The following is a 57671-nucleotide window of genomic DNA, read 5'->3' as shown; positions in this document are numbered from 1 at the left end:
CACTGCGGACACACTTGCTGAGCAGGTACCCCAGCATGGTGCGCGTCACATTATAATCGGCTATGACGCCGTTTAAAAGGGGCCTGTGGATCTTAACCGTTTCTGGTGACTTGGCAAGCAGCTGTTCTGCTGCATGACCGACGGCAATCGTCTTGCGGTTGCGTTCGTCTGTCGCCAAAATGGACGGTTCCGACATGACAATGCCCCGTCCTTCTACGAATACCTGTGTCGTACAGGTTCCCAAATCTATCCCAATATTTTTCGTTAATGGTGAAAACATCGACCCCATGTCATTTCCTTTCGCTGCACACCTTACCGGTATGTATTATATTTCATTGCTACAGTCATCCATATATTTTATCACAAACCCTGCTTATGAACCAGTGTCATACAGAAAAAAGCGGCCGGGAATTTTCCGGGCCGCTCACTTTTCCTGTCTCCGTTGCGAAGATACATCCGATAATCCGCAACGAAGCCATATATCCTGAAACACCCTGCAGTCACAGCTGCAGAATGTCCTTTACAGTATTATAAGGAAGCAAATAGTTTAATTTTTGTCCGTTCTGCCTCGGATTTGACTTTTTCAATATCAATAGTCGTAAATTCTTTGTTCCGCAACAAAACTTTGCCATTGACCAGGACCGTATCGACATCCATGCTGTTAGCCGCATATGCCAGAAGCGACAGCATATCATGACGCGGATACCAGTGAAGGCCGCTGCGGTCTATGAGGGTAATATCAGCCTTATACCCCGTTTCCAGCCGGCCTATATCACGATAGCCCAGTGCTCTCGCTCCACCTTCGGTTAGCATCTGGACAGCTGTTTCCGCAGGAATGACCAGTGGATCCAGCGTATTGGCCTTATGTACCAGTACAGCCAGACGCATTTCTTCCATAATATCCAGATTATTATTGCTTGAGGCGCCATCGGTCCCGAGACCGACGACAATGCCTTTATCCAGCATCTTGTGAATCGGGGCAAAACCACTGGCCAGTTTCAAGTTGCTGCCCGGATTATGGGCAACACGGACGTGCTTCCTGGCCATGATATCCAGGTCATCATCGTCTACCCAGACACAATGAGCCGCCAGGCATCCCGTATCGAACAACCCCAGTTCGTCAAACCAGGCAATAGGCGATTTGCCGTACTGCTTTTTGATATTTTCCACTTCCCCTTTCGTTTCTGAAAGGTGGGTGTGGATTTCTGCTCCCAGTTCATGGGCCAGATCAACGACCCGGTGCAGATAGTCCGGCGTGTTCGTGTATGGCGCATGAGGGCCGAGCATGACCGTGATGCGGCCATCTCCTTTTTTATGCCAGTCCAGGAATAATTGTTTACTTTCTTTAAGCGCCGTTTCCGCGCTGGGCGTGATGCCCGTCATCCCCCGGGACAGGCAGGCCCGGATGCCCGATTCTTCAACGGCCCGGGCCGTATCGTCCATGAAGAAATACATATCGGCAAAACTCGTCGTGCCACAGCGGATCATTTCGGCAATCCCCAGCATGGTCTGAGCATAGACGACATCGCCGTCGAGGTGGTCTTCAGCTGGCCATATTTTATGTTGCAGCCAGTCCATGAGATCCATGTCGTCGGCATAGCTGCGGAACACCGTCATGGCAATATGATTATGAGCGTTGACAAATCCTGGCAGAGCCAGCATATTGTGACCATCGATTACTTCGTCATAGGCACAGAATAATACGTCTTTATCCTTTGGGAAACCTGTGATTTTGTCATCGGTGATTTCGATGTTCTGGTGTTCGCTGACCGTATGATTCTGATATATGCCGACATTTTTAATCAGTGTCTTTTTCATCCCTGTCACAGCCCCCTTAGTCCAGATTGAGGTATTTCCGCTGTTCTTCCGACAACGTATCGATGGCATATCCCATAGAAGCTAACTTAATCTTGGCAATTTCCGTATCAATTTCATGAGGCAGGACATATACGTGATTTCCCAGTTCGCCATGATGTTCCAGGATATATTTGGCAGCCAGAGCCTGGACGGCAAAGGATAAATCCATGATTTCTGCCGGATGTCCGTCACCGGCAGCCAGGTTGACCAGACGTCCTTCAGCCAGAAGGTTGATAACATGGCCATTGGGAAGTTCATATCCTTCAATATTGTGGCGGGCTTCAAAATGACGTACCGCTAACGCTTCCAGTTCCGGCTTGTTGATTTCTACATCAAAGTGACCGGCATTGGCCAGAACGACACCGTCTTTCATGTTCTTCATATGTTCTCCGCGGATGACATCCTTATCACCCGTGAGGGTAACAAAAATATCCCCGACTTTTGCCGCTTCAGCCATAGGCATAACTTCAAACCCATCAAAAACGGCTTCAATCGCTTTAATGGGATCGACTTCCGTAACAATGACATGGGCGCCCAGTCCCTTGGCACGCATGGCGCAGCCTTTGCCGCACCAGCCATAGCCGGCGACGACGACGCGCTTGCCGACGACGGTCAGATTGGTCGTGCGCATGATGCCGTCCCACGTAGACTGACCTGTGCCATAACGGTTGTCAAACAAATATTTGCAGTACGAATCGTTAGCCGCAATCATAGGGAATTTTAATGCCCCCGCTTTATCCAGACCGTGGAGGCGGTTGACCCCCGTCGTCGTTTCTTCCGTGCCGCCGAGAAGATGTTCCATCGCATCGGCCCGGGTCGTATGCAGGAGATGTACCTGATCGCCGCCATCATCGATGATGATGTCCGGATGGTGATCCAGAGATTTATTGAGGAAGCTGAAATATTCTTCATCTGTCGCACCGTACCAGGCATAGACAGTCAGCCCGTCTTCTACGAGCGCCGCCGCAACATCATCCTGTGTAGACAGGGGATTGCTGCCCGTAACGATGACATTAGCTCCGGCCCGGTGCAATACTTCGGCCAGGTAAGCCGTCTTGGCTTCCAGATGGACACTGACGCATATTGTCTTCCCCTTAAAGGTCTGGTCTTTCTTCAATTGATTGCCAATGGCATTTAATGCCGGCATATGCCGGTCTACCCAGCTGATTTTTTCATGACCACTTTTAGCAAGTGAGATGTCGCGAATAACAGATTCCATAATCATTAACCCTCTTTTCTAAAAAATGTCGCCAGGATAGCGTCATCCGGATGGTGGATGACGCCTTTTTCTGTGATAATACCTGTAATATAGTCATGAGGCGTAACGTCAAAGGCGGGGTTGAACACGTCTACGTCAGGACGTGTCGTCACGATGCCGCCCAGGCGGCGCACTTCATCATGATTCCGTTCTTCTATAGGGATAGCCGCCCCGTCGGGTATGGTCAGATCGAAAGTAGAAGCAGGCGCTGCTACATAAAAAGGAACATTGTGGGCACGGGCCAGGACAGCGACGCCATACGTGCCGATCTTATTGGCCGTATCGCCGTTGGCGGCAATGCGGTCCGCCCCGACGACGACGGCGTCGATTCCCTTTGTCTTCATGACCCAGGCTGCCATGTTATCAGTAATCAGTGTAACCGGGATATGGTCGTCCATGAGTTCGGTCACAGTCAGGCGTGCTCCCTGCAATAATGGTCTCGTTTCATCGGCATAGACCTGGCGGACAAGCCCCTGACTGTGCAGAGTACGGATGACCCCCAGGGCCGTACCGATTCCGGCTGTAGCCAATGCCCCGGCATTGCAATGAGTCAGGATCGTCAATGGCTGCCGGGATTTTCCCAACTCGCCGGCACCGTAACGGCCTATACGACGGTCCATTTCCGCATCATCCCGTTCAATAGTACAAGCACCTTGTTCCAGTAACTCCACCGTTTCTGCCACCGTATGAGAGGACAAAGCCCTTCTCGCCAGATTCATCTGCTGTTGTACGGCCCAGTGGAGATTGACTGCCGTAGGCCTGGCCCCGTCCAGTCCCCTTCCGGCTTCAGCCAGCCGGATTTCAAATTGTGTTTTATCCGGCTCATCGGCTGCAATATCCCGGGCGGCCAGAACCATGGCATAAGCAGCTGCTACCCCGATAGCCGGAGCTCCCCGGACGGCCAGTATGCGGATGGCATCGCGTACTTCCTGCCAGCGGGTACAGCAGAGATATCGTTCTTCTCCCGGCAGCCGCGTCTGATCAAGCAGCTGCAGGGCGTGATGTTCCCAGGCTAATGTTTTCATCAGACAGAAAAACCTCCATAATCTTTCAGTGTATGACGGCATGAACAATCGCGGTCATCATACAAATCCACTGCACGCATGACCAGTCTGCGCAGGCGTTTTGAATTCTGCACCATTTTTTCGACCACCTCTGCATGGGTCAGCGGAACGGGTGAAATGCCGGCAGCGTAATTGGTGACCATCGAAATCGTCGCATAGCACATTTCTGCTTCCCGGGCCAGGCACACTTCCGGCACGTTGGTCATCCCCACGATATCGCCGCCCAGTTTATCAAACATCTTGATTTCTGCTGGCGTTTCAAACCGCGGCCCTTCCGTACAGACATAGGTCCCTGATGCATGGAGCGGGTAAGACAGTTCCTGGGCTGCCTGTACTACTGTTTCTCTCAGGGACGGACAATACGGCTCGGTCATATCGACGTGAACGACGCCGTTGCTGCCGCCATCAAAAAACGAACCGTGGCGGGAATGACTGGTAAAATCGATAAACTGGTCAGGAAGGACAAAATCATCTGGTTTATAGTCCCTGTTGATGGCCCCGACGGCAGTCGTGGATAAAATCGCCGTAACGCCCAGTTTCTTCAGCCCCAGGATATTGGCCCGGTAATTAATGAGATGGGGCGGGATGGAATGGTATTTGCCATGGCGTGCCAGAAAAATGATTTCTTTTCCTTTATACGTTCCCCGCGTGTAACGGATGGTCCCGTAATAATTTTCCATCTGCCCCGACGTCACATGGTCCAGCATTGTCGGGTCACAAAGTCCCGTTCCTCCGATAATAGCAATATGTCCCATACAATATCACGTCTCTTTCTGTTCAAACAGCGCCACCAGTTCATCGTGGCTGATGACATATCTGGCACCGCAGTACTGACAGGTCATCTCCACCTGCGGATCGTTCAATAACTCTTCCTTATCAGCCGGCCGCAATGACATGAGTACGTTTTTTATGCGGTCCCGTGAACACGTGCAACGCCAGGATAACGGCTGGCGATATAATTCCTTATAATGCATGCCACTCAGGATGATACCGGCCAGCTCTTCTCCATCTGGATGGCCGCTGAGATACGATGTAATCGGGCCGATACAGGTAATATTCGCTTCTACCCGTGCCAAATCCTCATCTCTGGCTCCCGGCAGAGCCTGAACCAGGAATCCACCCGATGCCGCAATGGAATAATCTCTGGCTACAAGTACGCCCAGGCTGATCGTCGAAGGGACCTGTTCCGATGTGAGGAGATAATAGGCCAGATCTTCGGCAATTTCCCCCGATACGAGTTCGGCCTGACTGGTATAAGTCATCTTTTCAGGCGTAAAGCGCGTCACCGAAAGCTGCCCATGCTGGCCCACGGCTCCGCTGACATCGAGTTTGCCATTCGCTTTAAGCGGGATATCCAGCTGCGGATGATCGACGTATCCTCTGACATAATGAGAATCAAAACAATCGGCATGGACGGCTCCCAGAGGACCGTCACCATTGAATTTCAGTGATACACCTTCATGATTCTTATAATCTCCCGCAAGAAGGACCGCACCAGTCATAGCCCGCCCCAGGGCAGCAGATGCTACGGGGGACAGATTGTGGCAGGTCCGGGCTTTCTGGGTAATCGTGCGCGTCACGGCGACAGAAACGCGAATCAGTTCGTCTGACGTATAATGTATAATTTTATCTTCCATTTGCATAAATAACGTATCCTTTCTCCGTAATAAGGTACTTTATATTATACTATTCCGGTGCGGAAATTACTAGTCATCTCGCGAAGCAGGAATCCTCCTGTACATTGTCGAATAAAATATATACAGGAGATGCAGAGAGGAGGACTTTATATGACAGAAGAAACGAAAACCACTGCCAAACCGGTGGAAACCAATCCGGTCCTGAAGCAGACCACAAAGAAAGAAGACGAAGAGACAAAGCTGGTGCTGGTCAATCCTGCCGGGGCTTCTGATGAGGAAGAAGATCCGGAAACTCCTTATCTGGCTTCAGATATGTACAAACGGGTAGTGACGTTAATCAATAAATTCGAGGAAGACCTGCCAGATGATCTGCAGGCTGGCGGCCGTCTCGTATCAGCCGGCAACATCACCTTTTCTATCCAGGATGTCGGCTATTGGGACCCGAACATGATTGTGTTCTACGGAGAACTGGAAGACGGGTCCCGCGTTGAACTGGTCCAGCACTTGTCCCAGCTGAACCTGCTGCTCGTGGCCGTCAAGCGTACCAACCCGGAAGAACCGCGCCGGGTCATCGGTTTTACGACAAGTCCGGAGCCGGATATCGAAGAAGATGACCACTGAGTCCGGCTGGCCAATCATTTCCATAAATAGTTAAAAACGCTGCACACGATGGATAGTCGTGTGCAGCGTTTTACTCTTATAATTCTTTAATGAGATTGACCATTTCAATAGCGCTGGTTGCCACGTCAAAGCCTTTATTACCAGCTTTTGTACCGGCCCGTTCGATGGCTTGTTCGATATTTTCCGTCGTAATGACGCCGAACAGGACAGGGACGCCCGTCTTGAGGCTGGCCTGGGCAATCCCTTTGGCAGCTTCGTTGCATACCAGATCATAATGGCTGGTGGCTCCGCGGATAACGGCTCCCAGGCAGATGACGGCATCGTATTTGCCCGATTCAGCCATTTTCTGGGCTATGAGGGGAATTTCAAAAGAACCGGGAACCCAGGCTGTCGTAATGTCATCATCGGATACACCATGACGTTTCAGCGCATCATAGGCCCCGCCGAGAAGACGGCTGCAGATGAATTCATTAAAACGAGCGACGACAATACCCACTTTAATACCAGAACCGATTAATTTACCTTCTTTTACTTGTACCATTTGTACCACTCTCCTAATATGTATGTAATATTCTATTTAGCGGATTAAAATCCATTTTCCAACAACATTTCCATCGTAACGCCTTTCGGGCTTTCTACGGGGCCTGTTTCCATAAAGCGATGAATGTATTTGCCGATGATATCCGTTTCCAGATTGACAATAGCACCGGGATGTTTACCCATCAGTGTCGTATGACTCATTGTATGGGGAATGATGGATACGGAAAACTGGCTGCTTCCGGCAGAAACGACAGTCAGGCTGATTCCATCAATGGTAATGGAACCTTTTTCTACGATAAAGGGCGCCATGTCCTTGGGAATGGAAATGGTGATAACCCGGGCAATCCCGTCGTTTTCTATACGCGACACATGGCCCGTTCCATCGATATGGCCGCTGACGATATGACCTCCCAGGCGGCCGCCGACCTGCATCGCCCGTTCCAGATTGACAGGAGAACCGGTACGCAGTTCACAGAAGGAAGTCCGCCGCATCGTTTCGTGCATGACATCCGCCGTAAACGAAGTATCGTTCAGGGATGTCACAGTCAGGCAGACACCATTGACGGCAATGCTGTCGCCGATGCGTGTACCTTCCAGCACAGTGTGAGCTTCTATCGTAAGGACGATGGAGTCAGTGCGGCGGTCCATGGCACGGATTATCCCCAATTCCTCAATGATGCCAGTGAACATAGGCACCCTCCCTTTCTGTATTATAAGCTGTAATCAATATATTAGTATCTAACATTTTGACACTGTCATAGGAAAGAGGCATGCATTCAGTCAGATCGTCAACACCTTTCCCACCGACAGAGGGGAGCGACTGTGAACCGCCAATAACCTTATTTCCAACAAAAGCATATATCTTATCGACCAGTTTGTAATCAAAAAAACTCCCCTGTACGGTGCTGCCGCCTTCTACGAGAATACTGCGTATGCCCTCTTTCCACAACAGATTCACTGCCTGTACCAGGTCAATATGTCCTTCTCCTGTCAGCGGGGCCAGAATAACGCGGACGCCCAGTTCTTTCAGGCGGCGCATTTTATCTGTATGACACAATGTCGTCGTGACAACGATCGTATCGGTAGTCTTATCCGTTATGACCAGTGCCGTTTCCGGTATACGGCCGTGAGTATCCAGGACAATGCGCACGGGCTGGTGAGGCGCCTCCTGCTCTTTACGCTGTATGCGGCAGGTCAAAAGAGGATTGTCCGCCAGGATGGTATTAATGCCTACCAGGATTCCATCATAGATAGAGCGCAGATAATGGCCCTCCCGCCGCGCTTCTTCATTGGTAATCCACTGGGATTTACCTGTCCGCGAAGCAATACGGCCATCCAGGCTCTGGGCCAGTTTGGACGCGATAAATGGCTTTTCAACCATCATATTCTTGATAAATACTTCATTGAGCTGGGCGGCCTCGCGGGAAAGAAGTCCTACCTCCACGGGAATACCGGCCTGCCGTAAAATCGCAGCACCTTTTCCGGCGACGAGCGGATTGGGATCCAGCATGGCCATGACGACCTTTCCCACCTTTCTTTCTACCAGCGTCCGGGCGCAGGGAGGCGTCCGTCCATAATGAGCACACGGTTCCAACGTGACGTACACCGTAGCTCCTTCAGCCTGATCTCCCGCTTCCCGCAGTGCCCATACTTCTGCGTGAGGTGTACCGGCCTTGTGGTGATAGCCCCGTCCTACGATTTTACCGTCTTTGACAATCACACAGCCTACAGCCGGGTTTGGGGATGTATACCCCAGTGCCAGTCTGGCCAGAGACAGGGCTTCCTGCATATATTCTATCGGTTCCAAGATTGTCCTTCCTTTCCTGTCACAGAAACAAAAAAGGCCATCGGTACACATACATACCAATAGCCTTTTTGAGCACACTAAATAAACACGTCCGTGCTGTCTTTTCCCATCCAGACTATACTGTCGGTACCGAAATCCCATCGGTTCAGCTCCCATAAGGAGTTAGCGGACTCTACCGCCGGTCAGGAATTGAAAGCGTCGCTTTCTCACCTTGCCCCAAAGACTATTTCTATTCAGTTCTTTCATACAAAAGACATTTTACCATAATAAAATGCGAAATACAAGCACTGCCTGCGTTCAGCGCAGGGCCGCAATAGCTGCCGCCCGGTCTTTGGCACCAAAGACAGCGCTGCCGGCTACGAGGAAATCAGCCCCCGCTTCCCTGACAGCCTGAACGGTCTTGCTATTGACACCACCATCGACTTCAATGACGGCTGTCGTATTGCCGCTCTTCGTCAAGAGCGATCGGGCCGCCCGGATTTTATCCAGCGTATAGGGGATAAATTTCTGCCCGCCAAAACCGGGATTGACACTCATGATAAGGATCATATCGACCATTCCGGCCACGCATTCCAGAGAAGAGACGGGGGTCGCCGGATTGAGTGCTGCACCGGCCTTCATACCGGCTTCGTGAATCTGCTGGATGACCCGGTCCAGATGGATACAGGCTTCCTGATGGACCGTAACATACGTGACGCCCGCTTTCTTCAGGCCATCAATATACGTTTCCGGATGTTCTACCATGAGATGGGCATCAAAGGGCGTCGACGTATACTTGCGCAGGCTGGAAATCACGGGGACACCGAAGGTCAGGTTGGGCACAAAATGCCCATCCATCAAATCGAGATGAATATAATCGGCGCCGCCTTTTTCAACGTCTTTGACTTCATCGGCCAGGCGGGCAAAATCGGCAGATAAAATGGACGGACAAATAGCTACCATGCAAATCGTTTCCTTTCCAGAATGGACTCTAAAATCTTGCAATACGTTTCATATCGTTCTTTTCTTATCTTTCCCTCTGCTACGGCATGTTTGACGCAGCAATCCGGTTCATGATAATGGAGGCATGAATTGAACCGGCAGGTACCGGTGTATGGCATCATATCGGGGAACAGCTGTATCAGCTCCCGGGGTTCCAGATTTTCAAATTCCAGAGAACTGAATCCCGGCGTATCGACGACATACGTATGGTCATCCATGCAGAGTATCTCTGAGTGACGTGTCGTATGGCGGCCCCGCTTGATCTTTTCACTTACCTGACCGACAGACAAATCCCGTCCCAGGATCCGCGATAACAGGCTGGATTTCCCTACACCGGACGGGCCGCCAAAAGCCGTTATCTTCTGGGGCAGGAGCCGGAGAAGCGCGTCGATGCCTTCCCCTGTCCGGGCCGATACGAGGTACACATCGTACCCGCAGTCCTGATAAAAAGACTGATACTGTTCTGCCTTTTCCCGGTCCAAATCGCACTTATTAAAGCAGAGCTTGGGATGGATGCCGGCGTACTCACACGTCATGAGCATCTTATCCACCAGGAACTGGTTCGGATCCGGTGACTGGGCTGCCATGATGATGAACATCTGGTCTATATTGGCCACAGCCGGGCGCCGGAGCGCATTAGACCGCGGCAGGACGGCTTCGATGACCCCTTTGTGGTCACCGACCATAGTCAGAGACAGCCGGTCTCCTACGAGTATCTTCGCTTTCAGCTTCCCTCTGCGCCGGCATTCCACCAATTCCTGGTCTCCTGTATCGACGTAATAAAAACCATTGTAATTTTTGATGACCCGGCCTGTTGTCATAATCCTCCTCTGCCCTGTGGCGCTTTAAATGTACTGGTCCTGAACCAGTGAATTATTGATATATACCTTAACTCTCGTCCGGCCTGTACCGCTGACGCTCTTACTGATGCTATCCCCGCCAGACTGGTTCCGGTCATAGACGACACGTGATCCGTTGTCATCACTGACGACAATCTGGACATGCTGACTGGAAGCACCGGATGGAACGCTGATATTGACCATGCCCGTATGAGTCGTTCCGGCCTGTTCCTGATTGTTGGCATTGGGATCAGCTGCCGGTGCCGCCGACGGATATTCGACAGACAAATCGACAGAATCCCCCTGCTGGGACTGACTGGTGACTTTAGCCTGGCTCTGGTCTTTCGAGCTGTCGAGATTAGAAATATTACCTACATTATAACCGGCATCCTGCAAGGCTTTGATGGCCGCATCGAGACTCATGCCAGACGTATCGGGCAGTGCCTTGGACGGTTTTGTTTCATCACTGTTCTTGCGGCAGATCACGAGGTTGATTTTCGTTCCCTTTTCTACTTTATCAGGTGATTTGGGATTCTGGCTGATGATATGGCCGTTTTCGACAGAATCACTGGATTCATACTTGACCTTGCCGATGGAAAGACCGATTTCTTTCAGAATCTTTTCTGCCTCATCCATCGTCAGCCCTTTCAGGTCCGGAATCAGGACTTCTTCTCCCTTATTGCCCTTGCTGACCGTCAGATGGATTGTCCGCTGGGCTTTGACGACAGCACCGCCTGACGGCGTCTGGCTGATGACCTCACCAATCGGCACATCTGAACTTTCGACTTCCTTGACAGACACATCGAGATTTTTCTTCTTCAATATATTCTTGGCAATTTCTACCTGTTTCCCTGTCACATCAGGAACGGTGATATTTTCTGTACTCCAGAAATTACCGAAGGAGAAAAAGGCCCAGGCGAAAGTCGCTACAAATACAATCATCATTCCAATGACGATAGATTTTTTGGAATGATTGCTGATAGAATCGACGAACCGGGCAAAAAAGCCTTTTCTTTTGGGTTCCTGCCGGTCCTTCATCGGCTGTATTTTCTGCGTATTGAAATTGTTTTTAATAATAGGCGGTGCGCCTTTGGCTTTATTCGTATTGACAAATCCCTGGGCCATGCGCAGTTCCGACATCATTTCCGTTACGGACTGAAACCGGTCGTCAGGATTTTTGGCCATGGCCTTCAGAATGCATCGTTCTACCAGCTGGGGAATCCGGCGGTTGTATTTACTTGGCAGCGGGATATCATCCTGCACATGCTGCAGAGCCACACTGATTGCCGTGTCTCCTTCAAAAGGAACGACACCGGTCATCATTTCATACATGACGACGCCAAGAGAATAAATATCCGTCCGTTCATCGATTTTTCCACCACTGGCCTGTTCAGGTGAAAAATAATGGACCGATCCCAGAACCGAGTTATCCCCTTTGTTGGTCGCACTGGAATTAATCGCTCTGGCAATGCCAAAATCGGCCACTTTGATTCGTCCCGTTTCTGTCACCAGGATATTGTGCGGTTTGATATCACAGTGGACAATTCCGTTCGCATGGGCATGCTCCAATGCTTCACCAATGTCGAAGGTAATCTGGATTGACGTATTGATTGGCAGATGGCCGTGCTTTTCAATATATTCTTTCAGTGTTTCACCGCGCACGTATTCCATGACAATATAATGCGCGTTTTCGTCGTAGCCGACGTCGTATATATTTACAATATTGGGATGGGATAATTTAGCTGCCGCCTGGGCTTCCTGACGGAAGCGCACGACGAAATCATGGTCGCTGGCATATTTGCTATGCAGGACTTTGACCGCAACAATCCGGTCCAGGAGAATATCCTGTGCCTTGTACACGCTGGCCATGCCGCCACTACCCACTTTTTCCAATATCTTATATCGATTGTCTAAGATATGACCAATCATTTCTGATTTCCACCACTTTCATAGCAGGTATCTGTTCATTCAACGGTTTTAAGTACAGCTGTCACATTATCTTTTGCACCGTTTTCATAAACACGGTCAAATAACGTATTAATGATTTCCCGTTCACTGAGTGCTGTATTTCCCAGTGCCTCGCATAATTCTTCCTGACTGACAAAAGAGGTTAATCCGTCGGAACAAAGGAGCAGGCGGTCCCCATGATGTATCTGGAAAATACCGCTGTCAACTAACAAATTACGGTCAACGCCGACGGCACGGGTAAGGACATGCCGTTTCGGATGACTTTCAGCTTCTTCTTCGGTAATCTTTCCTTTTTCCAACAAGACCTGTACAATCGTATGGTCTTTGGAAATCTGCTGTAATTTATGATCATGGTACAGATAAATCCGGCTGTCGCCGACATGTGCCCAGAAAGCCCGTTCACCCGATAAGGTCACTAACGATACGGTCGTCCCCATTCCTTTCAGTGACGGATCAATCATGGTCTTGCTAAGAATGCAGGAATTAGCATATTGAACGGCTTTTTCCAATTGTACGGGAGCTGTAAATGTGTAATTTTCAAAATAATAGGCAATCGCTTTAACAGCCGTTTTACTGGCTATCTCACCACCTACGTACCCGCCCATGCCATCGGCAACGGCCAATACATCCTGATCAGCACTGATATAGTATGAATCTTCATTCACTTTGCGCACCAGGCCTATTTTAGATTCACCATATGTTCCCAAACTCTCACGTCCTCTCGACGGTGCGTATAGACTATGCTCCTATAATACATAGCATATCTGAAGAATACTGTCAATCGCTTCTTACGTATTCAGATGTTTTATGCGCAGCTGCCCGCAGGCCGCCTGGATTTTACTGCCCATTTCATGGCGCAGCGTAACTGACAAGCCATGATGCTGCAGCGTTTCTACAAAATCCCGCATGGCCTTCTGACCCGGCCGGTATAATCCTACATCATAATTATCATTGATAGGGATTGCATTAATCAATATATTTTTCCCGCCCAGGAGCTCAATCAGTTTCCGGGCACAGTTTGGATTACAATTGACGTCTTTGATCAGGATATATTCAAAAGTAACCTTCCGTCCTGTTTCCTGGAAATAATGATCCGCTGCCTCCAGTACCTGTTTCAAGGGGTATCTTTCTGCAATAGGCATGATTTTCCGGCGAAGTTCATCCGTCGGCGCATGGAGAGACACGGCCAGAGTAATCGGCATGTCTTCGGCTGCCAGGTCGTACATACGGGGAACGATGCCCGATGTCGAAAGAGTCATATTGCGGTATCCCAGATAGAACGTATTTTTTTCATGAATGAGGCGCATGAATTTAATGACGGCATCATAGTTGAGAAGGGGCTCACCGGTTCCCATGAGTACGATGGAATGGAGATCTGACGTTACATATTTCCGGAATGCCAGGAGCTGGGATATCATTTCCCCAGTCGTCAGATTCCGGACAAATCCGTTTTTGGCCGAGGCACAGAAAGCACAGTTTACGGCACACCCCACCTGGGATGACAGACAGATGGAATTCCCATAGGGATGACGCATGAGCACGGTTTCTACTGTATGGCCATCAAAAAGGCACAGCAGCAGTTTGACCGTTCCATCCGGTGCTTCCAGCCGGGATACGACTTCCGGAATATAGAGCGGTGCTTTCTCCTGAAGATAGTCCCGGTCTTTTTGCGGAAGCAGGCGCATATCCTGCCACTTCCATATATTTTCCTTATACAGATAATGAAAAATCTGGCTGGCCCGGAACGGCTTCATGCCATTATCTTCCAAAAAATGACGCAATTCTTGTTCAGTCATGCTCAAAATATCAGTCACGATGTCCTTCCTTTCTCAGACGGGCAATAAAGAATCCATCGAGTTCATCCTTCTGTGGCAGGAGCTGGATAAAAGGGCCAGGCTGGCTGAGTCCGCAGAGGTTTCCCAAATTCTCGGCCTTAAACTCCTGATGAGCCTGCAGAAACTGCTGGATGACCTGACTGTTTTCCCCATCGTTCATCGTACAGGTACTGTATACGAGAACACCGCCGGGGCGGACACAGGCAGCGGCACTTTCCAGAATGCGGCTCTGAAGTACAGGCAGTTTTTGTAAATCCTCTGCCCGTTTCCGCCAGCGCAAATCCAGCTTGCGGCGCAGGACACCCAGACCGGAACAGGGAGCATCTACCAGTACCCGGTCCGCTTTTTCCCTATACTTGTCTCCAATGGTACAGGCATCCTGCAGCAATGTCCGCACATTCGTAAGATGCAGTGCGCGTGCATTGCTTTCGATGAGTTTCAGCTTATGTTCGTAAATATCACAGCCATAGACGGTCGTATCGGGGCCGGCAAGAGCTGCTATATGGGTCGTCTTGCCACCGGGCGCCGCACAGACATCAAAAATGACTTCATGGGGCTGCGGATCCAGTGCGTGAGCGACGAGCTGGGACGGCTCGTCCTGTATCAAAGCCAGTCCATCGTGGATTTCCTGCAAAGACTGTATGCCCGGATTATCCTTGAGATAAATGCCTTCCGGTGAAAACGAAGCCGCCACGGCCTGCAATCCCCGCTTCGAAAGCTGCTGCAGCAGTTCATCACGGCTGATACGCTGTGTATTCGTCCGCAGACACAGGTCAGGAATGGAATCAAAGTACTGACAAATACGTACCGTGTCATCTGTACCATAATCATGAATCCATTTCTTTACCAGCCATACGGGCTGATGATAGGTCAGAGACAGATGAAGCGGTGCATTTTCAGAAAGATCCGGAATCTGGAATTCTAAGCGGCGGCGTATGCTGTTCCGTAACAGGGCATTGACAAAGCCGGCCATGCCGCGGTTGCCAAAGCGCCGTGCCATCTTGACGGCTTCGTTGCAGGCCGCCGATTCGGGAATCTTTGACATACGGAAAATCTGATACAACCCCATGCGCAGGATAACCAGGCAAACCGGGTCGAGCTTATTGATCGTACGGGAACTCAGTTTTCCAATGATCCAGTCCAGATAATTCAGACAGCGGACGGTCCCATAGACCAGTTCCGTATAAAAGCGGCGGTCCCTGTCATTCATATCTCCTTTCTGAATCGTGCGGGAGACGACGATATTACTATATCCGTCATCTTTGCATATAGTGAGTAAACTGTGAAAAGCTGTTTCGCGTACGTTCATAATTCTCTCCTGTCAGTCGTTCTAAAAACCGGCACAATGCCGATACATCTACATGGGTATTAAAACATGGTCCATAAGGCCTTTCATTTAAGAGGCCTAAAACAGGTAAGGGAAGGACATCTTCCATACCGCTGATGAGGTCCCGTTCGCAGGCAATAGCCACGATGGCCTTTGGGCGCAGTGCACAGACGAGCTGTCTGGCCTGCGTACCGCCTGAGGCAACGGCCAGATGGGCGCCAGATCTGCGGGAAAGGTCAAGCAGACTCCCAATCGTACAATGGCCGCATTGCCGGCAATTATCTACACGGCGCGTTATTTTGTGGGGACATTGATCCCATTGCAGACAATGAGGCGCCAGAACCAATATACGTTCTGCCGGGATATGCAGATTTTGTTTCAACACAAGTCCGTTCAGAAACTGTATATACGAGCGGGCCAGAACATGTTTCCGCTGTTTCGTCCCGGCCAGATGGCGCATCATGGGATACAGAAATCTAATATATTGCATGACGATCCGCCGAACCGGTGCCGGCTGTTTCCACGATGTAAAGACCAGAAGCAGAAGCAGCGGGAACGGCAGTAAAAATCCCCATACGAGGAGTCCAAAGACGAGATTTACTGCCATGGCCGGCAAATAATAAGCCAGTCCAGGCCTCATCACCGTCCATAGCAGCCATAAACAGAGGGCTGTCGCGACGGCTGCCAATGCGGCATAGACTAGAAAAAAAGTCGTCCCCTTGTCCATATAACGCATCTCTCCTTACAACATGGTGCCAGCAGTCAGATGGCAGCCTTGCAGGAACTGGGCCGTCGCCATCCGTTTACGGCTTTCCGGCTGCACTTCCCGTATGCACAGGGCATCGCGTCCGGTCTGCACGGTAATAGATGTCTTTGTGACCTCAATGATCGTGCCCGGTTCCGCTTCCGTCCCCGGTACGACGTCGGCTGCCCATATTTTCAGGCGGTGTCCTTCGTGAAGGACATAGGCGCCAGGATGGGGATCCAGCGTCCGTATGAGCCGTTCAATGACGACAGCCGGCTGGGAAAAATCAATCTGAGTCATTTCTTTCGTAATCTTGGCGGTATAGGTCGCCTTAGATTCGTCCTGGCTCTGTGCCGCCGCTTCATAGGCGGGCAGGTCTCTTAGTACCGGAATCAGCGTTTCCGCACCGATAACAGACAGTTTATCAAACAGAGTACCGGTCGTTTCCTTGGCATCGAGGACTATTTCTGATTTTTTCAGCACCTTCCCCGTATCCATGCCTTCATCGAGCATCATGATCGTAACGCCGCTGGTCCGGACGCCATCTTTAATAGCATACTGGATAGGCGCTGCCCCTCTATATGCCGGCAGCAGAGAACCATGCACGTTCAGACAGCCATACCGGGGAATGTCGAGAATCGCCTTGGGAAGGATTTTGCCATACGCAATGACGACGATGACATCGGGCTGAAGATCTGCCAGCGCCGCAATGACATCGGGATCCTTCAGGGACTGCGGCTGAAACACGGGAATCCCCAGTTTTTCAGCGCATTCTTTGACAGGCGAAGACGATACTTTCTTACCACGTCCCCGCTGCTTGTCCGGCTGTGTGTAGACAGCCTGGATGGTAAACCCGGCAGCGTGAATCGCTTTCAGCGACGGGACGGAAAAATCGGGTGTACCCATAAAAACAATACGTAATGATTCCATTATTCTTCTACTTTCCGCAAATTCGTTGCTTTTTCAATAAACAGTGTTCCTACGAGATGATCCATTTCATGCTGGAAAATCCGGGCCAGGAATCCTTCCGGTTCATACACGATGACTTTGCCATGGCGATTCAGGGCCCTCACCTTGATGCGCTGGCTACGCTTTACATCGCCATAATACCCGGGAACGCTGAGGCAGCCTTCGGGGCCATCCTGCAATTCTTCTGATGCTTCCAGTAATTCCGGGTTGATGAGTTCGATGAGGCCGTTCCCGTCGTCGAGAACAATCATCTGCAAAGACTTGCCAATCTGTGGAGCCGCCAGCCCTACGCCTTCTGCTTCATACATGGTTTCCGCCATGTCATTGAGTAACCGTTTTGTATTTTTAGTAATAGTCTTGACCGGAGATGCCGTTTCTTTTAAAATCGGAGCACCCGCTTTGACAATTTTTAATAGTGCCATAATACCCACCTCAATAGATAATAAAAATGCAAGTATGTTGCTGATAAAAAACATTCGTATTCATTATAACAGTTTTCTTTTGAAAGGAACAGGCTTTTCAGCCCATGCTGTCTACATCGAGAATGACTCCGGGACGCCAGAATTCCCGCTGCGCGCGGATAAAGTCTTTGACGGCCGTCAGATCCGGGCCTTTTAATAGAATAACAATGCGGTATTTATTCCGTACTTTCTTGATTATATCGACGAAGGGCCCGATGACGGCCGTATCACTGCCGCTTTCCGTATGCCAGTTCTGCAGCAAAAGAGCCAGCGTATTGCCTGTATCCCATAGGGCCTTTTCATTTTCATCAGTAATGACGATTTTCAATATCTGATGAAATGGCGGATACAACAGTTCCTTCCGGTATTGTATTTCCTGTGCATAAAAGGCTGCATAATCCTGCCGCTCTGCACATTGGATAACGTAATGTTCCGGTGCATAGGTCTGCATGACGACCCGTCCGGGAATCGTACCGCGCCCGGCACGGCCGGCAGCCTGGGTCAGCAGCTGGAAGGTCCGTTCCCCAGCCCAGTAAGCCGGCAGGTTGAGCAGGCTGTCCGCAGCCAGTATCCCCACGGCGCTGACATCGGCAAAGTCATGCCCCTTGGCGACCATCTGGGTCCCCAGTAAAATATCGTATTCATGACGGCGGAATGCCTCGATGATGTGATCACCACTGTTTTTGCGTGTCGTCGTATCCTGATCCAGGCGGACGATCCGGGCATGGGGAAATTGTTCACGAAGCTGTTCTTCTACTTTTTCCGTCCCCGTCCCAAAAAATTTGATATATTTGCTGCCACATTCCGGACACCGCAGAGGAACCGGCTTTTCCGCATCACAATAATGGCATCGCAGCTGATCTTGTTGTTTGTGATACACCATAGCGACATCACAGGTGTCACATTTGACAACATAGCCGCATTTACGGCACATGACGAAAGTAGAAAAGCCACGGCGGTTCAACAAGATGATCGCCTGCTGTTTCTGCTGTAGTGTTTCCTGCAAAAGATCTGTCATGGCATCTGATAGCACATGGCGGTTTCCACGGGCCAATTCTTCCCGCATATCGACGACCTGTACAGACGGCAGAGGCCGGTTAAGCACACGCTGCGTTAATTCCAGAAGGACGTACTGACCAGTCTGTGTCCGGTAATAATCGGCAATAGACGGCGTCGCGCTGCCTAAGAGGACAGGACAGCCGTAATAAGAAGCCCGTCTGCGTGCCACTTCTACGGCATGATAACGGGGAGCCTCTTCCTGTTTGTAAGAGCTGTCGTGCTCTTCATCGACGATGACCAGTCCCAGAGAACGGACTGCCGTAAAGACAGCCGAACGGGCGCCGATACAGATATGACTTTCCCCATTTGCCATACGCAGCCAGTTATTCCGCCGCTCCCCCTTGGACAGCTGACTGTGCATAACGACGACATCATTGCCGAAGCGGCGGATGAAACGGCGTACAATCTGTCCGGTCAGGGCGATTTCCGGAACGAGGACGAGAACCTGTCCTCCTTTTTGCAGCACGTCTTCGGTCAGCTGCATGTACACTTCCGTCTTACCACTGCCTGTAACGCCGTGAAGGACATAGGTGCGGCCGCCTGCATCATTCCGTACGGCATCAACGGCCCGCTGCTGTTCTTCTGTGAGCCTGAAAGGAACATCTCCTTCGAGTGGATGCGTCAGGTCCACCGTATGGCTCAGCTTTTCTTTCATCGTAGCACAACCGCTCTGACACAGGTGCAGCAGAACATCCCGCGAATAGCCCTTCCCGATCCAGTACGAGAAAGGGGCAGTCCGGATTTGTTTCAGCTGCGCCAGTAAAGCGGCCTGACGGGGACGCCGCTTCAGGATGCCCGTCGTATCATCAGACTGGAAAACCAGCCATTTTTCCATTTTATCGGCAATCTGATTCTGGAGATAATCCTCCTGGTCCAGCTGATGCTGTCTGACCATCTCCTCGACGCAATCGGCGGAAAATTGACGGCACACCTGCTTTTTTTCCGCCTTTCCGCGTACGTCCACATAGGCCGCTACGGCTCTTTCTTCTTCTGTTACAGGGAGCACAGGACCAGTCTTAAGGTATACGCGCCGGATAATTCCCTTTTTTTCTATCATGAAAAGCCGCAGCGCATCAGCCAGTCCACATAAGTAATACTGGCTGATCCATACGGCCGTCTGAATCATTTCTTCCTGGAACCCGGCCTGCGATGACAACAGGGCCAGGATGGGTTTCAGCTGATACTGCCGGTCACTGTCCCGTTCTTCCCGTACAGCCAGCACGATTCCCTCTTCCCGCCGTGGGCCGAACGGGACGAGGACACGGGAACCGATACGTACGGAAAGACCATCGGGAATCGTATAGGAAAAAGTCTGTTGTACTTGTTTGGCCGTTATATTGATAATAATATCGGCTACCATATGGGTACACTCCTTTCCATATCTGCCCATCTTTCCAGAATCAGCGGATAAACTGGCTGAACACATAATTTCCATAAGCCAGCCCCAGACTAGTGAGACGGCAGCCGCCTTCTTTCCGTTCCAACAATCCCTGTCTCACCAGTTTATCAACAACCTTGCCAAAGACGGATTCCATTGGGACACCAAACCGGCGGGCAAAGTCATCGTATGCAATGCCATCGCGCATACGCAGTGCGAGGAAACAGTAGTCTTCCTGGGCCCGATTCACATCTATAACGACGGATTCCGCCAGGACAGACTGTCTTCCGGCATTGCGGATATACTGAGGAATGTTGGATATATGGGCAGACCGCACATGTCCATCAAAGGAATGGGCCGAAACGCCGAATCCCAGGTACGGCACATACGTCCAGTACTTGACATTATGCCGGGACCGCCGTCCCGGACGGGCATAACTGGAAATCTCATAATGATCGAAGCCGTATCTTTTAAAAGCCTGATGTACCACGGATGCCATTTCCTCCACCTGATCATCCGGTGGTAATGATACCATACCGGTGGTTACATCATGATAGAGACACGTCCCGGGTTCCAGAATGAGACTGTATACGGAAGCATGGCATAGAGGAAGCCGTAAAAGCTGTGACAGGTCATCGGCTGCCATCTGCACAGTCTGTCCGGGAAGGCCATACATCAAATCGGCAGACAGATTATCAAATCCCGCCCAGGCCGCATTCTCCACCGCTTCGACGGCCTGGCGGGATGAGTGGATCCGTCCCAGAGAGCGCAAAAGCTGTGGCTGAAAACTCTGGACACCAATGCTCAGCCGGTTAATGCCCAACTCATGAAGGCTTTTCAAGTACTCTCTGCCGAGACTATCCGGATTGCCCTCCAAGGTAATCTCTGCATGGGAATCGACGGCAAAATGCTGTGTCACAGCCTGCAGAATTGATGCAATCTGGGGTATTTTCAAAAGTGACGGTGTGCCACCGCCAAAATAAATCGTATCGACAGCAAGGCCCTCCCGGGGGGAAGTGCTGATTTCCCGGCAGAGGGCCTCCGTATAAGCCGGTATATACGATTCTACGCCGCCATAAGAAGGAAAATCGCAATACCGGCACTTATGACGGCAGAACGGAATATGGATATACAGACCAATCATTATTTTTCATCTACCTGTAATACGGCCATAAAGGCTTCCTGAGGGATTTCTACACTGCCAACCTGCTTCATGCGCTTCTTCCCTTCTTTCTGTTTTTCCAGAAGTTTGCGCTTACGGGAAATGTCCCCGCCATAGCATTTGGCCAGTACGTCTTTGCGCAGAGCCGCCACGTTTTCCCGGGCAATAATCTTATTGCCGATAGCCGCCTGGATAGGAATCTGGAAGAGCTGCCGCGGGATGAGGCTGCGGAGCTTTTCTACCAGAGCCCTGCCACGACGGGCTGCAAATTCTTTATGCACGATGACGCTCAGTGCATCGACTACTTCCCCGTTGATCAGGATATCCATTTTGACCATGGGCGATGCCTGATAGCCATTGAGTTCATAATCCAGCGAAGCATATCCCCGTGTCGAAGACTTCAGCGTGTCAAAATAGTCATACAATATTTCACACAACGGCAGATTGTACACAACGGAAACCCGTGTTTCATCAAGATAATCCATGGTCAGATACTGACCCCGCCGGTTCTGGGAAATTTCCATAACCGTCCCTACCATATCTTTCGGGATGATGATGGTCGTCTTGACAAAGGGTTCTTCAATATGATCGATTTTCGTCATATCCGGCATAAGGGACGGATTATCGACAGCGACCATCGTGCCATCTGTGCAGTACACATGATAGATAACAGACGGAGCTGTCGTAATCAGAGATAATCCGTATTCCCGTTCCAGCCGTTCCTTGACGACATCCATGTGGAGGAGTCCCAGGAAGCCACAGCGGAAGCCGAAGCCCAGAGCCGTCGATGTTTCCGGTTCAAATAACAGGGCCGCATCATTGAGGTGCAGCTTTTCCAATGCATCGCGCAGATTGTCATAATCATTGGTTTCCACCGGATAGAGGCCGCAATACACCATAGGTGTCGCCTTGCGGTATCCCGGCAGCGGTTCCGATGCCGGACAATCTGCCAGCGTGACCGTATCACCGACACGACAGTCGCGGACATTTTTCATGCTCGCCGCCAGATAACCGACGCTGCCACATTCAAGAGAGGCCACGGAGTGCATCTGGGGAATGAAGACACCCGTTTCTGTCACTTCAAATTCCATGCCGCTGGACATCATGCGGATCCGGTCCCCAGTTTTGAGACTGCCTTCCATAATGCGGATGTTGGCAATGGCTCCTTTATAGGAATCGAAATGAGAATCGAAAATCAGGGCCCGCAGCGGCTTATCCGGTGCATCTTCCGGTGCGGGGATCCGCTGTACGATAGCTTCCAGCACCTTATCGACACCGAATCCAGTCTTGGCGCTGACTTCGATAGCATCACTGGCATCGAGGCCGATGACATCTTCTATTTCCTTTCGAACCCGTTCAGGATCTGCACTGGGAAGGTCGATTTTATTGATGATTGGGATGATTTCCAGGTCATGTTCCAGAGCCAGATACACGTTAGCCAGAGTCTGCGCTTCTACGCCCTGCGTCGCATCGACGATCAGGAGAGCCCCGTCGCAGGCCGCCAGACTGCGGGATACTTCATAATTGAAATCGACATGCCCCGGTGTGTCAATGAGATTCAGGGTATACTGATGGCCATCTTGGGCATCATAAATCAGCCGGGCCGACTGGGCCTTGATGGTTATGCCCCGTTCCCGTTCCAGGTCCATCGTATCGAGGAGCTGGTCTTCCATTTCCCTTTTGGATACTGTACCGGTCATTTCCAGCAGCCGGTCTGCCAGCGTCGATTTACCATGGTCAATATGTGCAATAATAGAAAAATTACGGATATATTTAGTTGCCACGTTCATTACTCCTCTAGCATTAAATAATGACACCACCGCCAAGAACCCGTTTCCCCGATTCCCGGTCATACAATACTAGTGCCTGTCCAGCCGTTACAGCCCGCTGCGGCGTGTCAAATACGACGCGCATAGCATCCTTGCCGGGGTACACCATGCAAGGAGATTCCTTGGCCGCGTAACGTATCTTTCCTAATGCTGCAAACGGCCCTTCCGGCCGTCCTTCCACCCATGAGAGGTCCCGGGCCATAACTTCCGTACGGAATAAATCTGCTTCCGAACCGACGATGACCTGATTGCGTTTCACATCGAGTGCGACAACATAATACGGACCTCCGGGACCGCCCAGATGCAGGCCGCGGCGCTGGCCGATGGTATAACAGGGGATTCCCTGATGACGGCCGACCACATGACCGCGGATATCGACAAAATTTCCGGGTTTAAAACATTTTGGGACCCGTTTTTTTAAGAAACCTTTATAATCATTATCAGGGATAAAACATATATCCTGACTTTCCGGTTTATTAAAAACAGGCAGGCCAAATTTTTTTGCCAGTTCCCGCGTCTGTACTTTCTCCAGTTCCGCCATGGGAAATAAAATATGGGGCAGCAAATCCTGTGTCAGCTGATACAGGACGTATGACTGGTCTTTCCGCCGGTCCGTCCCCCGCAGCAGTTCATAGACACCGCGTTGTTCATTATGCCTGATACGGGCATAATGGCCCGTCGCCAGATACTGGGCGCCAAATTGCTGAGCCTGCTGCCATAACAGGCCAAATTTAATGAATTTATTACAGGCAATGCAGGGATTGGGAGTCTGCCCTTTTACATAGGACTGGACAAAATAATCAATGACATCGTCACGGAATAACTTCCTGTAATCCAAGGTATAATGGGGAATGCCAATGACAGAAGCCACTGCTTTGGCATCATCAACGGCAGATAAAGAACAGCAGGAATGGACATTTTCGACTGCCGGACAGGACGGATCCTCTTCCCATAAACGCAGCGTAATGCCAATGACATCATAGCCCTGTTCCTTTAAGAGCGCTGCCGTTACAGAACTATCTACTCCACCGCTCATAGCAACGGCGACACATTTCGTCATAATCTTTCTCCTTTTCTAAGAGATCTGGTAATATCCTGAATCGCTTGTATCACCGTATAAATCTCTTCTGTTGTATTTTCCGGACCAAAGGACATGCGGATACTGCTGCGGAGCCATTTCTCACCGACGCCCATAGCCATCAGTACATGGGAAGGTTCAACTGCCCCGGCTTCACATGCTGATCCTGCTGACACAGCAATGCCCTGCCGGTCCAGGGCGATCAGAAGAACCGGGCTTTCCATGCCGTCTACACTAAAATCTATAATATTAGGCAAAGACTGGGACAAGCTGCCATTCAGGCGCAATAAGTCATTGCCGTCGATAAGGCCGTGGTAAACCAGGTCTTTGACTATACGGACTTTTCTAATTCGTTCCGGCCGTTCCTTTTCCAGAAGAGCCGCCGCCATGCCAAATCCGACGATTCCGGCTACATTTTCCGTTCCTGCACGCAGACGATGTTCCTGTGGTCCTCCATAAGCCTCAGAAGCCAGCTGCAGCCCTTTGCGGATATATAGAGCTCCTATGCCTTTAGGACCGTATATTTTGTGGCTGCAGACGGTTAGCAGATCTATGCCATCTTCTATAGGATGTACGGGAAGGTAACCAAAGGCCTGGACGGCATCGACATGAAATACGATTCCGCATTCTCTGGCTATAGCTCCCAGTTCCTGTACAGGCTGAATCGTGCCAGTCTCATTATTGGCATACATGATGGAAATGAGGACCGTATCGGGACGGATTGCCTGCCGTAACGCTTCAGGAGAGACACGGCCGTCGCAATCCACTGGAAGTATCGTCAGTGCATATCCTTCACGTTCCAGCGCCCTGAACGTATTCAAAACGGCCTGGTGCTCCACAGCTGACGTAATCAGGTGCCCGCCCTGGGGATAATTGGCCCGCAGATAGCCCCGTATGGCCAGATTATCCGCTTCCGTACCGCCACTGGTAAATACAATATCACCAGAGGCCACTCCCAGACAATGGGCAAGCTGCTGCCGTGCCTGTTGCACAGCCGCACGGGCCTGCTGCCCAAAATAATGCAGACTGGACGGATTCCCATATTGGTTTGTCAGATACGGCATCATGGCCTCCAGCACCCTCCGATCCAGAGGGGTAGCCGCTGCATGATCCAGATAAATACGTTCCATCATTGCGTCAACTCCATTTTAAGCCTATTTTATATAATACCATATATAGATACGTGTTGCCAGTAAAAATATAGCAAGAACCTGCGTATCCGGTCTTGAAATAATTTTTAATTCGTGATATTATATGAAAGTACGTTATATGACATGCGCCTATAGCTCAGGGGATAGAGCACCGGTCTCCGGAACCGGGTGCGAAGGTTCGAATCCTTCTAGGCGCACCACTAACAAGTAAGCGGTTTCTCAATGATGAGGAACCGCTTACTTGTTACTTTGCCGCTTATTATTTTCCATAATATATACTGTGAGTCTAAAAGTAACTCCGTCCTGCCCGGCGTACACCTATACCGGGCGCACAAAAAAACCGCTGTCCCGTCAGGCAACAGCGGTTTTTTACTTTATACAATCAGATCAGATTGGCAATGAAGCTGAAAGACATCAATGCAGCTACGGCAATCAGCAGTTTTACGTTCGTATTCATCTGTTTCACCATCCTAAAGAACACGACAATCAAGGCAATTATATATTAAAGAAGATTAGCAACAAAACTAAAAGACATCAGTGCTCCAACAGCAATCAGCAATTTTACATTTGCACTCATGATGGTCATCCTCCTGAATAATCTTGAATAAATTATCATTATATATAAATAATAACATATCTCGATAAGGTGTTCCATTCCCTATCTGCCATTATAATACTGCTTTCATTTTTTAAAATCAAGAGGGAAATACCGGTCTTACAGCTTCTCTTTTCTAGTAGAAATTTACCATAAATCTCCTTATTTATCTGCTTTATCACCTATTTTTACTTTGCCTTTATTTTTTTAAGTATAAGCCTAATCCGTGAACATAACCGTAATTTTATAAAATAAGTATAAACTTATAAATATAACCTAACAGGATTTCCCAACGATAAACAGAACACGTTGCTGAAACGTAAAGAGATTTAGCAGTTGTAAAACAGCCGCAAAAAACGTAAAATAAAAGATGTAGAAAAACGTTTATCGTAAAGGAGGTGCCTGAAGCCGTGTACAATACTAACGTATCGGTTCCACCGCCAAATACAAAAAGTGCAGAAGACTACATGCGAATGATCAAGATCAATCCATTTTCCCTGCAGCACATTCCCAATCCTACAGAAGAAATGAAATTGACCGCTCTGCGCGAAAACGGACTGGTTCTGGAGTTTATTGACAATCCGACAAAAGAAATGCAACTGACTGCTTTAAAAAATACAGCAAAAGCCATCCAGTTCATTCCCAATGCCCCTAAAGAATTATTGAAACAAGCCGTTCACAAAAGCTGGACAAACCTGGCATACATCAAACATCCGCCGGAATGGCTCATCATGGAAGCCATCCAGCAGTCAGGATGGGCTATCCAGTATGCAGAAAACCCCAGTGAAGAATTGCAGCTCGCTGCCATACGGCAAAATTACGATGCCATCCGCTACATCAAACATCCGACGCCTCACGTCCAGGCAGCGGCGGCCGCCATTAACTACACCGCCCTGCGTTATATAGACAAACCTTCCTTCGAAGCGCAGTGCATTGCCATTGCCAATAATGAACAGGCAATCCGTTTATTTGTCGATACGGATAAAGAAACACTGCTTACATTTTTAAAAATCAATATTCTGGTCATCCGCTATCTGCCCCGCAACCGGCTCATCAGCAATGACGACCTGAAAAGTGTCCTGAAAGAAACATTATCCCAGGAAGATGTGCCGGAAAAATATGTACGGGATTTCATTGGCTGCCGGCGCATCGAAACAGACTATGGCTGGAGTCCAATCGATAAATTATTATTCGTCTACCAATATGGGAGCCGGAAAGCCAAACAGGTTACGGTCGATGAAAAATTAAAGATTCAATAAAAGATTCCCCACGTGCCACAGGAAAATCAGCTATTTCTTCTTTACCATTTGCCGGTCATCATTTATTATTGTATTATTATATAGTAGTATTAAGATATAATTTTTATATCGTATAATATTGTTTTATTAGATTTTTATTAGATTTTACAGAGATAGGATGGAATATTCATGAATTATAATGACACACTGCAAAGTGTAAAACTCGTTTTAGCCGCTCAGGCGGTTCCACTTCTCATCGGGGAAACAGGGATTGGCAAGACAGCCCTGGCTACGGATCTGGCGGCAGAAAACGGATGGACACTCATCGATATTGATGGCAATATTTTAAAGGAAGGCGAAATCGGCGGCCTGCCTACCGTCGAAAACCGTACGACCGTCTATGCCATTCATCACAAACTGAAAGAAATCGATGAAGCTCTGGCTGAAGGAAAAACAGTTCTCCTCTTCATCGACGAAATCAACCGCTGCGAACACGCCGTACAACAGGAACTGATGAACCTCATACTCAATCATGAAATCAATGGATACCACCTTGACGAAAGCGTACGTATCATCGCCGCCATGAACCCCACGGATACCTATGATTATCAGACTGTAGAAATGGATGATGCCCAGAAAAACCGTTTTGTCTGGCTGTATATGGAACCGGATTACATGCAGTGGCTGGACTGGGCTGCCACTAAGGGAATCGAACCGCGGGTCATGGAATTTATTTCCACCTTCCCCGACTATCTGTCACAGCGCAATGAAGACGATATCAATGCGACACCGCGCAGTTACGAACGGATTTCCGATATTTACCGTATTTATGCCAAACATCCTGAATCCTATACAAGGAACGTATTTTTCAATGTAATCCGCGGTAATGTAGGAAAGGTCATTGCCGAAGAATTCGTCAACTTCATCGAATCCGACGCCCAGCCGCTCGTGTCATACGCCGATGTGTTTTCCAGTCCGTCCATGACCGCAGAAACAATCAAAAAGATCGAGAACGAATCCCACACCCGGCTGTATCTGGCAGCCAAAAATATCCTGCGCCAGCTTGACAGCAAGCTCATAGAAGGTGCCATCGATCCCAATCAGGCAATCGAACGGCTGGTGACATTCCTGCACTATTATCCGGTCGATCTCATGATAGGCGTAATGAAAGATATCCGCAATAACACGAAAGAAGTCGGAAAATACGCCCTGAAGAATGACCATTTTATTGATGCTTATTTTAAAACCTATGAAGCAATCGGGTGATTGTATTGGATAAACAACTCCGTACCGAGGCCATACTCCTCGACCAAAAACTGAACCAATGGGCCGATAATGAAATGCGCCTTTCCGATAAGGCCTGCCGGGCAAAAGACTTACCGGCAGACTTTGTGCGGGAATTCTTCGAATTTGTCAGCAAAATCAGTTTGAAACTGCTCGATGACAAAGATAATTTCTATGGATACTTCTTTTTCCAGATGGGAAAAGAAATCCGCCTCAATATCGGTTCGGCCACGGCGACGAATTTCAAGGGAGCAAAGTATGTCATGTATTTCAATCCCTTCATCTTCCTGCCTTTGACCATCGAACAGATGGGAAACTGCATCCGCCATGAAATCCTGCACATCGTCTTCCAACACCTGCAACGTGCCAAAGACCTTCAGGATCATTACAGCAAGCTGGCCCTGAACCTGGCCATGGATATCGTCGTCAACACTTACCTGCGTCCCCTTCCCGATGATGCGGCAACGCTCGACTGGGTCAATCTGCAGTACCACCTCTATCTTACGCCGTTCGGAACTCTGGAAGATTATGTACAGGAAATACAGGAAGCCATTGATAAACGGGAAAAGACGACGACTATCACCGATGAGGATAATACGGCTGATACAGATATCCTGACCAAATTCGACCCTCTGCGCACTCATGATGTCTGGAATGAATCAGACACGATCGATGCCCAGCTTCTGGGACGATTCACAGAAAAATATGTCGATTCCGCAAGCCGGGGCAAATTGTCGGATCATATTGCCAATGCCATTGCCCAGATCAAGGACAGCAATCATACTCTTCCCTGGCACTTCTATTTAAAGAAACTCGCCGGTACGGTAGCCAGCGGCAATAAAAAAACGACGGCCCGCCGCAACCGCCGTCAGCCGGAACGACTGGACCTGCGGGGCCAGCTGCGCAACTATAAGGCAAAGATATATATTGCCCTCGATATCAGCGGCAGTATCAGTGATGATGAATTCAAACAGGCAATGGAAGAAGTCTTCCAGATTGTACGGGAATATAAGACAGAAATCACTATCATACAATGTGACGACCACATCCGCAAAGTATATACCGTCCGGACAATCAAAGACCTGCAGGCCCGTCCTGCCGGGCGGGGTGGTACCTGTTATGCACCGGTCATCGAATACGCTAATAAACATAAAATAGACCTTCTTCTCTATTTCACCGATGGAAAAGGAGAAGACAAGCTGCGTACCATTCCATCAGGCTACAAGATACTCTGGCTCATTGGCGGCAACGGGGATGAATTGTCTCTCGACAACCCCTATGGCATTGTCAAACGGCTTCATCAGCTGGAAGAAGAAAACTCGGCTGCAGAATTTTTCTTCGTCGAAAAAGGCGGATATTCCATGAATAATCAGGAAGGAATCAGCCTGAATTTCTAAATGCAGACCTTTGCAGAGTTTGTGAAATTTATCTCAATTAGTACATATTGACATATATCGTTTATTATACAATGTATTCTCGAACGCGTTCGTAAATACATATTTTAAATATGATAGGTAATTGTGTATTCTGTTTAGGAAATATTGGAGAATAAATATGAGTATTTGGTATAGAATTCCTTCAATTTTTACTTGCAAATCCATGTGAAAAAATGTACTATATACACATAGAGATTGTGAAATTTAGAACTCAGCTTTTTCATTCAGAAAGAGAGCTCCATCACAATCCCCAAGCACCAGGATATAAATAGTGTCTATGTGGCAGATATTACATCTACTAACAGATATACTATTTTATTTGTACTCAGAAAGGGTGGTTTTTCAATGAAAAATGTAGTCATCGTAAGTGCAGCTCGTACTCCTATCGGCAGCTTCAACGGCCAGTTCAAAGACGTAACAGCTGTCCAGCTCGGTATCGTTGCTGTTAAAGCTGCTATCGAACGTGCTAAAGTTCCTGTAGATCAGATTGATGAAGTTATCATGGGTCATGTTCTGACAGCTGGCTGCGGCGAAAACACAGCCCGCCAGGTAGCTCTCCATTCCGGTATTCCTCAGGAAGTTCCTGCATTTACTATCAATAAACTGTGCGGGTCCGGCCTTCGTGCTGTATCCCTCGGCGCTCAGCAGATTGAACTCGGCGACGCTGACTGCGTAATCGTCGGCGGTATGGAATCCATGTCCAACGCTCCGTATGTTATCGCAAAAGCACGCCGTGGCTATCGTATGGGCAATGGTGTCCTCGAAGATACGATGCTCCGTGATGGCCTGGTTTGCACAGAAAATGGCTACCACATGGGCGTAACGGCAGAAAACATCGCATCCCGCTTTGGCGTAACCCGTCAGCAGCAGGATGAATGCGCTTACAATTCCCAGATGCGTGCTGCCAAAGCCCAGGCTGAAGGCAAATTCGATGCTCAGATCGCTCCTGTAACGATCCACAACCGCAAAAAAGGCGATATCGTCATTACGAAGGATGAACATATCCGTCCGGAAACCACACTGGAAGGCCTCGCTAAATTAAAACCGGCTTTCACAAAAGACGGCACAGTTACAGCTGGTAACGCTTCCGGTATCAACGATGCTGCTTGCGCACTGGTTCTCATGAGCAAGAAAAAAGCCGAAGAACTCGGTATCAAACCGATTGCTGAAATCCTCGACTGGGCTTCAGCAGGTGTTGAACCGGCTATCATGGGTACTGGTCCTATCCCGGCCTGCCATAAACTGTTCAAGAAAACCGGCCTCAAAATGGAAGACTTCGAACTGGTTGAATTGAACGAAGCTTTCGCAGCTCAGGCTGTATATTGCTGCCAGCAGCTCGGCGCTGACATGAGCAAAACAAACATCTATGGTTCCGGTATCTCCCTCGGTCACCCCGTAGGCTGCTCCGGTGCCCGTATCCTCACGACTCTGCTCTATGCATTGGCAGAACCGGGCCGCAATGGTTCCCGTTATGGCCTCGCTTCCCTGTGCATCGGCGGTGGCCAGGGTACAGCCGTAGCAATTAAAATGTGCGACTAATTCCGACTAGATGGTCTTAAAAAAGACAGTCACTTTATAGTGGCTGTCTTTTTTTTGAAATTTTTTCAATAACACTGCCAAAAATACCCAGGCTATCGATTTTAAAAAATTATCATACTATTTTATTTTTTTATCGAAAAACCATTTAATTTTCATAGTAAACATGCTACAATGTACTAGCTATAAAAACGGGCTATATTTTTACCATACTATGACAAGGGAGACGGCCTGATACGACACGTCTCCGGCCCTAAGAAAGAAGGACTGATAATGAAAACTTCACGTCGTAAAATGTCTTTGGTTCAGCTGACCTTTGTAGCAGCGGCCAACATGCTCGGTGCCGGCATCATCATGCTGCCGACGAAACTTGCCGAAGTAGGCACGATTTCGATTATTTCCTGGATTATTACTTCTCTCGGCTCTTTAGCCCTGGCACTGACGTTCGCCCGATGTGGTATGTTCTCTACCAAGCCGGGTGGCATGGGAGGTTATGCTGAGTATCGGTTCGGATGTCTTGGACATTTCATGACAAGTTATTCCTATTCCGTCTCTATTGTCATTGCAAACGTAGCTATTGCTATTTCAGCCGTCGGTTATGGTGCTGGCTTCTTTGGCACTGAACTGACGCCGTTGCAGACATGTCTATATACTATAGCACTTCTTTGGATTGCTGCTGCACTTAACTTCAGCGGTTCACGTTACTCCGGCAAACTAAGCACGATAACTATCTGGGGAGCCATTATCCCTGTTCTGGGTATTTCCCTCATCGGCTGGTACTGGTTCGATCCCCAGCTGTGGGTCAGCTCATGGAATCCGAACCATTTTGGCCTGGGGGACGCTATTGGCAATTCTATCGCCCTCACACTCTGGTCCTTCCTGGGATTTGAATCGGCAGCTGTCAATATGGATGCCGTAGAAAACCCGCAGCGTGCCGTCCCCATTGCGACCTTCGTCAGCACCGTTGCCGTTGCCATCATCTACGTAGCATCGACCAACGTCATTGCCGGTGTCGTTCCCAACAACGATATCCTCAATTCAAGTGCTCCGTTCGGCCTGGCTTTCGCCACCATGCTCGGTTCTACAGCAGGCAAAGCGGTCATGGGACTCATGGTCTTCTCCTGTGCCGGCTCTCTTCTTTCCTGGCAGTTTACGCTGGCCCGGGTCTTTAAAACAAGTGCTCAGCGCGGTCTGTTCCCGAAGGTATTTGCCAAAGTTACCGATGCCGATGTTCCTCTTAAAGGCATGATGCTCATCCTGGTCATGCAGAGCTTTTTATCCCTCATGACCATCAGCCCGACTCTGGCCGAACAATTTGAAAACCTCGCAAACCTGGCTGTCGTTACTAACGTAATTCCTTATATTCTCTGTTCAGCAGCCCTCAAATCCATTCTCGATACGGAAGGGATTTCCAATACCCAGTGCAACCGGAATACGGCTTATTTCTTTGCCGGTGTTTCCATCATCTATTGTTTCTATGCTATGACGACACTGGATCTGCCCACCTTCCTCGGTGGCTGTACCGCTGTCTTCATTGGCTGGATGACTTATGTAGTGCGTTTCGTCATCATGAAACAGCCATTTATGCAGGAACAGCGTGCAAAAAGCTGAATATCTGTATGTACACAAAAAAGCTGTCCTGCAAAGGACAGCTTTTTTGTATCTGTCTGTAATATATGATTGGCAATGAAATCAGTCCCTATGCCTGACTCCGGTGCAGCCTGTTCCAGATAAGTGGAATGAGATTGCTGCCAGCTACGGCAGCTATGATAGAAATAGTCTCTCCAGCAAGAGGAACAAGCAGCGTCAGAATACTATTTTCCGATAGCGGCGTATGACCTACGACGAACCGGATATACGGAGATGCCGGCATATTGAGGGCCAGCCAGGCCAGACTCATGCAAAGAATCCGTATGAGCTGAACGATACGGTCGCCCGTTTTGGGAAACCGTTCTTTTGCAGGGTAAAAGTATAGCGCGAACGAAGCCAGAACAAAAGCGATGAGCAGAAAAACGCAAAGCCCCAGGAGAATAAAGACGCCAATGAGCGGCCCATCCAGACCCGTCGTGTCCAGTACGGGAAAGAAGCACATCGTCATAAACGAAAGGGGGATAGGCAACGCATACAGCACCGGGTCGAAAAATTCCGACCAGGCATATTTCCTGCGCCGTTTTTTCCAGAAATCAAAGCCCCAGGCCAGCAGATTTTGTACAAGGATCGTTACGATCATCCAGCACGTATACAGAATGACCCGGCTATAATAATTCTGCCATAGACGCGTACCTATCAGGCTGTCAAAAAAGCCCGTCACCAGCATAAGACCAGTCAAGGCGCCATAGAAATACATTCCCGGTGAAGCATACAAGGTATATCCCTGATTTCTCACCTGCCGATGACGCTGCAGCAATGGCACCGTCAAAGAACCCAGGGAAAATACAAGAAAAGACAAAACGGTAAGAAATCCTTTATCAGAAACAAACGCCCCAAAAGGAACAGGGATCAGCCAGACGCACTGCCAGGCCAGATGAAGCCCATAGGGACGCCACGATGGGTTATTCATTTACACACGCTCTTTTCTGCAGGTATCATGAAACCGGCTCAGGACATAGGCTCCCAACATAGTCGCACATAGTTCGCCATACATAATACCGATAAAAACAATATCACGACCGATGGTAGGCCATTCCCAGAAGGAAGACGCCTTCCATATCTGCCCCATAAAGGCGCTGAATGCACCGCCAATAGCTGCCAGTACCAGCCAGGCAATGACAAAGCTTATACGGCTGATACGGGCATGTTTCGGGCCAAACGTCGCTTCTTTCGTGCCCACATAAGCTAGGGGAATCAGAAAGGACAGAGCCAGATGGGATATGAGCGCCACAGCCGCACTGGAACCGCTGTGAATCGTATAGGATCCAATGGGAATGGGAATAATGAAAAAGCTCATAAATACGCATTGACGGAAAATATCACGCCACCAGCTCATGCTATCTGCCTCCTGAAAGAAAAGTCATTTACAGTTTAGTATACCAAATTTCAAAAAGAATGCCTAGAGTTGAATCTTATGGTATAATAAATAAACACATGTAAAAGAGACATATATTATTTTTTTTGAATAGAGAAAGGTATACCCATGAAAACATTCCAGACACTCGGCGTTACGCCGGAATTAACCAATCTATTGCATACACAGGGCATCAATGAACCGACTGCCGTTCAGGCCCAGTCTATTCCCGCCATATTCAAAGGACGGGATGTCCTGGCCCAGGCACAGACCGGTACAGGCAAAACGCTGGCTTTTCTACTGCCAGCCCTGCAGCAGATCCGTACCGATTTATCGCGCGAACAGGTCCTGATTGTTGCTCCGACCCGCGAACTGGCCAAACAGATTGCCGACGTGGCATTGACTCTGGCGCCATCGCTTTCTGTCGATGTGCTCAGCCTGATTGGCGGCAAAACCATCGAAAATCAGCTCCAGAAGCTCCATCGCCACCCCCACGTCATCATTGGTACCCCCGGCCGGCTTCTCGACCACTGTGGCCGTAATTCCCTCGATTTATCCCATGTACGGCGGATCATCGTCGATGAAGCCGACCAGATGCTGCAGTCGGGATTCCTGGAAGACATTGACACACTCATTGCCATGACGCCGTCCAACAGACAGCTGCTTTTCTTCTCTGCCACCATCCCCGATAAAATCCGCAGTCTGGCTAAAAAGCATATGACTCATCCGTTAGTCCTCAATATCCTTGAAGGCGATACCATTGCTCTGGATACGATTGAACAGCGGATTTACATGGTCCAGGAAGAAAAAAAACTGGATTTTCTCTGCCAGATGCTGGCCGATATGAATCCCTATCTGGCTATTGTGTTCTGCAACACGAAAGAGCGCACGTCCTGGCTGGCGGGAGAACTCATTGCCCGCGGGTTCAACATCGGTGAACTCCACGGCGATATGAGTCAGGGTCGCCGCAGCCAGGTATTGCGTGATTTTTCCAGAGCCCGTACCCAGATTCTGGTCGCAACCGATATTGCAGCCCGGGGCATCGATATCGAAGGCATTACTCACGTTTTCAGCTATGATGTCCCCCACGACGTCGATTACTATATCCATCGCATAGGCCGCACGGGCCGTGCCGGCAGTGAAGGACTGGCCATCATGTTTGCTACCGCTGCCGATGAAAACTGGGTACGCCGTATCGAACACACGATTGAAGCGACAATTACCAAATATGCCGCCAATGGTCAGATACGGGTCAAAGCAAAAAACGCGGCACCAAAGAAAAAGAAAGTATACAAAGACAAGCTTCCGGCCAGCACCTATCAGACCACGAAAGAAAAACGCCATAAAACATTGCATAAAGGCGGAGATAACCGGCGCCGTCGGAAGAAACAATAAGAAAAACAGTAAAAGGGAAGCATTTCTGCATCATATCAAACCTGCAGAAATGCTTCCCTTTTTGCAATCCTCTTCTTTGTAAATGCCCTGTTTAATGATGACAGCCGGCGGCACAATTTGTTCCACACGTTCTGGCACTCTCATCATTCGTGAGCCCCAGTCGTCTGAGCATGACCATATCCCCGGCAATAGTCGTGCCTGATGTGGTAAGCATATTTCCCGTGATAGATGCAGAAGCACCGCTCAAAAGGGCTGTAGCACCGTTTTCAGGCAATAATTTTCTTCCTGCCGCCAGACGGATATTGGCTTCCGGATTGATAAACCGGAAAAATGCAATCGTGCGCAACACCTCTTTCCCATCCAGCTGGGGCCGGTTTTCCAGTGGCGTTCCCGGAATCGGCATTAATGCATTAATAGGAATAGACTGGATACCTAATTCAGCCAAACTGATGGCCATATCCAGACGGTCTTCCCATGTTTCTCCCATACCGATAATTCCACCGGAACAAACACACAATCCTTCTTTCTGAGCCAGCCGTATCGTCCGGATGCGGTCATCATACGTATGGGTCGTGCAAATCTGAGGGAAAAACCGCCGTGACGTCTCGATATTATGGTGATAACTGGTAACACCAGTTTCATGAAGCCGGTGCAGCTGCTTAGCCGAAAGCAGGCCATGAGACGCGCACAAACCGATATGAAGAGTGCTATGCATCGTACGGTATACATCGAGAGCCCGTTCGAAATCTTCCCCTGCCAGTGCTCGTCCTGATGTCACAATAGCAAACCGGTTAGCACCGGCATCCTGATTGGCTTTGGCATTCGCAATGATTTCTTCTTTAGGCAGAAACCCATATTCCTCACAATCGGTATGATGACAAGCCGACTGGGCACAATACTTGCAATCTTCTCCACAACGGCCGCTGCGGCCGTTGATAATCGTACAGAAATCGATATGATTCCCACAAAAATACTTCTGCAATACACCGGCCCCGTGCTGCAATTCTTCAAGAGGTGCCTGAAGAAATACTTGTAAATCATCGCCCCGCTTGAACCGATAACCAGCTAATACCTTTTCTGTTATCTCTGCAATACTATACTCCATACACTGACGTCCCTCCATATTTCTATCAGACTGATATGATATTTTCTATTATACCCCCTCGCCTTACATACGTCAACTTTTAATACGAAGTTTTAAAGTTAACAATGTATAGAATGCTGTCGCTTTTTGCTATCCGTTGCCATATATACAGAAAATTATCCGTTTCCACAACAAAACATCAGACATTGCTGCATCCTGCGTGATACATGCAATAAAGCTCCATCCAATGTGATAGATACACTTACATTGGATGGAGCTTTGCTAATGACAAATGAACACATAGGAGAGGAGACTGCCAAGCTGCCCTTCTATTGCTGAAGAATGTCTTCTTTTTTCTGCAACAGTTCCGGATGGCGTACCATATATCCTGTCAAATTTTTCCACGCCGTACATTCATCTACATAGGGAATCGGTCCTTCACAGAGTTCATCTTCTTTATGATGCTTCCCCAATGGCTGATAAAATTCATTTTCAAAAGTTCCATATGCATCCGGTCTGAGCCAATGATATGGCGTAACTAAATGGTCGATAGGTTCAGTAAGCGAAGAAAATAAAGAATAATATGTAAAGCCTTTTGGTGCAATCAGTTCAATAACCGTAGGCATGATATTCATATGACCACCAATAGTGTTTCCGGCAAAAATATGCTGATCCAAGTCTTTATGATACACCATGAAAACCGGACAATGCTGCTCCCGTATGGAACAATCCCGATTCATAATAGAGGTATGTTGCAGTGGCGTCATATTAATAGCATGATCGGCTGTAACAATAAAAAGACTATCCGGATAGGCAGCACGCATACGATCAATAAAAGTACCGATGGCCTGATCAGAAAGCCAGAACGTACCTAAATTTTCCTGCAAACTCTTATTATGTTTGATATCGTCAGGAGCATCAGGCATAACACTTTCTGTGTCATATCCATACTTTTTCAAATTAATTTTAAACGGGCCATGATATGATGTCGTATATACAAAATGAAATTCAGGCTTCCCGGAATTGGTCTGCTGAATCAGTTCAGCTGCTTTATCTAAAAATACATTATCATAGACTCCTACCCACGTTTTAGGAGCCTTCGGACCACAAAAATCAGTAGCTGTCATTACCCTGTCAAAACCACAAGCTGGTGCAAACTGATTAAAATTACCATACGTCACATTTCCACCATACCAATAGGTAGAAGTATACCCTAATTTCTTTAACTGCAAAGGAAATGCTGTAGGAACTGTTCCCTTCCAAAATGTTTCTTTTTCGTTGAGTTCCAAACCTGCGTCAAAAATCCCCGACATAAGACTTACAATAGAAGGTCTGGAAATAATCCCTGATGAAAGAGAATTAGACAAAACAGCCGTATGGACATCATTCATTAATCTTTTGCCGCCTGATGTCAGGTTCAAACAAGCATAAGCAGGATCAAATAACTGTTGTAAATAACTTTCACCAACAATTAAGAAAATATGAGATGGTTTTTTTATCCTCGGACCTTTTGCAATATGTCTGAACGCATACACAGGGTTAGGGTATGACGTAATATCGTCTGCTCCGGCAGGTAATACGGCCTGCATTGACTGTAAATCTTCTTCATCACTATGGGTATATGCATCATTCAGTTTATGTTTCTTGACTTGTTCCAAAGCAACTAAATCATCGACCGTCGCTTTGGCAAAAAAAATGTCTTTTTTTACAATACTCGGTATGGTATCCCACTCTGGTTTGTCATCATGCCAAAACGTACCGCCATATCGAAACCAGTAAAATCCAAGGATAATACCCACACATATCAGTATATTAAATATATACATACCTATAGAAGATGTAAAAGCAGGATATGGAATACTTGGCAAGGCTAAAAAACTCATTATCCAGTACTTAACAATCCACCCGTACGGAATCCCTGCCAGTATAAACAGGAGTCCATGATCCTGATGAAAGAAAACATCCACAAGATTATGCTTTTCCGCTTTAGCACCTAAACGGACTATCTGATTATATGTATCATGAAAATGATTATAAAATATCATTTTCCCCACAAAGGCAGCATACAATACCAGTGCATACACTAATCCTGCATATAATAAGATATCATTCTCTAACGCATGGTAAGAAGTGATGAACAATCCTGGAATAGAAACCAGAACCAGGGGCAGCAAAAAAACGTAGGCATTAAAATCCATACCCCACCAGAATCCATACCGGAAACAATGCCATACTACCTTCCAACGACCTTTTAAGCTGGGATAGGGAGAATATACCTTTATAAAAATGGCTCGGAATATGGCACATAAAATAGGAAAAACTAAAAATAATTTGATATCCTGTTGCATCGATAGAAAGAATTGTTCAAACACAATGACACCTCATATATTGTGAAACATAGAGTTACTTATGTAAAAAATAAACAAATTTTATTGACCAACATCTCTTTATTTTATCTCTTTACTTGTTGATATTATTGTAAAACTACACAATCTGCCCTTATACATCTTATGATAATTTTTTATAAAAACTCAAGAAATAACAACAGCCAAATCTAAATTATTAAAACTGTAAAAAGAATCTATAATTATAATGTTTTTCTCCTCCCATTTCTAATTTATATCTTTCATCGCCACGAGATAAATCTAACCCTCGAATTTGAGAATTTTTTTGCAAATATTTTATACTCTCACTAATCATTAGTTTTCCTGGAGCATAATGTGAAAAAGAACTATCCATTGCTACAATAGGAAAAACAATTTCATTAAAATTAGTAAGAAATCCGCTCATGAACGCTGCCGGACAGTGTTGCAAAAATAAACAAAAAGTATAGTGCGAATCCATATTTTTCATTGCCCAAGTCAGCGGAGAGAAATATCGATGTTTAATAAACGGAAAAAAATCCATTTTTCGTTGTTTTCTTTCTGATTCTCTTTTTGTATAAATTCTCATTATATCAGATAAAAATTTTTTATCCCCAAATGGACCATGGATTACCTTCAAATGCATCTCTGCATTAATCTTTTTAACCTTATTATAGGCTTTGTGAAGATTAGATTTTGAATTTCGCGATAAACCTTGAAAATATGGCTCATATTCATCGGGAAAAATAATTTTGACACAAACACGATCCATTTCTTTTTTTAAATTATACAATTTTAATAGAGTATCATAATTATTTTCAAAAAAATTATATAATCGTGAACGCTGATTTATTTTATAAAGTTTTAATTCCATTCCCTTGAAATATTGTCCTAGTTCTTTGAAAGCTGAGAAAAATTGCTCATCTGTAATGTCTCGAGAGTAAATAAAGTCTAAATTTCCAGCCCCGCTAATATTTTCCCCAAAAATGTATGCACATTTCTTTTTAACATATATAGGCATAATCATTAACGGAGTAGCTTTGTCATTATCTTTATAATACACAAGAAAATAATCTTGCTGAAATAAAGTAGTTGGCTTTACCTTTTTATATGTAAAAATATTTTCATTATATTCTCTTGATGAATATGGAAAAACATAACAGTTACCCTGATAAAGTTCTTTCCAAATTTTATCTAAATCTGACTCTTCCCATTTATACTGAACTAACACAAATATCACATCGCCTTTCGTAATAAAAATTATGTCAAATGTAAATACAAGTTATTAATAATAAGCAGATAAACCATAGAACATTATCACTTTCTCAAAAATTTGATACGTAGTCAATATTCTAACTTATCAGTTTAGATCATAATATTTTTTATACCAGACGGCAAACTTTCCCAATCCTTCTTCTATCGTCGTTTCTGGTTTAAAATCAAAGTCTTTCTGGAGATCCGTGACGTCTGCATAGGTCTGGTATACATCTCCCGGCTGCATGGGCAAGTATTCTTTTTCTGCTTTCTGTCCCAGTGCTTGTTCCAGTACTTCGATAAAATGCATAAGTTGTTCCGGTTTATGGTTGCCAATATTATATACTTTGTACAAGTCTCCCAATTCATTCGCCTTAGGTGGATTACAAAGCATGTGCTCAATACCTGTTACGATATCATCGACATAGGTGAAATCCCGGTACATATCGCCATGATTGTAAATCTGGATAGGTTCACCCTTCCGGATCTTATTAGCAAATTTGAAATAAGCCATGTCCGGCCGTCCATAGGGACCATACACAGTAAAAAAGCGGAGTCCCGTCGCCGGAATACCGTAGAGGTGACTGTACGTATAGGCCATGAGTTCATCCGATTTCTTAGTTGCCGCATAGAGACTGATAGGATGATCCACATTATCACTTGTAGAAAAAGGCGTTTTCTGCTGATTACCATATACAGAAGAACTGGAGGCAAACAGCAAATGCTCAACCGTATGATGACGACAGGCTTCAAGAATATTAAAAAATCCAATGATATTGGAATCAATATAGGACCGGGGATGGTCGATACTGTAGCGTACTCCCGCCTGGGCAGCCAGATTGACAACAATATCCGGCTGGAACATTTTAAACTGTTTATTCACCGTATCCGCATCAGCCAGGTCCCCTCTGACAAAGGTAAAACATGGATAGTCTTTTAATATACGCAGACGGCTTTCCTTCAGACTGACATCGTAATAATCATTGAGATTATCTAATCCCAATACAGTCGTCCCCAAATCGAGCAGGCGCTTTGCCAGATGAAATCCGATAAAACCGGCGGCACCTGTAATCAATATCTTCTTTGATGTATCAAAATTTTTGTACTGATTCATTTCTATCAACTACTTTCTTTTAAATCATTGTATCTTGTTTTCATTATAATCATCTTTTATGTTTTTCCTACCCAAATCAGTTTTCAAAGTATCTCGAGTAAATTGGAATTCTTTACTAGACAGGTCATTTTTTTCATCCAAATGATTTGATTTAATTTGTAATATCCCACCTATCAATTCATACATCAAATCATTGGTAAAATATTGATTTTCATGTTCTATTAACACTGAGGTTGTTTGAGGATATAACTGTTCGTACTCATCGGACAAATAAATAATAAGAGGAATTCGAAGATTAATAAAAGGAATATTATCCGCAACTCGCTTTCTATATGGATTAGCACCATGATCAGAAAAGAAAATCATAACCTGTAAATTTAGATTTTCTTTAGCATATGAAAAAATCTGCTGTAACACCCAATCATCATAAGCCATTGAATCTTCATAATTTGAAACCAAATCAAAGACGCCAGCTGTCCCAAATCGGGTAAATTCTGGTGGAAAACGATGGAGTGTTAATTCATGACTCCCCATTACATGTAAAACAATAAAGTTATTCTCGTTCGCATTGACTTTTTTCAAGGAAGGTAATAAATCACCATCATATAATACTCTATTATTTTCAGTCCCATCTTCAATCCAATAAGCCACATCAGCAGTCCTTGCTATTAATTGTATAGGTGTATCTGCTGTATTTCTTACGCTCTGATTACTAAACCAATATGTCTTATAACCAGCTTTCTTAGCTAAGTCAATGATAGTGAGAGACTGACTAAAATCTTTATTATTGTACTGATTCTTTTCAGTGAGTGCTCTTTCTAAAGATTGCATTGTCGAACCATAAGAAGAATATGCATGATTAAATCGCAAAAAATGAGTGCTATCTTTTTCAATTTTTTCCCTAAGCCATGGCGTAGTATCGTTCGCACTATATCCATATGCACTCATGAAATTTCGTCCAGCTGATTCACCAATAACTAAAATAACAGTTGATGGCTTAGAAAATTTGTTCGCCGAGGAGATTACTTGTAATTGATCAAAATTCGCTTTATGGTATTTTTCAAATTTCTTTGCATTATCAAGATATTGCTTAGCGCCTAACATTGAATGAATGACACCCGTACCAGCAAAGCATTTAGGCAAGTAAATGCCTATCGAAAAAATCAACACGAGCAATACTAAAAAGGGCTTTCTATTTTTTCTAAAGTCCACAGAAGTAATTTTTGATGATATTTCAAGTTTATTTTGTCTAATAAGGAATATACAAAGCAAACTCACGCCTACAATAAAACAAAAAATTCCCATTACACCTATATTTTGTAGTAGATATTCTTTAACTTCATTGGGATTAGATTGTAAAAAAGCAATACTAGCTGCGGTGCTAATCGTTGTATAATAATAACTAAAGTAGCTCAATTCAATCAATGGGATTAACAACAAAATAGTTTGAATAAAACCGAGCATAAAGTTGATGAATTTACTAGACCTTTTGAAAACTAGATATAGAAATATTCGCAAAAAGATAAGAAGTGAAAAAACATATCCACCAAAAGCAATATCAAAAAAGTTATTTATATTGGTTGAAACATTTCTATAAGCAAAATAGTCAAGTATATTGTGTGTTAAAATCCAAGCAATACCTATAAAACAATCTGGTAATATTTTCTTTATTGGGAAATCATAATAATTCCAATAAAAAAATGCAAGTGTAACCACTACAGCTACTGGAAAATAACGCCTCATATTAAGAAAGAACCGATAAGATTCTGTTCCAATGGATGTAAAGAAAAAAACACTTAACATCAATAAATAGGTGCTCAAAAAAAATATAAAATATTTTTTATCAATCTTTAATACGTATTTTTTCATTTTCTCCTAATCTCAATCTCGGTCAAAAATATCCCGTGTATAGACTTTATCACGAACATCGCTTAGTTCTTCAGCCCAGCGGTTAGAAATAATAATATCACTCATCTCCTTGAACTCGTTCAAGTCACGGATGACACGGGAATGGAAAAAGTCATCCGCTTTCAACGTCGGTTCGTAGACGACGACCTCGATGCCTTTCGCCTTGATGCGTTTCATGACCCCCTGGATAGCAGAAGCGCGGAAATTATCGGAATGGCTCTTCATTGTCAGCCGATAGACGCCGACGATGCGGGGATTTTTGGCAATAATCATATCGGCAATATGGTCTTTCCGCGTCCTATTTGCCGCAACAATAGCAGAAATCAGATTCTGCGGCACATCCTGATAATTGGCCAAAAGCTGCTTTGTATCCTTCGGCAGGCAGTATCCACCATATCCGAAAGACGGATTATTATAAAAATCTCCAATGCGCGGATCAAGGCACACTCCATCAATGATATCTTTTGTACTGAGTCCCCTCATTTCGGCATAAGAATCAAGTTCATTGAAATAAGCCACACGTAATGCCAGATAGGTATTGGCAAAGAGCTTGATAGCTTCAGCTTCGGTCGATCCGGTAAACAACATAGGAATATCCTGTTTTACTGCTCCGTCAGCCAGCAAATTTGCAAAAACATGAGCTCGTTCCGACCGTTCGCCGACGACAATACGAGATGGATGGAGATTATCATACAGGGCCTTGCCTTCCCGCAGAAACTCCGGAGAAAACATGATATTGTCCGTATGGTAAACTTCCTTGATGTGCTGTGTATATCCGACAGGAACTGTCGATTTAATGACCATGACCGCTTCCGGATTGATATCCAATACTTCTTCAATGACCGATCCAACCGATGAGGTATCAAAGAAATTTTTATCCGGATCATAGTTAGTCGGCGTCGAAATAATAACGAAACTGGCCCCGACAAAGGCCTCTTCCGGGCGGAGAGTCGCCTTGAAACGGATATCACTGCGCTGTAAAAACTTGGAAATATCATCATCGATGATAGGCGATATTCCCTGGTTCAACATATCTACTTTTTCAGGAACAATATCCAGTGCTACCACTTCATTATGCTGTGCCAGAAGCATGCTGTTGGAAAGCCCTACATATCCAGTTCCGGCAATCGCTATTTTCATTAGTCTCCCTGCTCTCTTATATTAAATTAATAATTCACATGTACGTATTATATCACATGACATGGGATAATTTAACATTTCTTAAATAATATCCAACAGAACAATTCGTAATGACAGATTATGCCTTGTTCCAAATTTATATTTGTATTATGATATTATATGTATTTTATATCACATTTTTACCTAAAATTTACATTCTGAGGTGAATATCCCAATGATTCCATCTTTCTTTCAACATATACCATTCCACGCTATTCCCAAAAAAGCGATGGGGAATAGCGCGAAACTAACCGGTTTCCTATTTATGATACTCTTACTTATCATGGCTCTATGTTTTAAAGATTCGTTATTGCATGTAGGACATATGACAGTTCTCCGCCTTCTTCGCAGCATCTTTTTTACCTGGGCCGTGTTTACATGTCTCCCGCTGACATTAGATATGACTGCTTTCAAAATACCCGTTCAAAAAAGTAAGCTCATCCATTGTGCTATTTGTACGATCCTATGGATTGCTATATATACGGCCGTATTTTCCCGGATTCCTGACGCTTTACATAAAGACATCGGCAATTATTACATAGTTCCCTGCTTGTTCTTCGCATTACAGCTAATCTGCATCATCACTATATCCTGTATCAGAAAAAGCTGGCGAATTTTATGTTCCCTGTTATACTCCATAGGAATATTCCTGTTCTTTGTTTGTGCTATTTTTTATGCCTCTTATGCACTTATTTACGGACAGACATTCGATGAATATGCTTTATTATCTGTCATAGCCACTAATCCTGACGAAATCGTCAATTATCTGACAGCTACGTTTTCGCCAACAAAACTGCTCATTATAGGAAGTTTAATTGTAGCCTTATTTGCAGTAATCTTGTGGAGTACATTCCACACCACGTCCCATCCATATACGGGCCATTTGAAAAAGAAGAAAGTAGTTATTTTTGCAATCGTTATCGTGTATTTTTTCATCAATTATCTTATGACTATTTTTCCGACAGATCAGGTCCTGCATCTGCGCCGTCTCAACGGTCCTATGAATGCTTTTATCCAGTTGAAAAATAATATTGATGCCAATACGGAATCTCTTTCCATTAAGTCGGATAGCATGACGCTCTCTCAAAAGCTACCCGGTACAGTCATTGTAGTTATAGGAGAAAGTGCCGTTCGCGATAGAATGTCTGCTTTCAATGATTCCTATCCCAACAATACGACCCCTTGGGAAAAAACACAGAAAGCCAGTCCTGATTTTATCTTTTTTGACAAATCCTATGCCAATTTTCCCAATACAGTCATGGCTGTTACACAAGCACTGACCAGTTCCAATCAATACAACAAAGTTCCCCTCAAAAATGCTACAGATATTCTCGATGTAGCAAAAAAAGCCGGATATCATACCTATTGGCTTTCTTTGCAAAACAAGAGTACGGTATCCGATGCCGGTGTCACCGTTTTAGCCGACAGGGCTGATACGGTAAAATGGCTCCATGGAGAGGATGAAACTGTTATTCCGGAACTTCAGCGCATCTCCGCTGAAAATGATAATGCCAATAATTTTATCATCATCCATTTGAATGGCAGTCATTTCCGCTATGACCGGAGAGTTCCTGAATCGTTTATTCAATCCCGCCATCTGCCAACGTCATCCAAAGAGGATTATTATGACGATTCCCTGCAATATACAGACTACGTATTGCAACAGATTTACGAGTATGGAAAAAATCACATGCAACTGCAGGCCATGGTCTATGTGTCCGACCATGGAGAAAATATGGAATATACCCATACGTCTTCTCCATTCCGTTTTGATATGGTCCGCATTCCTCTATGGCTATATCTATCTCCGGCATATGCTCAGGCCTATCCAGATACAGTCAGGACATTGCGGGACCATTCCCATGATATCTTTACGAATGACCTGTTGTTTGAATCTCTTTCTGGAATCATCCAGGCACCGTCCAATTTCTATCATGCAGAATATGATCTCTCATCTCCTGATTATTCTCTTACCCTTGATCAGGCGCTCACGCTGCATGGCAAAAAACATATACGCGAAGATATATAACAAGCAGAATCAGCCTGGCTGATTCATAAAAAACAGAGGCTGTCTCACCGACCTTATCGTCCATGAGACAGCCTTTGACATATTGTATACTTTTTATTATAGATGTGTTTTATAACGGATCCGTAACCATGAATACCAGAACATTCCCTTGATATATCCTGCCATATTGCCATGGGCTTTCTGATACCGGCCCCATTGCTGGAAATCATGATAATTCTCAGGCTTTTTGACAGGCAATAGATTGGTAATCGTTTTCCATGGGGATAATGCATTATATGTCCGCCACTTGGCATCAAACTCTGTCAGGACCATCTGCCACGGCTTACGTCTTCCCGTCCAATGAACGAAAACACTATCTCCCTGATCCCTGCTTCCTCCGCCATACATATTATACTGCCTGGGAAGGAAGTAATTCTGACCATCAAAGACAAGATTCAGTACATCCTGACTCTGTCCAAGAAAACGGTCTTTCGGTTCGCATTGATAAGCAAAACACTGTTCTGTAATCTGCTGATTTTCCCACGCATCGACATCGACCAGCATGATGCCATCATTAAAGTATTTTCCACTCGATAATTTCAGATATCCCGCCCGATATGTTACAGCCTCCGGTTTCTCCGATACAGCTCCCATTGCTTTTCCCTGCATATCCAGATTCCATAAATCTCTCAGGGACCGGACACACATAGCATCGGCATCGACATAAATAAACCTCGGTGTGAGGCCTTTTAACACCTTGGGCATATACAGACGAGCATAGGTAATACGGGAGAACCGGGCTACCTTGATATGAAAATCTTCAAAGGGCGTCATATTCAGTTCATAGAGATAACATGTGCACTGAAATTCATTGGCGACCTTGTCAATGAGGGTTTCATTTTCCGAAGAATAGCCATCCGTGAAGATATGAAAGACAAAATCCATATCCGGATTATTTTTGACGACAGAAATCAGAGAGGCTCCCATAATAGAAATAAACGGGTCATTGACATTATAACAGACATGGCAGACAGTCTTTTCTCCATCACTCTTTACATAAGAGAACCGTTTCGTTGATCGTATGAAATTTTTTTTATCAAAAAATGAAGGTTCAAATGTTTTCGTAAGAATCGTCCTTTCTCTCTGGCGCAGTCAGATTATGGTTATCTGTCTGTAATCGATGATAAGCAACAGAAGCCAAACCAATACCCAGATACGTACTGTACAAGCGCATGACAAATTTATCAATAACTCCATTATTAACAAGTCCATGAAACATAACAGTTAAAAAAGCCCAGAATAAGGCATTTAAAAATATGTCATTAGGATTTGCTCTTAATTTCTTACACAAATAAACGAAGATACCTATCGTAAACAAAATGAAGCCAGTACCACCAACAACACCTGTTTGAGAAAACCAATAAGCATATATATTATGAGGCTGTGTCAGTTCTTTTTCTTTGGCATCTGGTAATATATAATGATTAATATATTCGTCATGCCAATGTCTCAACCCTATTCCGACTAATTTGTGATCCTGCCACATAGCATAACTTGATTTCCATAAAAGTACCCGTTCATAATCATATGATCTGACAGCCCCTTTATTTCCATTATATTTTATAAAAAACGTGCCTGCTGTAATTCCCAAAACCAAACAAATGGCCAAGGCCATACCCATTATCTTCTTTTTATCCATTCGTGACAAGCTGCCAAATCGGATTATGCAATAAATAATACCTCCGATTCCTAATCCCAGCAAAGCACCACGGCTAGCTGTCAGTGCCAGGACAAAGCAGGTCATAATAGCTGTTACACCTGCGGCAATCTTGATTTTCTTATTCTTTTGACCAGCTACAGCATACACAAGAAGGAATGGTATATTCATTTCAATCATTTCAGCTAAAAAATTAGGGTTTCCCAGATAACTCTGTATCCGTACTGTTTCCGACAAAACCATCCACTGATATAGCGCATATCCACCTAACGTCCAGCTTCCTGCAATAATTCCCAAAATAATACTTGTACCCGAAAACTGTCGTTGCATAGTGACATAATATAGAAAAAACGGAATTATAGACCAGCTAGTAAAATCTAATGCCTTCAAAAAGGAATCATAATGCCCGGCCAGGACAGATGCTAATATAATAAGAGCAAAAAATGGCAGGTACATCCAACAAAATAATTTATCCGGCCATATAACAGATTTAATTCCCTTTTTCCAACACATCATTATCATACACAAGGCCAAACACCCCATAGAAATACTGTATAATGCATTAGAAATAATACTAGTCGCCGCATAAATAGTTAAAAACTGAATAAAAAATAAAAATTTTATATTATATTTACTTATCATAATTATAATCCTTTACATTCAAAAGGTAATGTTGTAATGTATAAACATTTTTTCTACACTAATTCATCTGATACTTATATAAAAAGCTGTGATATAGCTTATCATTTCTTCATTTTTCTCTTATATCTTTTCTGTCCATAATATTTAACTATTAGTGGAAAATTACAGAGTGCCCATTTAATAATAGATGATTTTATTCCTATCTTAATCGTAGAATTTCTTCTTTCATGATGGATAAACTCCATAACTTCCTTTACCTGCTTATCCGCAAGGGAAGGATTTCCATATTGGATAACCATTGTCTCTATTGCTTCCTTCATCACTTTCGACCCAACTATCTTTTTTACGTTTCCCCCCAGGAGACAGAACTCAAAATATCATATCGTTCATAAAGGGCTTTAAAATGACAATAGCGGGTAAAAGGCTGCATTATACTTAAAAAACTTGTAATAGAATTTACATTATCTCTATTATAGTAATATAATCTTTCCGGTAAATATACAATTACATTTGCTCTATCAAGAACGTGAATTAATATAAACAAGTCTTCATATTTATATTGAACGGGAAAACGGACAGTCTCCCATAGGCTTCTTTTAAATAATTTATTCCACATATAATTAGGAACAAAGTCTGCAATGAGCAATTTTTTTATATTTATATTTCCCTTTCTTAATTCGTTTTTATATTTTTTATGAAAATCAGGAACAGGTAGAACTGATTTTCCACTTTTTATCTGATAAAAATCAAACAAAACTATATCTGCATCATGTTTCTCTATTTCACCAACGGCATGTGAAATAAAATAAGGAGAAACAAAATCATCAGAATCCACAAAAGATATATAATCTCCTCTTGCTCTATCCAGGCCATTATTTCTAGCCATACTGACTCCACTATTTTCCTGATGGATAATTACCACACGATCATCTGTTTGGTATTTTTCACAAATAAAAAGTGAATTATCAGATGAGCCATCATCAATTAATATAATCTCGATATTTGGGTATTCCTGATTCAGTAAAGATTTTATACATCGTTCAAGATATACCTGAGTATTATATACTGGAACAATAATACTCACAAGGGGATTCTTATCAGTTGTCATACCTTATTCTCCCATTTAATAGATATTAGCATCAAAACCGACAAATAAACTAGTGGATCTAGAGATTCTAGTCTCCATGTACTATATTCTTATTCACGTTCAAACGGTGATGCCGTGGGAAACAATTGTTCGTAAAATGCTCTCATAGCCTGCTTATCTTCCAGTTGTCCTTTAGAATCAGCATTAATACAAAAAAGATACGGTTCAAAACGACAAATCTGCTTGCGTGTCTTTTCATCTTCAGAACCACAGTAACATACCCAGGAATATCCTTTTGGTTTATGTATGTGTTTTTTCCAGAAACTGGGGGGTTCAACGAGCTTTAAAGTACCATGCCCATTATAAACAGCATCCATGTTAAACAAACATCGTTCTATATCATTTTCATTTCGGAAACGATAATGCATGCTTTCTGATAATGCTTCATTATATTTTTTTAAAGCTTCCTGAAATAAAGATTTCCTATAGGCGTCAATATTGTGTGCCGATACATAAAATTCGTGTTTTCCATAATTCTTATATAATAAATGCCATGCTCTCAAATTCGTTTTCATCCATGTACTTGCTGAATTGTACTTATTTTCAAAATCTGCTAAGTCCTCGATGCGCTTAAATTTTTCAAAATACTTCACATAAACAACGGGTTCCCCTGCAGATGTAAAAAAGAATTCCGGTACAATAGTTCTGCCAAAAAACATATCATCATTGCCATATAAAAAATGCTCTGATAACCCCGGGATATTAACAATGTAACGTTCTATAATAGATGATGAAAAGCACGGGATAAGTTCTTGTGGCATAATCTGGGAATGGTCGATGACCGTTACTTTTTCATAGTCCGTATTCAACCACCGGGGAGTTTGCCGGTCGGTAACGATATAGACATGATGAATCCAGGGAGCATACATAGTAAGAGACCGTAAAGAATATCGAAGTTCTTCATTATCAGCAAATCGGTGATTCCCCACTGAATCAGAATCATGGGTTCCTTTTTCCTGCTGAAGATAATAATTCTTTCGTTCCTGAAAGGCCGGATCATTACCATCACACCAACAATACACCATATCAATTGGACCTATATTCATGAATCTATCACCATTCCTCTATATTTTCCAACCGGCTCCAGCTCATGTTATTACTCTTATTTCTCGGACAAAATCCCAACAATCCGCTGTATGAGCTTATCCTGCCCATATTTTTCATTGGCTCCGAGGAGTCCCTGCCGGTATGTTTCCTGATGGTCAGGAAATGTATTGACGAAATTTTCTAATTGCCGTGAAAACACTTCAACAGAATCGAGTTGCACGGCTTCCCCTATATTAAATTCCTTAAGAATTTCGGGATTCATTTCAGGCGATTGAAGTACCGGTTTATAATATCCAATTGCCGTAAACAGCATGGCACTGGGCTGATACCGGTAGCGTTCAGCTCCATAGGGAAGGAGCATGACATCTATATTCATGATTTCCTGCTGCCATTCCATCCCCAGGAGGTTCTTGTGCAGAAAGTGAATATTTGTATACGATGCATATTTATTCCGTAGTCGTTCAAAATCATCACTATCCGACTGTGTAGCCGTAGCGCCTTGCACCGTCAGTGTAACAGGCGTTGTAAATTTGGCTTTTACGAAGGCCTGCAGGAAGAAATCCAGATTTTTTTCCCGGCGGTATTGACCAAAAAAGCCAAGGCGCAACGGCGTATGGATATGAAATTCCGGTGTAACAGGTAAATCAAAAGGCACATATACAGGAGCCATAATAGTGTGGAAATTAGGGCATTTATTTAATTCCGGAAATTCGGTTTGTAATCCCAACGCCCCCAAATGAATATTGGGATATCTCTTCAAGCTTTTTACACCATCACAGAATCTCCGCCGGTCTTTCGGCATGATGCCATGAAACATGAATAAAAACGGAACTGTACTATCCTTCAGTATACTATGGCGGATAGAACGCATGACACGCCAGCTATTGGTCGGTACAATGACAGCATCGCATTTCCCGGCAGCACCTTTCCGGCAGGCACTATCCAACCATGCCACGCGCCGTTTTTCCCGCTGCATAGACAGCCATAACCGTTTCAGACGGCTGACACCGGCATAGGAGATAGCTTCTCCTCCTTCGAGGTATTCTACATCACAATGATAATCCAATTTAAAGGGAAAATGTTCCGGCACAAAAAAAACAGGTTCGTGACCCTGTTTTTTCAATTCTTCTACCAGGATACGGTCAAATTCTACTTCATGCCCTGCTGGCATGACAATTGACTCTAAAATGGCAATACGCAAAGTAACAGACTCCTCTCACGATTTCTATTTAAGCTATTGCAGACGCATCAGCCAGGAGTGAAGAATCCTGTCGTAATCAGGGAACCGGCTGATCAGGCTTTTTATAAACGACTCATCATACGTGTGAGTCGTCAAATTACGGTCATCGACCATTTTTAAAGCCAATTCCGTATCGGACTCACCCAAAATTCCTATTTCCCTGCATGAACGAATCACTTTTTTCGGTGACGCCACATCTATACCTTCCTGTGTATAGAGATATTCTTTCGCACATTTCCAGACAAGTTCAAAGGTAAATTCAAACCGCTGAATCAGGGCATCGCGTTCAATTTCTGTCAAATCCTGCCGGTGAGCAAGTTCATGAAATTTTGCCAGTGCCCTGACAGCTAATTCATATCGTTCCGTAATTCTTTCCATACGATACCTTCTTTCCTGATGCGTTGACAGAGAGCTTGGCCAGCATGATTCATATCTACTATGTCTACTCTTCTTGGAATCGTCGAGTCTTCTAATTTTTCCCGTAGTACTGATATTTCATAGGAAAAATCTTCTGTGCTTTCAATAGCAATATCGATGTCTGAGCTCCGTTTCTGCTCTCCTCTGGCCCAGGAGCCAAATAAATAAATTCTTACATTTTTGTCTTTGAAATGCTGGATAACCATATGCTTAACGCTCCGGATAGCCGTTTCTTCCATCTTATCGGTCACCGTGCTTCCGCTGCAGTTCATGTAGTTTCAGATACTTCAGCATAGTATAAAAGAAATGGGTACAGCATAGATAGGAACCGATGGCTCCATCAAGAAATCCCTTACGAAGGACAAACATTTTGAAAAATCCTCCTATGCTGTGAAGAAAAATACCTCCCATAGACGTCCGTTTACCCCGTTTATAGGCATCTTCTGCCCAGATAGTCGTATACAGGCATAACTTCTCTTCCCATTCTTTCCAATCACGGTATGTATGGTGTTCGATATAACCGGACAATCTTTTTTCCGGCAATTCACATTCAGGGTGTTCGTGCACTTTATGGACCCAGCGGACGGTCGTACGGGGAAACATGCGCCGCACGTGATCCGGATCGAGTACACCATGACTGAATGTTACATCAAAGGCAACGGATTTACGGGTAATCGCATATTGTGCCCCCATATCACTATCCTCCAGGACCTGATGGATAGCAGCAATGAGGTCATCGTTAAGCCGTTCATCTGCATCAAGATAGAGAACCCAGTCCGCTGTTGTCTGTTCTAGTGCAAAATTGCGTTGTGCGGCAAAATCATCGTCCCAGGCACGGTAGGCGACATGTGCTCCTTCTGCTTTAGCCAGCTCTACCGTACGGTCCGTACTGCCTGAATCAATGACGACCACCTCGTCTGTACACTTTTTAGCATTGCGGACGACATCGACAATATTTATTTCTTCGTTTTTAGTCAGGATTAATATAGCTAATGAATTCACAATGAATTCCTTTCTGCAACATGTATAAATGGGCATATAATCACATAATATTGTACCATATTGCGCTCTTAAAGTCATGGCCTGACAGAAAAAAGAGAGACTGCCATGGATGTACTGATCCCCAATCGTGAGATGTTAGGTCTAACAATTGGTGGTCAGCTCAAGAGACAGTCTCTCTTTCATTTGTATGGAAGTTTACATTTTACCAATGTCTTTCAACAGTTGTTCGCATTTTGCCCGTACTTCCGGTGTGGCATCGACGAGGGGCAGGCGGAACGGACCGGCCGGATAGCCGAGCATGTTCATCATCGTCTTGATGGGAACGGGGCTTACGGTGCAGAAAATCCCTTTCATGAACGGCAGGTATTTCTGATGCAGTTTGGCTGCTTTCTGGACATCACCATCTTTATGGGCCTGAATCATTTCATCCATTTCCTTGCCGATGACATGGGCGGCGACGGATACGACGCCTTCGCCGCCTACAGCAACGATAGGCAGTGTCAGGTTGTCATCGCCGCTATAGAGATGGAACCCTTCCGGTGCATTGGCTGCTACATACCCGGCATAATCAAGGTCACCGCTGGCATCTTTCAGGCCAATGATATTGGGGAAATCGTGGGCTAGTTTGCACACTGTCGGCGGTTCGATTTTGCCACCTGTACGGCCAGGTACGTTGTAGATGAAAATAGGCAGCTTTGTCGCTTTAGCAATGGCCGCAAAATGGGCGTAACAGCCTTCCTGATTTGGCTTGTTATAATATGGTACGATACAGAGAATGGCATCAACGCCCGTTTCTTCTGCTTTTTTAGCAAGAGCAATAGACTGGGCCGTATTATTCGTTCCTACATTGCCCATGACCAGTGTCTTGTCTTTCAGGGCATCAGCCGTCATTTTGAAGAGTTTCAGTTTTTCGTCTTCTGTCATGACGGCCCCTTCGCCAGTTGTCGCAGCTACGAGGATACCGGCGCCTTCATCAGCATATTTTTTTGCCAGATTGACAAAGGCTTCATAATTGACAGAACCATCTTCATGAAATGGCGTAATCATCGCCGTTATAATATTAGGAAAAGTTAACATATACATTCATCTCCTAGTTAGTCAGTTACTTAATCATATCATGGGCCAGCATGTATTCGGCAATTTGTAAGGCATTGAGTGCGGCCCCTTTACGGATCTGGTCACCGGAAACCCAGAGATTGATTGCTTTCGGATTGTACAGGTCTTTGCGGATACGACCGACATAGCAGTCATATTTTTCCGACGTATAGAGAGGCATGGGATATTCCATTTCCGCCGGATTATCCTGTACCTGTGCACCGGGGAAAGCGTCGATGGCTTTACGCACGGCTTCTACATCCAGTTCGTCTGCCGTTTCGACCATGATGGATTCGGCATGGCTGCGGAATACAGGCACGCGGACAGTCGTCGCCGTAATGGCAATGCTGTCATCGTGGAGCATCTTATGGGTTTCGTTGACCATTTTCATTTCTTCTTTGGTGTAATCGTTGTCCATGAATTTGTCAATCTGCGGAATCAGATTGAATGCGATAGGATAGTGCTTGGGAAGGCTCTTGCTCGGCAGAATCTTCGGCTGCATTTCTTCCCCTTTAAGATATGCTTCCGTTTCTTCTTTGAGTTCATCAATACCTTCCTTGCCAGCTCCGGATACAGCCTGATAGGTGCTGACCACGATTTTTTTAATCGGTGAAAGGTCATGGATTGGTTTCAATGCCATGAGCATGATGATCGTCGAGCAGTTCGGGTTGGCAATAATGTTTTTATGCCAGGCAATGTCTTCCGGATTGACTTCCGGCACGACAAGAGGTACTTCGGGATCCATACGGAAGGTGCTGGAGTTGTCAATGACGACACATCCCCGTTTTGCCGCTTCCGGTCCCAGTTCTTTACTAATGGAACCACCAGCAAACAAGCCGATATCAACACCGTCAAAAGATTCCGGCCTGGCTTCTTCTATCGTATATTCCTGACCATTTACGGTCATTTTTTTACCTGCTGAACGGTACGAAGCCAGCAATTTCAGCTGACTGTATGGAAAGTTCCGTTCTTCAATGAGACGGATAAATTCCTGTCCTACGGCACCTGTGGCACCCAAAATAGCTACTACCGGTTTCTTTGTCATTCTGAATTCCCCCTATTATGCCGGTTCCCGCATGTTTTATAAGAAATTTTCCAGACCGAATGTCAGGCCCGGATGAGAACCGACTTTCTTTACAGCCAGGATAACGCCCGGCATAAACGATTTGCGGTCGATTGAGTCATGACGGATGGTCAGATATTCACCATATCCGCCAAAGAGTACCTGCTGATGAGCCACATATCCGGGCAGGCGTACGCTGTGGATGGGAATGCCATCTACTTTAGTACCACGGGCACCTTCAAGGCTTTCATGGGTCTTGTCCGGAGCCGGTTCGATACCAGCTTCTTTGCGGGCTGCGGCAATCATATTGGCCGTCATGATAGATGTGCCAGATGGTGCATCCAGTTTATTGTTATGGTGCATTTCAATGATTTCTACGTCAGGCAGATATTTGGCTACTTCCGTAGAAATCTTCATCATGAGAACGGCGCCGAGACCAAAATTAGGGGCAATAAAAATGCATGTCCCTTCAGCCAGGGCCATTTTTCCCAGTTCGTCCCGCTGTTCAGCCGTAAGACCGGTCGTTCCGACGACCATATTGACACCATGTTCAATGACCGTTTTAGCATTATCAAATATAGCCCGCGGCGATGTAAAATCAACGACAACATCGGGCTTTACGTCATCAATCGTCTTTCCCAGATTGTCACGGACAGGCATATGCAGCGTGCCAATGCCAGCAATCTCACCCAGGTCTTCCCCGATATGTGTAATGCTGACACCGCCTGCCAGTTCCAGATCTTTATCTTCATACACGGCTTTTACTACCTGGCTACCCATGCGGCCATCTGCACCGTTTACGAGTACCTTCAGCATACTATCACACTCCCTACTGCAGTTCCGGCAAGAAATTGTTTACTCCCTCACCCTGCTAATATATAAAAATAATATACCTTATATTCTTCTTAGTCAAGGCAAACGCCTGTATACATAACATCTTATTTATACGTAAATCATCCCATTTGCCATAGCATGAACCTATATCCAAAAGGGTTACTTCTTACAATCCGATATGTTTCCCCGTACCTGGCAGATGAGCTGCCGGGCCGCCGTGATACTGGCAGGACTCGTATCGTCACCGGCAAACATGCGGGCGATTTCCCGGATATGGTCTTCTTCACTCAGTTTCCGTACCTGGGTAACGGTCCGCCCATCTTTTTCTTTTTTGTAGATGAAGTAATGGTGGTCTGCACTGGCCGCCGTCTGTGGCAGATGAGTAATACAGAGTACCTGCCCCCGGCGGCTGAGTTTGTGTATTTCTGCTGCTACCTGAAGGCCTGTCTGCCCGCTGATTCCGACGTCGATTTCATCAAAAATCATCGTCCGTCCTTCGACAG

Annotated in this window: 50 protein-coding genes, 1 tRNA gene, 1 pseudogene and 1 riboswitch (1 of these 53 running past the window's edge); of the genes and pseudogenes, 9 read left to right on the top strand and 43 right to left on the bottom strand. The window is 45.8% G+C overall.

What is annotated here, in order from left to right:
• The 6 genes from B4H10_RS02310 to hslO form a co-directional block, all read right to left on the bottom strand.
• On the bottom strand, nucleotides 1–289 hold the beginning of the coding sequence (locus B4H10_RS02310; RefSeq protein ID WP_059075895.1) for a rod shape-determining protein. The gene continues 752 nt to the left of window position 1, outside the view; the window shows 289 of its 1041 coding nt (coding positions 1–289); its start codon is at nucleotides 287–289; its stop codon lies off the left edge, out of view.
• A gap of 239 nt (nucleotides 290–528) precedes the next feature.
• Nucleotides 529–1818, bottom strand: coding sequence for an amidohydrolase (locus B4H10_RS02305; RefSeq protein ID WP_059075894.1), 1290 nt, complete (start codon nucleotides 1816–1818; stop codon nucleotides 529–531).
• Between the two features lie 16 nt (nucleotides 1819–1834).
• Entirely contained in the window at nucleotides 1835–3076 is a 1242-nt protein-coding gene (locus B4H10_RS02300) for an adenosylhomocysteinase (RefSeq protein ID WP_292018105.1), read from the bottom strand.
• A 5-nt stretch (nucleotides 3077–3081) separates the two neighbouring features.
• Nucleotides 3082–4140, bottom strand: coding sequence for an S-methyl-5-thioribose-1-phosphate isomerase (gene mtnA / locus B4H10_RS02295; RefSeq protein WP_059075893.1), 1059 nt, complete (start codon nucleotides 4138–4140; stop codon nucleotides 3082–3084).
• Entirely contained in the window at nucleotides 4140–4934 is a 795-nt protein-coding gene (mtnP, locus tag B4H10_RS02290; protein ID WP_059075892.1) for an S-methyl-5'-thioadenosine phosphorylase, read from the bottom strand. Before mtnP ends, mtnA begins: the two co-directional genes overlap by 1 nt.
• Before the next feature lie 6 nt (nucleotides 4935–4940).
• Nucleotides 4941–5822 (bottom strand): Hsp33 family molecular chaperone HslO, encoded by an 882-nt coding sequence (gene hslO / locus B4H10_RS02285; protein WP_075581107.1) that lies wholly within the window; start codon nucleotides 5820–5822, stop codon nucleotides 4941–4943.
• A gap of 144 nt (nucleotides 5823–5966) precedes the next feature.
• Between hslO and B4H10_RS02280 the strand changes: the two genes are divergently transcribed.
• A complete protein-coding gene (locus tag B4H10_RS02280) occupies nucleotides 5967–6437 on the top strand; it encodes a DUF6173 family protein (protein WP_292018104.1) in 471 nt (156 codons plus the stop codon).
• 76 nt (nucleotides 6438–6513) lie between these two features.
• Here the strand turns inward: B4H10_RS02280 and ribE are convergent, their stop codons facing one another.
• The 17 genes from ribE to B4H10_RS02195 form a co-directional block, all read right to left on the bottom strand.
• Nucleotides 6514–6978, bottom strand: coding sequence for a 6,7-dimethyl-8-ribityllumazine synthase (ribE, locus tag B4H10_RS02275; protein WP_059075890.1), 465 nt, complete (start codon nucleotides 6976–6978; stop codon nucleotides 6514–6516).
• A 44-nt stretch (nucleotides 6979–7022) separates the two neighbouring features.
• Nucleotides 7023–7667, bottom strand: a complete 645-nt coding sequence (locus B4H10_RS02270) for a riboflavin synthase (RefSeq protein ID WP_292018103.1) — start codon at nucleotides 7665–7667, stop codon at nucleotides 7023–7025.
• Nucleotides 7648–8784, bottom strand: coding sequence for a bifunctional diaminohydroxyphosphoribosylaminopyrimidine deaminase/5-amino-6-(5-phosphoribosylamino)uracil reductase RibD (gene ribD, locus B4H10_RS02265; RefSeq protein ID WP_292018102.1), 1137 nt, complete (start codon nucleotides 8782–8784; stop codon nucleotides 7648–7650). The genes B4H10_RS02270 and ribD overlap by 20 nt, the downstream gene beginning before the upstream one ends.
• A 94-nt stretch (nucleotides 8785–8878) precedes the next feature.
• Nucleotides 8879–9012: riboswitch (FMN riboswitch) on the bottom strand.
• A gap of 69 nt (nucleotides 9013–9081) precedes the next feature.
• Nucleotides 9082–9726 (bottom strand): ribulose-phosphate 3-epimerase, encoded by a 645-nt coding sequence (rpe, locus tag B4H10_RS02260; protein WP_059075887.1) that lies wholly within the window; start codon nucleotides 9724–9726, stop codon nucleotides 9082–9084.
• Nucleotides 9720–10586: a ribosome small subunit-dependent GTPase A gene (rsgA, locus tag B4H10_RS02255; protein ID WP_292018101.1), complete on the bottom strand. Its 867-nt coding sequence runs from the start codon at nucleotides 10584–10586 to the stop codon at nucleotides 9720–9722. Before rsgA ends, rpe begins: the two co-directional genes overlap by 7 nt.
• Before the next feature lie 24 nt (nucleotides 10587–10610).
• Nucleotides 10611–12533 carry a Stk1 family PASTA domain-containing Ser/Thr kinase gene (gene pknB / locus B4H10_RS02250; RefSeq protein ID WP_059075885.1) on the bottom strand — a complete coding sequence of 641 codons (1923 nt, stop codon included), beginning with the start codon at nucleotides 12531–12533 and terminating at the stop codon, nucleotides 10611–10613.
• Between the two features lie 35 nt (nucleotides 12534–12568).
• A complete protein-coding gene (locus B4H10_RS02245; RefSeq protein ID WP_113855793.1) occupies nucleotides 12569–13279 on the bottom strand; it encodes a Stp1/IreP family PP2C-type Ser/Thr phosphatase in 711 nt (236 codons plus the stop codon).
• A gap of 81 nt (nucleotides 13280–13360) precedes the next feature.
• Nucleotides 13361–14386: a 23S rRNA (adenine(2503)-C(2))-methyltransferase RlmN gene (gene rlmN / locus B4H10_RS02240; protein WP_292018100.1), complete on the bottom strand. Its 1026-nt coding sequence runs from the start codon at nucleotides 14384–14386 to the stop codon at nucleotides 13361–13363.
• Nucleotides 14379–15716 (bottom strand): 16S rRNA (cytosine(967)-C(5))-methyltransferase RsmB, encoded by a 1338-nt coding sequence (rsmB, locus tag B4H10_RS02235; RefSeq protein ID WP_075581111.1) that lies wholly within the window; start codon nucleotides 15714–15716, stop codon nucleotides 14379–14381. Before rsmB ends, rlmN begins: the two co-directional genes overlap by 8 nt.
• Nucleotides 15664–16461: a DUF116 domain-containing protein gene (locus B4H10_RS02230; protein WP_292018099.1), complete on the bottom strand. Its 798-nt coding sequence runs from the start codon at nucleotides 16459–16461 to the stop codon at nucleotides 15664–15666. The genes rsmB and B4H10_RS02230 overlap by 53 nt, the downstream gene beginning before the upstream one ends.
• Before the next feature lie 15 nt (nucleotides 16462–16476).
• Nucleotides 16477–17409 (bottom strand): methionyl-tRNA formyltransferase, encoded by a 933-nt coding sequence (gene fmt / locus B4H10_RS02225; protein WP_292017458.1) that lies wholly within the window; start codon nucleotides 17407–17409, stop codon nucleotides 16477–16479.
• Nucleotides 17409–17870 (bottom strand): peptide deformylase, encoded by a 462-nt coding sequence (def, locus tag B4H10_RS02220; protein WP_059075879.1) that lies wholly within the window; start codon nucleotides 17868–17870, stop codon nucleotides 17409–17411. The genes fmt and def overlap by 1 nt, the downstream gene beginning before the upstream one ends.
• 97 nt (nucleotides 17871–17967) lie before the next feature.
• Nucleotides 17968–20328, bottom strand: coding sequence for a primosomal protein N' (gene priA / locus B4H10_RS02215; RefSeq protein ID WP_292018098.1), 2361 nt, complete (start codon nucleotides 20326–20328; stop codon nucleotides 17968–17970).
• A 40-nt stretch (nucleotides 20329–20368) separates the two neighbouring features.
• The gene (gene hemW / locus B4H10_RS02210; RefSeq protein WP_292018097.1) at nucleotides 20369–21490 is read right to left on the bottom strand and encodes a radical SAM family heme chaperone HemW; all 1122 of its coding nucleotides are present in this window, start codon (nucleotides 21488–21490) and stop codon (nucleotides 20369–20371) included.
• A complete protein-coding gene (gene lepA / locus B4H10_RS02205) occupies nucleotides 21490–23292 on the bottom strand; it encodes a translation elongation factor 4 (protein WP_292018096.1) in 1803 nt (600 codons plus the stop codon). Before lepA ends, hemW begins: the two co-directional genes overlap by 1 nt.
• A gap of 19 nt (nucleotides 23293–23311) precedes the next feature.
• Complete coding sequence (gene mnmA / locus B4H10_RS02200) at nucleotides 23312–24397, bottom strand: tRNA 2-thiouridine(34) synthase MnmA (protein WP_292018095.1); 1086 nt, start codon at nucleotides 24395–24397, stop codon at nucleotides 23312–23314.
• Complete coding sequence (locus B4H10_RS02195; RefSeq protein ID WP_292018094.1) at nucleotides 24394–25548, bottom strand: cysteine desulfurase family protein; 1155 nt, start codon at nucleotides 25546–25548, stop codon at nucleotides 24394–24396. The genes mnmA and B4H10_RS02195 overlap by 4 nt, the downstream gene beginning before the upstream one ends.
• Nucleotides 25549–25691: 143 nt before the next feature.
• On the opposite strand from B4H10_RS02195, the gene B4H10_RS02190 reads away from it, so the two are divergent.
• The 6 genes from B4H10_RS02190 to potE all read left to right on the top strand — a co-directional run bounded on the left by B4H10_RS02190 (nucleotide 25692) and on the right by potE (nucleotide 33266).
• Nucleotides 25692–25766, top strand: a tRNA-Arg gene (locus tag B4H10_RS02190).
• An 805-nt stretch (nucleotides 25767–26571) separates the two neighbouring features.
• Complete coding sequence (locus B4H10_RS02185; RefSeq protein WP_236699635.1) at nucleotides 26572–27420, top strand: DUF4116 domain-containing protein; 849 nt, start codon at nucleotides 26572–26574, stop codon at nucleotides 27418–27420.
• Between the two features lie 168 nt (nucleotides 27421–27588).
• Nucleotides 27589–28665, top strand: coding sequence for an AAA family ATPase (locus B4H10_RS02180; protein ID WP_059075874.1), 1077 nt, complete (start codon nucleotides 27589–27591; stop codon nucleotides 28663–28665).
• A complete protein-coding gene (locus tag B4H10_RS02175) occupies nucleotides 28662–30080 on the top strand; it encodes a VWA-like domain-containing protein (protein ID WP_292018093.1) in 1419 nt (472 codons plus the stop codon). Before B4H10_RS02180 ends, B4H10_RS02175 begins: the two co-directional genes overlap by 4 nt.
• Before the next feature lie 384 nt (nucleotides 30081–30464).
• Nucleotides 30465–31658, top strand: a complete 1194-nt coding sequence (locus B4H10_RS02170; RefSeq protein WP_059075873.1) for an acetyl-CoA C-acetyltransferase — start codon at nucleotides 30465–30467, stop codon at nucleotides 31656–31658.
• A gap of 270 nt (nucleotides 31659–31928) precedes the next feature.
• Nucleotides 31929–33266: a putrescine-ornithine antiporter gene (potE, locus tag B4H10_RS02165; RefSeq protein ID WP_113855786.1), complete on the top strand. Its 1338-nt coding sequence runs from the start codon at nucleotides 31929–31931 to the stop codon at nucleotides 33264–33266.
• An 88-nt stretch (nucleotides 33267–33354) separates the two neighbouring features.
• Here the strand turns inward: potE and B4H10_RS02160 are convergent, their stop codons facing one another.
• Nucleotides 33355–34215, bottom strand: a complete 861-nt coding sequence (locus tag B4H10_RS02160) for a hypothetical protein (RefSeq protein WP_292018092.1) — start codon at nucleotides 34213–34215, stop codon at nucleotides 33355–33357.
• Complete coding sequence (locus tag B4H10_RS02155; protein ID WP_292018091.1) at nucleotides 34216–34641, bottom strand: hypothetical protein; 426 nt, start codon at nucleotides 34639–34641, stop codon at nucleotides 34216–34218. It abuts the gene before it with no gap.
• A gap of 147 nt (nucleotides 34642–34788) precedes the next feature.
• Here B4H10_RS02155 and B4H10_RS02150 point away from each other — a divergent pair, with 147 nt between their 5' ends.
• Complete coding sequence (locus B4H10_RS02150; protein ID WP_292018090.1) at nucleotides 34789–36054, top strand: DEAD/DEAH box helicase; 1266 nt, start codon at nucleotides 34789–34791, stop codon at nucleotides 36052–36054.
• 91 nt (nucleotides 36055–36145) lie between these two features.
• Here the strand turns inward: B4H10_RS02150 and bioB are convergent, their stop codons facing one another.
• The 6 genes from bioB to B4H10_RS02120 form a co-directional block, all read right to left on the bottom strand.
• On the bottom strand, nucleotides 36146–37159 hold the full coding sequence (gene bioB, locus B4H10_RS02145; RefSeq protein WP_292018089.1) for a biotin synthase BioB: 1014 nt from the start codon (nucleotides 37157–37159) through the stop codon (nucleotides 36146–36148).
• 308 nt (nucleotides 37160–37467) lie between these two features.
• A complete protein-coding gene (locus B4H10_RS02140; RefSeq protein WP_292018088.1) occupies nucleotides 37468–39510 on the bottom strand; it encodes an LTA synthase family protein in 2043 nt (680 codons plus the stop codon).
• Between the two features lie 190 nt (nucleotides 39511–39700).
• Nucleotides 39701–40732 (bottom strand): GNAT family N-acetyltransferase, encoded by a 1032-nt coding sequence (locus B4H10_RS02135; RefSeq protein WP_292018087.1) that lies wholly within the window; start codon nucleotides 40730–40732, stop codon nucleotides 39701–39703.
• A 129-nt stretch (nucleotides 40733–40861) separates the two neighbouring features.
• Nucleotides 40862–41869: an NAD-dependent epimerase gene (locus B4H10_RS02130; RefSeq protein WP_059076024.1), complete on the bottom strand. Its 1008-nt coding sequence runs from the start codon at nucleotides 41867–41869 to the stop codon at nucleotides 40862–40864.
• A gap of 24 nt (nucleotides 41870–41893) precedes the next feature.
• Nucleotides 41894–43738, bottom strand: a complete 1845-nt coding sequence (locus B4H10_RS02125) for a phosphoethanolamine transferase (protein ID WP_292018086.1) — start codon at nucleotides 43736–43738, stop codon at nucleotides 41894–41896.
• A 12-nt stretch (nucleotides 43739–43750) separates the two neighbouring features.
• On the bottom strand, nucleotides 43751–44917 hold the full coding sequence (locus B4H10_RS02120; protein ID WP_292018085.1) for a nucleotide sugar dehydrogenase: 1167 nt from the start codon (nucleotides 44915–44917) through the stop codon (nucleotides 43751–43753).
• A 922-nt stretch (nucleotides 44918–45839) separates the two neighbouring features.
• On the opposite strand from B4H10_RS02120, the gene B4H10_RS02115 reads away from it, so the two are divergent.
• Nucleotides 45840–46985, top strand: coding sequence for a phosphoethanolamine transferase (locus tag B4H10_RS02115; protein ID WP_292018084.1), 1146 nt, complete (start codon nucleotides 45840–45842; stop codon nucleotides 46983–46985).
• Between the two features lie 96 nt (nucleotides 46986–47081).
• Here the strand turns inward: B4H10_RS02115 and B4H10_RS02110 are convergent, their stop codons facing one another.
• From B4H10_RS02110 to B4H10_RS02055, 12 genes and pseudogenes are all read right to left on the bottom strand, one after another.
• Entirely contained in the window at nucleotides 47082–48047 is a 966-nt protein-coding gene (locus tag B4H10_RS02110) for a glycosyltransferase family 8 protein (RefSeq protein WP_292018107.1), read from the bottom strand.
• A 28-nt stretch (nucleotides 48048–48075) separates the two neighbouring features.
• Complete coding sequence (locus B4H10_RS02105) at nucleotides 48076–49323, bottom strand: O-antigen ligase family protein (protein WP_292018083.1); 1248 nt, start codon at nucleotides 49321–49323, stop codon at nucleotides 48076–48078.
• 343 nt (nucleotides 49324–49666) lie between these two features.
• A complete protein-coding gene (locus B4H10_RS02100) occupies nucleotides 49667–50431 on the bottom strand; it encodes a glycosyltransferase family 2 protein (RefSeq protein ID WP_292018082.1) in 765 nt (254 codons plus the stop codon).
• An 89-nt stretch (nucleotides 50432–50520) separates the two neighbouring features.
• Nucleotides 50521–51516 carry a Stealth CR1 domain-containing protein gene (locus tag B4H10_RS02095; protein WP_292018081.1) on the bottom strand — a complete coding sequence of 332 codons (996 nt, stop codon included), beginning with the start codon at nucleotides 51514–51516 and terminating at the stop codon, nucleotides 50521–50523.
• A gap of 56 nt (nucleotides 51517–51572) precedes the next feature.
• Nucleotides 51573–52718 (bottom strand): glycosyltransferase family 1 protein, encoded by a 1146-nt coding sequence (locus B4H10_RS02090; RefSeq protein ID WP_292018080.1) that lies wholly within the window; start codon nucleotides 52716–52718, stop codon nucleotides 51573–51575.
• A gap of 33 nt (nucleotides 52719–52751) precedes the next feature.
• Nucleotides 52752–53135, bottom strand: coding sequence for an HI0074 family nucleotidyltransferase substrate-binding subunit (locus B4H10_RS02085; protein WP_292018079.1), 384 nt, complete (start codon nucleotides 53133–53135; stop codon nucleotides 52752–52754).
• Complete coding sequence (gene mntA, locus B4H10_RS02080; protein WP_292018078.1) at nucleotides 53105–53413, bottom strand: type VII toxin-antitoxin system MntA family adenylyltransferase antitoxin; 309 nt, start codon at nucleotides 53411–53413, stop codon at nucleotides 53105–53107. Before mntA ends, B4H10_RS02085 begins: the two co-directional genes overlap by 31 nt.
• Nucleotide 53414: 1 nt before the next feature.
• Nucleotides 53415–54176: a glycosyltransferase family 2 protein gene (locus B4H10_RS02075; RefSeq protein WP_292018077.1), complete on the bottom strand. Its 762-nt coding sequence runs from the start codon at nucleotides 54174–54176 to the stop codon at nucleotides 53415–53417.
• A gap of 195 nt (nucleotides 54177–54371) precedes the next feature.
• The gene (gene dapA / locus B4H10_RS02070; RefSeq protein WP_059076017.1) at nucleotides 54372–55253 is read right to left on the bottom strand and encodes a 4-hydroxy-tetrahydrodipicolinate synthase; all 882 of its coding nucleotides are present in this window, start codon (nucleotides 55251–55253) and stop codon (nucleotides 54372–54374) included.
• A gap of 25 nt (nucleotides 55254–55278) precedes the next feature.
• Nucleotides 55279–56316: an aspartate-semialdehyde dehydrogenase gene (locus B4H10_RS02065; RefSeq protein WP_075581128.1), complete on the bottom strand. Its 1038-nt coding sequence runs from the start codon at nucleotides 56314–56316 to the stop codon at nucleotides 55279–55281.
• Nucleotides 56317–56352: 36 nt separating this feature from the next.
• Complete coding sequence (gene dapB, locus B4H10_RS02060) at nucleotides 56353–57150, bottom strand: 4-hydroxy-tetrahydrodipicolinate reductase (RefSeq protein ID WP_075581129.1); 798 nt, start codon at nucleotides 57148–57150, stop codon at nucleotides 56353–56355.
• Between the two features lie 177 nt (nucleotides 57151–57327).
• Nucleotides 57328–57671, bottom strand: a pseudogene (locus tag B4H10_RS02055) (DNA repair protein RecN); the annotation flags it as partial.

This window comes from Megasphaera sp. UBA4382, from assembly GCF_002391155.1.
GTDB classification, from domain to species: domain Bacteria; phylum Bacillota; class Negativicutes; order Veillonellales; family Megasphaeraceae; genus Megasphaera; species Megasphaera hexanoica.
The sequence above is the reverse complement of the archived record's forward strand: the minus strand, read 5'-3'. Positions and strand labels throughout refer to the sequence as shown.

Excerpts from the sequence above, each read along its gene's own strand:
- B4H10_RS02305 (WP_059075894.1), bottom strand. The coding sequence starts at position 1,818 with ATGAAAAAGACACTGATTAAAAATGTCGGCATATATCAGAATCATACG.
- B4H10_RS02300 (WP_292018105.1), bottom strand. The coding sequence starts at position 3,076 with ATGGAATCTGTTATTCGCGACATCTCACTTGCTAAAAGTGGTCATGAA.
- mtnA (WP_059075893.1), bottom strand. The coding sequence starts at position 4,140 with ATGAAAACATTAGCCTGGGAACATCACGCCCTGCAGCTGCTTGATCAG.
- mtnP (WP_059075892.1), bottom strand. The coding sequence starts at position 4,934 with ATGGGACATATTGCTATTATCGGAGGAACGGGACTTTGTGACCCGACA.
- hslO (WP_075581107.1), bottom strand. The coding sequence starts at position 5,822 with ATGCAAATGGAAGATAAAATTATACATTATACGTCAGACGAACTGATT.
- B4H10_RS02280 (WP_292018104.1), top strand. The coding sequence starts at position 5,967 with ATGACAGAAGAAACGAAAACCACTGCCAAACCGGTGGAAACCAATCCG.
- ribE (WP_059075890.1), bottom strand. The coding sequence starts at position 6,978 with ATGGTACAAGTAAAAGAAGGTAAATTAATCGGTTCTGGTATTAAAGTG.
- B4H10_RS02270 (WP_292018103.1), bottom strand. The coding sequence starts at position 7,667 with ATGTTCACTGGCATCATTGAGGAATTGGGGATAATCCGTGCCATGGAC.
- rpe (WP_059075887.1), bottom strand. The coding sequence starts at position 9,726 with ATGGTAGCTATTTGTCCGTCCATTTTATCTGCCGATTTTGCCCGCCTG.
- rsgA (WP_292018101.1), bottom strand. The coding sequence starts at position 10,586 with ATGACAACAGGCCGGGTCATCAAAAATTACAATGGTTTTTATTACGTC.
- pknB (WP_059075885.1), bottom strand. The coding sequence starts at position 12,533 with ATGATTGGTCATATCTTAGACAATCGATATAAGATATTGGAAAAAGTG.
- rsmB (WP_075581111.1), bottom strand. The coding sequence starts at position 15,716 with ATGAACGTACGCGAAACAGCTTTTCACAGTTTACTCACTATATGCAAA.
- B4H10_RS02230 (WP_292018099.1), bottom strand. The coding sequence starts at position 16,461 with ATGGACAAGGGGACGACTTTTTTTCTAGTCTATGCCGCATTGGCAGCC.
- fmt (WP_292017458.1), bottom strand. The coding sequence starts at position 17,409 with ATGGAATCATTACGTATTGTTTTTATGGGTACACCCGATTTTTCCGTC.
- def (WP_059075879.1), bottom strand. The coding sequence starts at position 17,870 with ATGGCACTATTAAAAATTGTCAAAGCGGGTGCTCCGATTTTAAAAGAA.
- priA (WP_292018098.1), bottom strand. The coding sequence starts at position 20,328 with ATGGTAGCCGATATTATTATCAATATAACGGCCAAACAAGTACAACAG.
- hemW (WP_292018097.1), bottom strand. The coding sequence starts at position 21,490 with ATGATTGGTCTGTATATCCATATTCCGTTCTGCCGTCATAAGTGCCGG.
- mnmA (WP_292018095.1), bottom strand. The coding sequence starts at position 24,397 with ATGACGAAATGTGTCGCCGTTGCTATGAGCGGTGGAGTAGATAGTTCT.
- B4H10_RS02195 (WP_292018094.1), bottom strand. The coding sequence starts at position 25,548 with ATGATGGAACGTATTTATCTGGATCATGCAGCGGCTACCCCTCTGGAT.
- B4H10_RS02180 (WP_059075874.1), top strand. The coding sequence starts at position 27,589 with ATGAATTATAATGACACACTGCAAAGTGTAAAACTCGTTTTAGCCGCT.
- B4H10_RS02170 (WP_059075873.1), top strand. The coding sequence starts at position 30,465 with ATGAAAAATGTAGTCATCGTAAGTGCAGCTCGTACTCCTATCGGCAGC.
- potE (WP_113855786.1), top strand. The coding sequence starts at position 31,929 with ATGAAAACTTCACGTCGTAAAATGTCTTTGGTTCAGCTGACCTTTGTA.
- B4H10_RS02160 (WP_292018092.1), bottom strand. The coding sequence starts at position 34,215 with ATGAATAACCCATCGTGGCGTCCCTATGGGCTTCATCTGGCCTGGCAG.
- B4H10_RS02155 (WP_292018091.1), bottom strand. The coding sequence starts at position 34,641 with ATGAGCTGGTGGCGTGATATTTTCCGTCAATGCGTATTTATGAGCTTT.
- B4H10_RS02150 (WP_292018090.1), top strand. The coding sequence starts at position 34,789 with ATGAAAACATTCCAGACACTCGGCGTTACGCCGGAATTAACCAATCTA.
- bioB (WP_292018089.1), bottom strand. The coding sequence starts at position 37,159 with ATGGAGTATAGTATTGCAGAGATAACAGAAAAGGTATTAGCTGGTTAT.
- B4H10_RS02130 (WP_059076024.1), bottom strand. The coding sequence starts at position 41,869 with ATGAATCAGTACAAAAATTTTGATACATCAAAGAAGATATTGATTACA.
- B4H10_RS02125 (WP_292018086.1), bottom strand. The coding sequence starts at position 43,738 with ATGAAAAAATACGTATTAAAGATTGATAAAAAATATTTTATATTTTTT.
- B4H10_RS02120 (WP_292018085.1), bottom strand. The coding sequence starts at position 44,917 with ATGAAAATAGCGATTGCCGGAACTGGATATGTAGGGCTTTCCAACAGC.
- B4H10_RS02105 (WP_292018083.1), bottom strand. The coding sequence starts at position 49,323 with ATGATAAGTAAATATAATATAAAATTTTTATTTTTTATTCAGTTTTTA.
- B4H10_RS02100 (WP_292018082.1), bottom strand. The coding sequence starts at position 50,431 with ATGACAACTGATAAGAATCCCCTTGTGAGTATTATTGTTCCAGTATAT.
- B4H10_RS02095 (WP_292018081.1), bottom strand. The coding sequence starts at position 51,516 with ATGAATATAGGTCCAATTGATATGGTGTATTGTTGGTGTGATGGTAAT.
- B4H10_RS02085 (WP_292018079.1), bottom strand. The coding sequence starts at position 53,135 with ATGGAAAGAATTACGGAACGATATGAATTAGCTGTCAGGGCACTGGCA.
- mntA (WP_292018078.1), bottom strand. The coding sequence starts at position 53,413 with ATGGAAGAAACGGCTATCCGGAGCGTTAAGCATATGGTTATCCAGCAT.
- dapA (WP_059076017.1), bottom strand. The coding sequence starts at position 55,253 with ATGTTAACTTTTCCTAATATTATAACGGCGATGATTACGCCATTTCAT.
- B4H10_RS02065 (WP_075581128.1), bottom strand. The coding sequence starts at position 56,316 with ATGACAAAGAAACCGGTAGTAGCTATTTTGGGTGCCACAGGTGCCGTA.
- dapB (WP_075581129.1), bottom strand. The coding sequence starts at position 57,150 with ATGCTGAAGGTACTCGTAAACGGTGCAGATGGCCGCATGGGTAGCCAG.